This is a genomic window from Mesorhizobium sp. YL-MeA3-2017, from assembly GCF_030814575.1.
Taxonomy (GTDB): domain Bacteria; phylum Pseudomonadota; class Alphaproteobacteria; order Rhizobiales; family Rhizobiaceae; genus Mesorhizobium; species Mesorhizobium terrae.
Genome location: NZ_JAUSVH010000001.1, coordinates 2,049,026 through 2,105,808 on the forward strand (window position 1 = coordinate 2,049,026; position 56,783 = coordinate 2,105,808).

The window sequence follows — 56,783 nt, forward strand, 5'->3', positions numbered from 1 at the left end:
AGGCCGAGAACGATACGTTTCATAGGATCCACACCCTGTCGGTTTATTTTTCCAATTTGGTCGCAAATCCAGGTTCCGGCCCGGCTTGCGACGTCCGGCAGGAGCTTCTCCCTCCCGCTCAAGCTTTATCTTGCACGGCTGCGGACAAAATTCACGTGGAATTTTGACCCTTTGGAAAAAGCATGGCGCCGAAGCGGCGCCATGAAAAATCCTTTGCCGGCAATGGAAAACCGCCATCGTCAAGGCTGGCGGTTTCCGGCGAAAGCCGTTCGTCAGGCCGGCGCGGCGGCGGGAATGGCGCAGGACACGCCCGTGCCCTTCAGCCCGCAATAGCCATAGGGGTTCTTCGCCAGATATTGCTGGTGATCCTCTTCGGCGAAATAGAACGTCGGCGCCGGGGCGATCTCGGTCGTGATCTTGCCGCGTCCAGCACTGCGCAACGACGCCTCATAGGCATCGCGCGAGGCAACCGCGGCCTGATATTGTGCATCCGAGAAGGTGTAGATGGCGGAACGATAGGTGGTGCCGACATCGTTACCCTGGCGCATGCCTTGCGTCGGGTCATGTGCCTCCCAGAACAGCTTGAGCAATTCGGCATAGGACACGATCTTCGGATCGAACACCACCAGCACCACCTCGGCGTGGCCGGTGAGCCCCGTGCAGGTTTCCTGATAGGTCGGATTGGCGGTGACGCCGCCGGCATAACCGACCGCCGTCACCCAGACCCCTTCGGTCTGCCAGAACAGGCGCTCGGCGCCCCAGAAGCAGCCAAGGCCGAACAGCGCCGTTTCCAAGCCTTCCGGATAGGGGCCTTTCAGAGCCCGTTTCGAGACATAGTGCTTCGAGGCGGTCGGGATCGGCCTGTCGCGGCCGGGCAACGCCTCTTCCGGCTTCGGCAGGTTGAGCTTCTTGTTCAACATGTCACTGAGGAAAAACATGTGATTTCTCCTTGTTTCGTCGAAAGCTAATTCGCTGCGGACGCCAAAATGTTACGCACTGGTGGCGACACGCCCGGTTCGCCGCTGCCGCCGATAACCGATCGCGTAGAGAAGGAAGGCCAGGAGCGCGAACAAGGCGAATCCGGGCAGATCGAGCGCCTTGTCGACGAACCCGTCCCAGGCAACGACACCGGCCTTTTCGCGCACGAAAGCCTCCGTGGCGGCAAGCGTATCGGGCGAGACCGCTCCCCAACTCGTCTTGAGCGGCGTCACCACCAGATGCGAGGCAGCCACCGTGCGCGTGGCGTCGAGCACGGCCATGATGACCGCGATCGCAAGCGCCACCATGGCGGCAAGCCTGAACAGGAAACGCAACATGCAGGCCCTTCCAGCGTCTGTTTCGCCCCTAGAGATATGGCCTGGCGCCCGCTCGCGCAATCGGCGCGACGACTTTACCCGCAGTTGATCGCACCGCGACGCCGACACCTCGGCTTGGCATTTGCTTGAGGCCTGGCCCGCGCATGAACCTCGGAATTTCACCCGGCAATGGCCGACGCTTGACCGGCATTTGGGCACCAGCGACCGAAAGCGGCGGAGAAGCACCACGATCGCTGCCGATATGACTTGGCATTCCGCGTCGGATCGACTAGATGAGCCCCGCGCCCGAAGCTTCGACGGCTCAGGGCGCGGGAAACGGATTGCCTTTGGTCGATAAGGAAATCCGGCGCGGACCAAGGTCCGGTTTCCAGGGGAGCGCATCCCATCGACCGGCGCGGTGCAACCAGCCGCGATCACGCGCAAGGACGGAGAGGTGGCCGAGTGGTTGAAGGCGCACGCCTGGAAAGTGTGTTTACGGGAGACCGTAACGCGGGTTCGAATCCCGCTCTCTCCGCCATCAGCCTCCAAAATCCATGATTTCCGCCGCCGAACGAGAAATACGCTTGGGCTGAGTGTAGACACAGGTCGCGTGTTTCCCGACAGGCCAACAAATCATGCCGCTGCGACCGCCTTTGTGGGCACACCATTCCGCTATGAAATTGTGGGACTTGCTCCGAGTTTGCTGAATCGGACGCGCACGCACTGTTCATTGAACCGCCCTTTCATCGGCCTGCGCCGGCCAATCTCGCTTATGATCGTTTCGGGCCCTTTCGGTTCCGGCAAAGGCTTTAACGGCGCAACCGATACATGGTTTTTGCTGCGATCCGTGTTCGACGAAGATTTCCACAGAGCGAAGATTTTTCGCAGCATGTCGTTCGTTAGAGATTGACTAAATCAAAACGATCACTATCAATCACGACCAAGAGGAGACGATATGAGCGAGCACCGATCCAGGTTCCCGCATGAGCGGCATCAGCAGATGATCGATCTGATCGTCGAACTGAAGCGCGTGGGAACCACCGAACTGGCGGCGAAGATGGGCATTTCGCTGCCGACGGTTCGCCGCGACGTCGCCGTTCTCGAACAGGCCGGGCTTGTGTCGCGCACCCATGGCGGCGTGGTGGCGCGCGGCATCGGCGAAAGCACGACCGAGCCGCTGTTCCTCGAAAAGCTGCGCGTTCACCAGAACCTGAAGACGCGCATCGGCGCCGCGGCCGCGGCCACGGTCGACAACAACAAGGTCGTCATCCTCGATTCCGGCACGACATCGCTGGCCATCGCGCGGGAGCTGGCCGGGCGTCCGGTCACCGTCGTCGCCATGGACCTGAAGGTGGCGGAGGCGGCCGCTTCCGGCGCGACCGAAGTGCATGTTCTCGGCGGCCGCATCCGCAACGGCTATTACAGCATCGTCGGCTCGTGGATGGCCGACGCGCTGAAAGGCATACGCGCCGACGTCTTTTTCATGGCGGCCGACGCGATCGACGAAACCGGCGTGACCAACTCGACGCTGGACGAAGCCGAGGTCAAACGCGCCGCGATCGCGCAGGCGGCACGGACCACGCTCGTTGCCGACCACAGCAAGCTCAACCTGCACAGTTTCGTCTCGGTCTGTCCGCTCGACGCGGTCAACCTGTTCATCACCGACCGCGGCGCCGAGCCGTTGCTCGGTCCCTACCGCGACAAGTTCGCGGATATCCAAGTCGTTTGACCGTCAACGGTCATCGCCCTCCCAAGGCTAGAAAGGCAGAAATACAGTGAGCAAATTCAACAAGTTGTTCGGCGGCAAGAAGCCGATCATCGCCATGGTGCATCTCAACCCGATGCCCGGCACCCCGCTTTATGACGCGGAGGCAGGCGTTGCCGGCATCGTCGAGGCGGCGCGTCGCGACCTCACCGCCCTGCAGGCCGCCGATGTCGACGCCGTGATGTTCGGCAACGAAAACGACCGTCCTTACGAATTGCAGGTCGACACTGCATCGACGGCGACCATGGCCTATGTCATCGGCCAACTTCGCTCGGAAATCGCCAAGCCATTCGGCGTCAACGTCTTGTGGGACCCGATGAGCACGGTTGCCCTCGCAGTCGCCACCGGCGCGTCCTTCGTGCGCGAAATCTTCACCGGCACCTACGCTTCCGACATGGGCCCGTGGACGCCGAACGCCGGTCAGGCCATGCGCTACCGCGACCGCCTCGACCGCTCCGACCTCGTGATGCTGAACAACGTCTCGGCTGAATTCGCCGACTCGCTCGACAAGCGTTCGTTGGCCGATCGCGCCCGCTCGGCCGTGTTCTCCTCGATCCCGGACGCCGTGCTGGTTTCCGGCGCCATCACCGGCGAAGCCGCCGAAATGTCTGCGCTGGTATCGGTGAAGAAGGTGCTTCCGAACACGCCTGTTCTGGCCAACACCGGCGTTCGCCACGCGACCGTCGCCGACATCCTCAAGATCGCTGATGGCTGCATCGTCGGCTCGTCGCTGAAGATCGACGGCGACACCTGGAAATCGGTCGACGCCGAGCGCGCCAAGGAATTCATGCGCATCGTCAAGGCGACGCGCGGCCAGTAAGCGGACCGGAAAGAAGGGGCGGAGGAAGCGTATGGACGTCAGACAGGACACCACCAATTCCTATCTGAAAAGCCTGGCGGTTCTCACCGCCCTGATCTTCATCGCACTGAGCATCACGGCGCCAAGCTTCCTCGGCCTTAGCAATCTGAACTCCATGGGCTTCCAGTTCCCGGAGTTCGGGCTGCTTGCCCTCGCCGTCCTGCCGACCATGATTTCCGGCGGCATCGACCTCTCGGTCGTCGCCGTCGCCAACCTGGCGGCGATCGTCGCCGCCGTCATCATGCGCGCCGGGCCGGAATATGCCTGGCTCGCCATTCCGGCGGCACTCACCGTCGGCGTCTGCTGCGGCGCGCTGAACGGTTTCCTCATCGCCTATCTCCGCCTGCCGCCCATCCTGGCGACGCTCGGCACCATGCAGCTGTTTGCCGGCATCGGCATCGTCATCACCCGCGGTCCCGCGATCACCGGGCTGCCGGACTGGTACACGTCCTTCGGCAACCAGTCGCTCGGCGGCGTGGTGCCTCTGCCCCTGGTGATCTTTGCGCTGGTGGCGCTCGGCCTCTACTTCCTGCTGACCCGCACGCCGGTCGGCCTCAGATTGCGGCTCTTCGGCGCCAATCCGGTCGCCGCCGGTTTTGCCGGCATTCGCGAACGCGGCCTGCTGATCCGCATCTATGCGATCGCCGGTTTCATCGCGGCCCTTGCAGGCCTCGTGGTGCTGGCGCGCGTCAATTCCGCCAATGCCGATTACGGCTCGTCCTATCTGTTGCTGGTCATCCTGATCAACATCCTGGCAGGCGTCAGCCCGGCCGGCGGCTTCGGCACCGTCACCGGCGTCGTGCTTGCCGTCATCTGCCTGCAATTCATTTCGAGCGGCCTCAACTTCCTCTCTTTCAGCGCCTTCTCGCGCGACCTGTTCTTCGGCGGCTTCCTCGTCGCCGCCATGTCGCTGCGCGTCGCCATGGGCTCGCTCAACCTGTCATCGCTCTTCCAACGAAAGGTCAAACCGTCGTGAAGGACCGTCTTCGCTCCCTGCTCGAATCCCTCATGCTGACGCCCGGACTTTCGGGCCATGAGGATCGCGTCCGCCGCCTGATTGCCCGCGATCTGGCTGACCTGCCGCTGAAGCTCCGCACCGACACGCTGGGCAATCTGATCGCCACGCTGGAAGGCGACGCCGGCGCACCCTCGGTGATGCTGTTTGCCCACACCGACCAGTTGGGCTTCATCGTCCGCAAGGTCGAGGCCAACGGCCTGATCCGCATCGAACGCCTCGGCGGCATTCCCGAAAAGGCGCTTCCCGCCCAGGCCGTGCTGTTCTGCGTCGGCGAAGGTAGAGACGTTCACGGCGTCATCGCCAACAAGAGCCATCACGCGACGCCGGCCGAAGAGAAATACAAGGTCACGCCTTACGCCGAACTGTTCATCGACGTCGGCGCCGAAAACGCGGACGAAGTGCACAAGCTCGGCATCGCGATCGGCACGCCGGTGGTCTACGACCCGCGCGTCATCCATCTCAACGAAAACCGCGTGATCGGCACTTCGATCGACGACCGCGCCGGCTGCGCGGTGGTGATGGAAGTGGCGCGCCAGCTTTCCAAGGACGGGCCGCGCCCGACCGTACACTTCGTCTTTGCCGTGCTCGAAGAATTCAACCTGCGCGGCGCCATGGTCGCGGCCCAGTCGATCAAGCCGGACATCGCCATTCAGCTCGATCTCGCGCTGAACTCCGATACGCCCGACATGGCGCATCGCGGCGAAGTGGCGCTTGGCGGCGGACCGGCGATCAGCCTCTATTCCTTCCACGGACGCGGAACGCTGAACGGCACCATTCCGCACCCGGCGCTGCCGCATCTTTTCGCCGAGACAGCCAGGGCTGAAAAAATCCCGCTGCAGCGGACCGCCCATACCGGCGCGCTGACGGACTCTTCCTATGTCCAGCTCGTCAATGAAGGCGTTGCCTGTATCGATGTCTGTTTCCCCTGCCGCTACACGCACACCGCTCTCGAAATGTGCGACCTGCGCGACCTGGAGGGACTGACCAAACTGCTGGTTTCGGTCATTCGCCGCGTCACCCCGTCCTTCAGCCTCGATCGCGACCTCTACACCTGATGCCACACTATCTCGGGATCGATATCGGCACCTTTGAATCGAAGGGCACCCTGGTGGACGACACCGGGCGGATCGTCGCCACGGCGGCGCGTCCTCACAAGATGCTCGTACCCCAGCCAGGCTGGGCCGAACACGATGCCGAGACGAACTGGTGGGGCGAGTTCTGCTCCATCAGCAAGGAGCTGATCGCTTCCAGCGGCGTTGCCCCGAGCGACATCCGCTCCGTCGGCGCCAGCGGCATTGGCCCCTGCATGCTGCCGGTCGATGCCGACGGCGTGCCGCTGATGAACGCGGTGCTCTACGGCGTCGACACGCGGGCGGCGGTCGAGATCGAGGAACTTTCCGCCGAGATCGGCGTGGACGAACTGGTCCGCACCGGCGGCAATGCGCTGACATCGCAATCGGTCGGGCCCAAAATCCTCTGGCTTAAGAAGAACCGGCCGGAGCTTTATGCCCGCACCCACAAGGTGCTCAACTCCTCGTCGTTTCTGGTTCACCGGCTGACCGGCCGCTACGTGCTAGACCATTATTCGGCCTGCAGCTCGAGCCCGCTCTACGACGCCGCCAGCAACCAATGGACCGACAGGTTCGCCGATCGCATCATCGCGCCCGAACGCTTGCCAGGCCTTTTGTGGACGACCGACATCGCAGGCACGGTGACGGCGGCGGCCGCCGATGCCACCGGCCTTGCGGCAGGAACACCGGTCATTGCCGGCACGATCGACGCGGCGTCCGAAGCCGTCAGCGTCGGCGTGCAAGGCACCGGCGAGATGATGGTCATGTACGGCTCGACCATGTTCATCATTCTCGTCACCGACAGGCGGGTCGAGGACCCCAGGCTCTGGTATGCGCCCTGGCTGTTCCAGGGTCAGCACGCCTGCATGTCGGGCACGTCGACAAGCGGCACGCTGACGCGCTGGTTCCAGGACCAGTTCGCCCGCGAACTCGACCCGAAGTCGGCATTGCGCGAACTCGCAGAACAGGCCGCGACTTCACCGGCGGGCGCCAACGGCCTGGTGGTTCTTCCCTATTTCTCGGGCGAGCGCACGCCGATCCACGATCCGCAGGCAAAAGGCATGCTGTTCGGCCTCGACCTCACCCATACCCGCGCCGACATCTACCGCGCCTTCCTCGAAGGCATCGCCTATGGCGTCAACGACGTCATCGAGACCTATGTCGGAGCCGGCGCGCCGCTGAAGACGATCGCCGCTGTCGGCGGCGGCACCAAGAACCAGGTGTGGTCGCAATCGGTCTCCGATGTCAGCAACTGGCCGCAAACCGTACGCGCCAAGACGATCGGGGCCGCCTATGGCAACGCCTTTCTCGGCGCGGTCGCAGTCGGCAACGCCAGGCGCAGCGACATTAGCGCCTGGAACCCGGTCGAACGCCTGATCGAGCCGGACAGCGGCAATGCCGCCGTCTACGCGCGCCGCCGCAAGACATTCAAAGAGCTTTACGCCCGGACGAAGGACCTCATGAAAGAGGCCTCGCGCTGAGCGTCGAACCGCGCCCGGCTGGACGTCACCATGACGGACGGGGCGTTTATTAAAGTGGAGGAACTTGTGACTTTTAACTTCAGGAAAATGACGGTTGCGGCAGCGCTCGGCGCGTCGCTTCTGGCGGGCGCTGCAGCTGTCACCCATGCACAGGATGCCAAGCACACGATCGTGACGGTCGTGAAGCTGTCGGGCATTGCCTGGTTCAACCGCATGGGCGACGGCGTCGCGGAATACGCCAAGGAAACCGGCCATGACGCTACCCAGGTCGGTCCGGCTTCCGCCGACGCCGCTCTCCAGGTGCAGATGATCGAAGACCTCATCGCCAAGAAGGTCGACGCGATCACGGTCGTCCCGAACTCGCCGGAAGCCCTGGAGCCAGTGCTGGCCAAGGCGCTCGCCCAGAACATCAAGGTGGTTGGCCATGAAGGTTCCAGCCTCAAGAACATAACCTACGATGTCGAGGCCTTCGACAATGGCGCCTATGGCGAGCATCTGATGGAAGCGATGGCCAAGGCGATGGGCGGCGAAGGCGAATATGCCGTGTTCGTCGGCCATCTCACCGCCAAGACCCACAATGAATGGGTGGACGCGGCGATCGCCTACCAGAAGGCCAAATACCCGAAGATGAAGCTCGTCACCGACAAGATCGAGAGCAACGAGCAGCAGCAGACTGCCTACCAGAAGAGCAAGGAACTGCTGCGCACCTACCCGAACCTCAAGGGTATCCAGGGCTCGGCCGGTGAAGACGTGGTCGGCGCGGCACTTGCCGTCGAGGAAGCCGGCCTGACCGGCAAGGTCGCCATCGTCGGCACCAGCCTCGTCTCGGTTTCGGGTCCGTATCTCGAAAGCGGCGACATCAAGATGATCTCGTTCTGGGATCCGGCCAAGGCCGGCATCGCCATGAACAAGGTTGCCGCGATGGCGATCGAAGGCAAGCCGATCACCGACGGCATGGATCTCGGCGTCGAGGGTTATTCCAAGATCCGTCTCGACGGCAAGGTCATCTACGGCCAGGCCTGGGTCGACGTGACCAAGGAAAACATGGGCGAATATAAATTCTAAGTCGCAATAGCCCCGACAGGCGCCGCCGGACAATGCGTCCGGCGGCTTCTGTCCCTGGAGACCGGGATGACCGAAGAAACACCCAATCATCGACCCGTGCTGGAGATGCGTGGCATCCGCAAGGCCTATGGCCCGGTACGGGTATTGGAAGATGTCGGCCTGTCCTTGCAGGAGGGTGAGGTCAGGTGCCTTGCCGGCGAAAACGGTTCCGGCAAATCGACCCTGATCAAGGTTCTCTCTGGCGTCGTCGGCGCCGATGCGGGAAGCGTCGCCATCAATGGCAAGGCATCCGGCCAGGACGCCAAGGCAGCGATCGCGGCCGGCCTCTCCGTCATCTATCAGGATTTCTCCTTGTTCCCGAACCTGAGTGTCTGGGAAAACATCGGATTTCTCGCCGCCGTCACCACCGGTGACAGATGGCATCGCCGCGGCTCGCGCCGGAAGCTTGCCATCGACACGCTGAAGCGCATGCAGGTCGACATCGACCCGGACATGCCGGTCGAGCTTCTGCCGGTCGCCTCCAAGCAGCTCGTGGCGATTGCCCGCGCGCTGGCCAACCAGGCACGCATCATCGTCATGGACGAGCCGACCACCGCGCTGACCCGCAGCGAGGTGGCAAAACTCCTGGAAATCGTGTCGGCGCTGAAGGCGCAGGGCGTCGCTTTCCTGTTCGTCAGCCACAAGATCGAAGAAGTTTTCGCGGTCTGCGACACGGTCACCGTGCTGCGCGATGGCCGCGTCGTCGTCGAAGGCCCTATCGGCGAGTTCGATCCGGCCCGCCTCGTCGAGGCGATGACCGGCCGTTCCATCGACAGCCAGCGCCTTCCCCGCACGGAATTTCCAGCCGCCTCCCCTTTCCTTTCCGCAAAAAAACTCGGCCGGCGTGGCGAATTCGCCAATGTCGACCTCGACCTCAGGCCGGGCGAGATCGTCTCGGTGGTCGGTCTTCTCGGCTCCGGCCGCACCGAACTGGCGCTGACCCTGTTCGGGCGCCTGTCGCCTGACGCCGGCGAAATCACGGTCGACGGCAGGCCGGTTTCTTTCGCCAGCGTCAGCGACGCCATCGAGCGCGGCATCGCCTATGTGCCGGAGGACCGCCTGACCGAGGGCCTGTTCCTCAACCAGCCGATCCGCGACAACATCATCGTGTCGAGCCTGGAGAAGAACACCAAGGGCGGCATCGTCGACGCGGCGGCGCTGGTGCGCCGGGCGCAGGATGCGGTGAAGAAGCTGCGCATCAAGACGCCAGGCATTACGCCGCCGGTCGCCACGCTTTCCGGCGGCAACCAGCAGCGCGTCGTCCTGGCGCGCTGGATGGAACGCGATCCCAAGCTGATGATCCTGAACGGTCCGACCGTCGGCGTCGACGTCGGCTCGAAGCGCGAAATCCATGAATTGCTGATCGCGCTGAGCCGCGCTGGAACCGCCGTGATGGTGGTGACCGACGACATCAGCGAGGCGATCGCGCTGTCCGACCGCATCCTGGTGATGGTGCGCGGGCACATCACCGCGAACTTCGACGCGACCGAAATCAACGAAGAAAAACTCTACAAGGAAGTGGTCAGAGAGGACCGGCCATGAATTCTTCTTTCCGGTTCCTCGCCACGCCGCAAGGTGTCGTGCTGGCCACGGCAATCGTGTTCGCGCTGGTGCTCAGCCTGCTCAACCCCGCCTTCTTTTCGCCGGCCACGCTGGTCGACCTTCTGCGCAATTCGCTGGTCACCGGCATCTTCGCGCTCGGCGTCATGATGGTGCTGGCGTCCGGCGGCATCGACGTCTCGTGCACCGCGATTGGCGCTTTCGCCATGTATGCGACGATGAAGATCATCCTCGGCATCGATGTCGATGTGCCGATCATCGTCTTTTTCGCGCTGAGTGCCTCGATCGGCGCCTCGCTCGGCCTGATCAACGGCCTGTTGATCGGCGGCCTCGGGCTGCCGACGCTGATCGTGACGCTCGGAACGCTGAGCCTCTTCCGCGGCGCGCTGCTGACTTTCCTCGGCACCGTCTACATCACGTCTGTTCCCCGCGAGGTCATCCAGTTCTCGCGCAAGGTGTTCGTGCGGCTGGAGAACGCAGCCGGCCAGATGGTATCGCTGCCGATGTCGTTCATCGTGCTGGTGGGCGTCGCCGTCACTGTGGCGATCCTGATGGGCCACACGCTGTTCGGCCGCAAGATCTACGCCATCGGCGGCTCCGAAGATGCGGCGGAGCGCATTGGCATCAAGGTCAAGCGCGTCAAGGTGATGATCTACGTCCTGGCGGGTGCGATCGCCGGCCTGGCGGGCATGACCCATGTGACGCTGTCGCGCATGGCCAATCCGTTCGACCTGGTCGGCATGGAGCTGAACGTCATTGCTGCAGTGGTGCTCGGCGGCGCCCGCATCACCGGCGGCCACGGCACGGTGACCGGCACGCTGCTTGGCGTTTTCGTCATCACCATGATCAACACGACGCTCTTGATGGCGGGTGTTCCGTCCTATTGGCAGAAGGTCGTCATCGGTTGCCTTATCGTCGTCGGCACCGGCCTGCCGATCGTCATCGACCGCCTCGCCCGGCATCGCGAACGCATCGCACGGCCGCTCGGCGCGTGACTCTGGAGGAAATGGAAACATGAAGAAGATCCTGAACAACCCCGCCGATTATGTCGACGAGATGCTGGAGGGCATGGTCGCCGCCCATCCGGAATATTACGCGCAGCCAGTGCGCCGCGTCGTCGTGCGCGCCGCCGGCGCCCGCAAGGGCAAGGTCGGCATCGTATCGGGCGGTGGCTCCGGCCATCTGCCGATCTTCACCGGCTATGTCGGCAAAGGCCTGCTCGACGCCTGCGCCATCGGCGACGTATTCGCCAGCCCTTCAGCCGAGCAGATGGCCGAGGCGATCAGGCTGGCCGACGGCGGCGCCGGCGTGCTGAGGCTCTACGGCAATTACGGCGGCGACGTCATGAATTTCGACATGGCCGGCGAGATGGTCGAGATGGAAAACGACATCCGCACGACTACCGTTCTGCTAGCCGACGACGTCGCCTCCGCCCCGGCGGCGGAAGCACAGAAGCGCCGCGGCGTCGCCGGCATGGTCTTTGCCTACAAGATCGCCGGCGCGCATGCCGAGACCGGCGCGGACCTCGACGAGGTTACCCGCGTCGGGCAGAAGGCTGCCGATGCCTGCCGCTCCATCGGCATGGCGCTGACCCCCTGCACCATTCCGCAGGCCGGCAAGCCGACGTTTGAGATCGGCGAGGGCGAAATGGAAATGGGCATGGGCATCCATGGCGAGCCCGGCATCTGGCGCGCCGCCATCAAGCCCGCCGACGAGATCGCCGACGAGATGATCGACAGGCTTGTGGCCGACCAGCCGCTCGGCAAGGGCGACCGCATCTCGATCCTGGTGAATTCGCTGGGCGCGACGCCCGCCGAAGAACTCTACATCCTCTACCGGCACGCCAGGAAGCGCCTCGATGCGATGGGCGTCGAGATCGTCATGCCGCTGGTCGGCCGCTTTGCCACTTCGATGGAAATGACCGGCGCCACGATGACGATCATCAAGCTCGACGGCGAGTTGGAAGGTCTGCTCAAGGCGCCCGCGGAATGCGCTTTCTGGAAGGTGTGACATGACCGCGATCGACAGCACCGCACTCAAGGCCGCGCTCGGACGGGTGGCGGCGGCTACCGCAGACGCCTCCGCCGAGCTTTGCGCGGCTGACGGCGCACTCGGCGACGGCGATCTCGGCATCACCGTTTCCAAGGGTTTTGCCGAAGCCGCCGCCGCTCCCCTTCCCGAAGATTTCGGCATGGCCCTTCTGGAAGCCGCCAAGGCGTTCCAGCGCGTCTCGTCGTCCTCCTACGGAACGCTGGTTGCGACCGCTTTCATGTCCGCCGCCAAGACGACCAAGGGCAGGACATCGATCGACGCGGCTGAAATTCCCGGACTGATCGCGGCTGCACGAGACGCCATGATGGCGCGCGGCAAGGGCGCACTCGGCGACAAGACTGTTCTGGACAGCCTCGACGCCATCGCGAAAGCCATCGACGGCGTTGCGCCAGAAGCCATGGTGGCGACTGCCATCAAAGCAGCCGCCGACACGCTGGAAGAATACAAGGGCAAGCCCAACCTTCTCGGGCGCGCCCGCATGTTCGGCGAAAAGAGCATCGGCCTGGCCGACCCCGGACAGCTGGCATTGCTGCGCATCGTCGAAGGGCTGAAGGGCTAGGAACCCCGTTCCACCTGCTGATTTTCCATCGCGCGGAGCCCTTTTGCTTTGCGCGATGGAAAAGCGCGCCGGGCAACGGCGAGCTTCCCCGGCTGAACAGGCATTCAGCGATCCCCCGCGCCCTGCCGCCACGATCTCTAAACACATAGTCCAAGTAGAAACGTCCGTTGCAGCTATGCCATGCTGACTTCGCGCCTGTCCCTGCTACAGTGCTGGCAAGGGTGGGAGCGCATGTGACGGCTGGAGGGCCGCAGTCCAAACGGGAGGAGTTCTATGGCGATGATCTCGCGCGCACTTGCAGTCGTTCTTCTGGCAGGCGTTTCGTTTCCGGCCGCCGCGCAGCAATTCTCGGACAACAAGGTCAAGATCGGTATCCTGAACGACCAGTCCGGCGTCTATGCCGATTTCGGTGGCAAATGGTCCTACGAGGCAGCCAAGATGGCGGTCGAGGATTTCGGCGGCAAGGTCAAGGGCGTGCCGATCGAGGTGGTCACCGCCGATCATCAGAACAAGGCCGACATCGCCTCCAACATCGCGCGCCAATGGTATGACACCGAGCAGGTGGACGCGATCATGGAACTAACCACGTCGTCGGTCGCGCTCGCCGTGCAAGGCATTTCGCAGGAAAAGAAGAAGATCGACATCGTCACCGGCGCGGCCACTTCGGATCTCACCGGCAAGTCGTGCTCGCCTTATGGCTTTCACTGGGCCTACGACACCCATGCGCTCGCCGTCGGCACCGGCGGCGCGCTGGTGCAGCAGGGCGGCGACACCTGGTTCTTCCTGACCGCCGACTACGCCTTCGGATATTCGCTCGAAGAACAGACCTCGAAATTCGTCACCTCGAAAGGCGGCAAGGTGCTGGGTTCGGTGCGCCATCCGCTGGCCACCACCGACTATTCGTCGTTCCTTTTGCAGGCGCAGTCTTCGGGCGCCAAGGTGATCGGCCTTGCCAATGCCGGCCTCGACACCGCCAACGCCATCAAGCAGGCGGCTGAGTTCGGCATCGTTGCCGGCGGCCAGCGCATGGCCGCCCTTCTGTTCACGCTCGCCGAAGTGCATGGCCTTGGCCTCGAGGCAGCGCAGGGGCTGACACTGACCGAAGGCTTCTATTGGGATCGTGACGATCAGTCCCGCGCCTGGGCGAAGAAGTTTTTCGACCGCACCGGCCGCATGCCGAACATGATCCAGGCCGGCACTTATTCGGCGGTCCTTCAATATCTGAAGGCCGTCGACAAGGCCGGCACCGACGAAACCGAAGCCGTCGCCAAGAACCTGCACGAGATGCCGGTCGAGGACGTTTTCGCGCGCGGCGGCAAGGTCGGCGCCAACGGGCGCATGATCCACGACATGTATCTGATGGAAGTGAAGAAGCCGTCGGAGAGCAAGCAGCCTTGGGACTACTATAAGGTTCTGGCCACCATTCCCGGCGACGAGGCCTACATCAAGCCGGCGGAGTCCGGGTGCCCGTTGGTGAAATAGGGTGTTCGGAGATGCGGGGACGGAGGCATCGTTGAGTACCGAACCCCAACCGAGCCCTGAACCGGCGATCCTGTCGGCGCGTGGATTGCGGCGCGATTTCGCCGGTTTTGTTGCCGTGAAGGATGTCGATCTCGACGTCCATCACGGCAAGATACATGCCCTGATCGGCCCCAACGGCGCCGGCAAGACGACCGTCTTCAACCTTCTAACCAAGTTCCTGCAGCCGACCGCGGGCACGATCACATGCGCCGGTATCGACATCACCAGGACTGCGCCGGCCAAGGTGGCGCGCATGGGCGTCGTGCGCTCGTTCCAGATATCGGCAACCTTTCCGCATCTCAGCGTGCTCGACAATGTTCGGGTGGCGCTGCAGCGGCCCAACGGACTGGCCACGCAGTTCTGGCGTTCGCTCTCCACGCTCGACCGGCTGACGCCGAGGGCGATGGAGCTTCTGCACGCAGTCGGCCTGGACAGCGCCAGACATAGGCTGGCCTCCGACCTCTCCTATGGGCGCAAGCGCGTGCTGGAGATCGCCACCACGCTGGCACTCGACCCCAAGGTGCTGCTACTCGACGAGCCGATGGCGGGCATGGGGCACGAGGATGTCGGCACGATCTCCAGGCTGGTCCGCTCGATAGCCGAGAACCGTGCCGTGCTGATGGTGGAGCATAATCTGTCCGTTGTCGCGGACATCGCCGACTGGGTGACGGTCTTGCAGCGCGGCCAGGTACTGGCGGCCGGAGACTATGACACGGTCAGCAAGGACGAGCGCGTGCGTGTCGCCTATATGGGGACCGAGCATGAATAGCGCGGGTCCGCTGCTTTCGGTGCGCGGCTTGAACGCCTGGTATGGCGAGAGCCATGCGCTGCATGGCGTCGATCTCGACATCCATCAAGGAGAGACGGTCACGCTGCTCGGCCGCAACGGCGTCGGCAAGACGACGACGCTGCGCGCCATCATGGGGCTCATCCGCAAGCGTACCGGCCAAGTGTCGTTCGCCGGCAAGGACCTGATCCGCCTGCCTTTGCACCACACCGCGCGCGCCGGCATCGGCTATGTGCCCGAGGAGCGCGGCATCTTCTCGACATTGACCGTGGACGAAAACCTGATGCTGCCCCCGGTGGTGGCCAAGGACGGCATGGGTGTCGATGAGATTTTCGAACTGTTCCCCAATCTGAAGGAGCGACGCAACAGCCCCGGCACCAAGCTCTCCGGCGGCGAGCAGCAGATGCTTGCGATCGCGCGCATCCTGCGCACCGGCGCCAGCACCATCCTGCTCGACGAGCCGACGGAGGGACTGGCGCCGGTGATCGTGCAGCGCATCGGCGAACTCCTGGCTGAATTGAAGCGCCGCGGCATGACCATCCTTCTGGTCGAGCAGAATTTCCGCTTCGCCAGCCGCATCGCCGACCGCTTCTATCTGATGGAGCACGGCAAGGTGCTGTCCGAGTTTCCGGTTGGCGACCTCGACAACCGGATGGGCGAACTGCATGACGTTTTGGGAGTCTGACCGATGATCTTCGGCATCCCCATCCAGGCCTTCGCCGGACAGTTGCTGGTCGGGCTGATCAACGGCTCGTTCTACGCCATGCTCTCGCTCGGCCTGGCCATCATCTTCGGCCTGCTGCGCGTCATCAATTTCGCGCATGGCGCGCAATATATGCTGGGCGCCTTCATCGGCTATCTGATCCTCGCCAAGCTTGGTATCGGCTACTGGCCGGCGCTGATCCTGGCACCGCTGGCGGTGGCGCTGTTCGGCGTCGTCGTCGAGCGGCTCGCCTTGTCGCGGCTCTACGATGTCGACCCGCTCTACGGCCTGCTCTTCACCTTCGGCCTGGCGCTGGTGATCGAGGGCGTGTTCCGATACGTCTACGGCGTTTCCGGCAACCCCTATCCGGTGCCGCCAGCGCTGGCCGGTGGCGTCAATCTGGGCTTCATGTTCCTGCCCATCTACCGCGGCTGGGTGGTCGTCGCCTCGCTCGTCGTATGTCTCGGCACCTGGCTCCTGGTCGAGAAAACGAAATTCGGCTCCTATCTGCGCGCCGCCACCGAGAACCCCAAGCTGGTGCAGGCTTTCGGCGTCAATGTGCCGGTGCTGCTGACGTTGACCTATGGCCTTGGCGCAGGTCTTGCCGGGCTGGCCGGCATCCTGGCTGCCCCGGTCTATCAGGTCAGCCCGCTGATGGGTTCGAACCTCATCATCATCGTCTTCGCCGTCGTGGTCGTCGGCGGCATGGGCTCGATCCTCGGCGCTATCGTCACCGGCTATATGCTCGGCCTCGCCGAAGGCCTGACCAAGGTGTTCTACCCGGAAGCCTCCAGCATCGTCATTTTCGTCATCATGGCGATCGTGCTCCTCATCCGACCCGCCGGCCTGTTTGGAAAGGATGCCTGATATGGCCGACGCAACCGCTCAGCCGCCCCAGGGCCGAACCGCGAACCACGCCGAAATGATCCTGATCGGGTTCGGCATCGTGGCGCTTCTGGCTCTGCCGTTCTTCGTCTACCCGATCTTCGTCATGAAGATGATGTGCTTTGCGCTGTTCGCCTGCGCCTTCAATCTTCTGCTCGGCTATACCGGCCTGCTTTCCTTCGGCCACGCCGCTTTCTTCGGCGGCGCCGCCTATTTCACCGCGCATGCCGTCAAGGTCTGGGGCGTTTCGCCGGAAATCGGCATTCTCATTGGCGTTGCCGGAGCCGCGCTGCTCGGCCTCGTCATCGGCTTCTTCGCCATCCGCCGTCAGGGCATCTATTTCGCCATGATCACGCTGGCGCTCTCGCAGATGTTCTATTTCTTCTGCGTCCAGGCCCGTTTCACCGGCGGCGAGGACGGCATCCAGGGCGTGCCGCGCGGAACCTTCCTCGGCATTTTCGACCTGCGCGACGAACACACCATGTATTATTTCGTCGCCGCCAATTTCCTGGTCGGCCTCTTCTTCGTCTGGCGCATCGTCAATTCGCCCTTCGGCCTGATCTTGCGGTCGATCCGCGAGAATGAAAGCCGGGCCATTTCGCTCGGCTATTCGGTGCAGAACTACAAGCTGGCCGCCTTCGTCATGTCGGCGGCGTTGGCGGGCCTCGCCGGCGCGATCAAGGCACTGGTCTTCCAGTTCGCCACGCTGACCGACGTCGCCTGGCAGATGTCCGGCGAGGTCATCCTGATGACCTTGCTGGGCGGCATCGGCACGATGGTCGGGCCGATCTTCGGCGCCGGCTTCGTGGTCGCGCTGCAGAACCTTTTGGCGACATCGGATTTCCCGGTCACCATCGCGACCGGGCTGATCTTCATGATCTGTGTCCTCATCTTCCGGCGCGGCATCGTCGGCGAGATTTATGCATGGCTGGAGCGCCGCCGCTCAACGGGGACAAACTAAGAAAGACCGAGAGCGGACGCCGCAAGCACATTTCCTGAGAGGTCAGCAGCGGCCCACCCCCGACTTACGCAAATGGTTCGGTCGGCCCCTTGCCGGGCTTCGTGAACCAGCGCGGCCCGTCCTCCGTCATGAAGATATGGTCTTCCAGCCGGATGCCGAAGCGACCGGGAACGACGATCATCGGTTCGTTCGAGAAACACATGCCCGGGCGAAGCGGCATCTCGTTGCCACGCACGATGTAGGGCTCCTCGTGGATTTCCAGCCCGAGGCCGTGCCCGGCCCGGTGCGGCAGACCCGGCAGTCGATAGTCGGGACCCAAGCCGTGACGTTGAAGCACCGCGCGCGCCGCGTCGTCGAGGCTGCGGCAAGGGGCACCAATTTGCGCGCTGTCGAAAACGGCCTGCTGCGCTTCCCGCTCGATGTGCCAGATGCGCGCGAAATCCGCGTCCGGTTCGTCGATCATGTAGCTGCGTGTCAGGTCGGAATGGTAACCCTCGATCCGCGCGCCGGTATCGACCAGGATCGGTTGTCCCTTCTCCAGCACCTGGTCGCCGTCGGCGCCGTGCGGTAGCGAGGTCGCCTCGCCGAAGGATACGATGCAGAAGGTCGAACCGCCCGATGCTCCCAACGCCCGGTGCTGTTCGTCGACAAAGCGCACCACCTCGGAGGCCCGGATACCCGGCTTCATGATCGCATGCGCGCGCCGGTGCACTTCAAGCGTGAGATCCATGGCGTATTGGATCAGCGCGATTTCCGCCGCCGACTTGCAAAGGCGCAGGTCGCGAAGGAGGCGCGTGCCGTTGGCGAGCCGCTCGGCTCCCAGGCTCTCGGCAAGCGCGTGGTAGATGAACAGCGGCAGGGCGTCGTCCAGCCCGACGCGGCCCTTGGCGCCGACGAGAGACCGCACCAGTGCCGAGGGGCTCTCTTCTTCCTCCCAGGTCGCGATGTCGCCAGCGACATGCTGCAGCGTCTCGACGCGGCTGCGCTCGAAAGCAGGCACGATGTAGGTGAGCCCGCTAGGTGTCACCAGCGCTCCCAGGAGCCGCTCGCTCTGGTGCCAGACAAGGCCGGTGAAGTAGCGGAGGCTCTCGGTCGAACCGAGCAGAACGGCGGCGAGGCCGGCAGCTTCCATGTTCTCGCGCAGTTTCTGAAGCCGCTGCTGCCTTTCGGCGACGGAAATCTGTGGCGGACGGGCTGAGAGAGGCATGTGAACTCCTGGGTCGAGGCTAAAAGGGCAATAAAATCGACGATCCCGCCGCCCCTTATGGATTGCATCAGGCGCCGGTGGCTATGTCCCGCCGACGTTCCGCCATCGGGCGGGTCTGTTCGATGAGGAAAGGCAGTGTTTCCGGCCGCACCAGTTCCTCGAGCGTATATCTGACGCGCGCATGATAGTCGTCGAGCCAACGCGTCTCTTGCGGGGTCAGTTGCGTGAGCTCAACCATGGCGAGATCGATGGGCACGAGCGTGAGCGAGGCGAAGCGGCAGAAACCCGGACCGTCAGCCACCACCTCGACCTGGTTTTCGACCCGCATGCCGAAGACGCCTTCCTTGTAGTAGCCGGGTTCGACGGTCATGATGTTGCCCGGCTCCAGCCCGTAGAGGTTCGGCCTCTTGTCAAAGCGGTGCGGATATTCGTGCAACAGCAGATTGTGGCCGACACCATGGCCGGTGCCATGATCGTAATCCAGACCGACATCCCAAAGCGCGCGCCGCGCGAAGGCGTCGATCTGGTGGCCCTGCGTCCCAGTCGGAAAGCGGACCGACATCAGCGACAGGAATCCTTTCAGCACGGCCGTGTAGGCCACCCGCATGTCGTTGCTCGGCTCGCCCAGCATCAGCGTCCGCGTCAGGTCGGTCGTCGCGGTCAGATATTGCCCGCCCGAATCGACCAGATAGGGCGCCCGGCCGTCAATCACCGCATTGGTCGACGGCTTCGCCGCATAGTGGCACATCGCGGCATTGGCGCCCGCCGCCGAGATGGTCCGGAAGCTTGGCTCGATGAAGCCCGGCCGCTCCCGGCGGAAGGCCAGCAATCGCGCCTCCGCCTCGAGTTCGGTCAACGGGCTGGCCGTCTGCCGCCTGCCCGCTTCCTGCATCACCCAGGCTAGAAAATCGGTCATCGCCACGCCGTCCTCGACATGGCAGCAGCGATAGCCTTCGAGTTCGGCTCCGGTCTTGATTGCCTTCGCCAGCGTAACCGGGCTGGTCTGGGTAATGGTACCGCCGCCGGCCTCAAGCGCGGCGCGCACCGCATGCGGCGCGAAATCCGCATCGATCACCGCCACCTTGTTCACCGAAATTTCGGCAATCCGGTCGAGGAAACGCTGCGGTGACGTCAGTGTCACGTCGGCTATTTCATAGGCGGCCAGATCATTGCCGAGCTTGCGGGCATCGACGAACCACTCCACCGTCCCATCCGCGCCAAGCGCGAGGAACGAATGCGGCACCGGGTTCATCTCGACATCGGAGCCGCGCACATTGAGCAGCCAGGCAATGTTGTCCGGCAACGTCTCGATCAGCCAATCCGCTCCCATCTCGCGCAATTTCCCGGCGATGCGCCGGCGCTTGCTGATCGAAGTCTCGCCGGATGCCGCCACGGGCATGGCGCGGATGGTCCCGAGTGGCTGCGGCGGCCGGTCATCCCATACCGCGTCGAACGGGTCGCTGCCGGTCTGAACAAGCGATGCACCGCGCTTCGTCAATGCCGCGTCCAGCCTGTCATGCAGCGTGAAGGCCGTCTTGATGCCGTCCATGCCGATGCGCCAGCCCGGTTGGGCTCTCTCTTCCAGCCATCGGTCGATGGGCTCGTCGCGCAGGTGCCGCACCTCGAAGGCATCCAGATCCACCTCGCCGCGAACCTGGACCTGGTAGCGCCCGTCGACAAAGATCAGCGCTCGCTCGCGCAGGATCAACGCGAGACCGGCCGAACCAGTGAAACCCGAGATAAAGGCCAGGCAATCGTCATGCGCGGCCGTGATTTCGCTCTGATAGGCATCGGTGCGCGGCACGATGAGCCCGTCCAGGCCGGCGTCGGCCATCCAGCTGCGCAGGCGAACGAGACGCGTCGCCGCTTCATTCATAGTCGATTTCATGGAGTGTGATTTCGTTCTTGTGTTTTATGCGGCCGCGCGCGGCCCGCCCTTGTCGCGAACCATGTCGACCAGGCGGCGAAACACCGTTCCGGCCTGCCTGATGCCGTCATGCTCGAACTCGTTGGTGATCCAGAAGTCGAGATTGCCGACATGCCGTGCCGTGTGCAGCGACAGCTCTGCATCGACGAACATGTCGTCATGGTAGATGACGGCGGAAAGCGGAATGTCGTTGGCGGCGAGACGCGCCGGGTCGTAGAGCTGGCTGTGCTGCCGGCGCTGCGCCAGTGCATCGACACCCGCTTTGAACGGCCGAAGGGCGGCGATCTCCTCGAACATCCACGGGTAGATCATCTCGCCGGTGAAAAGCAGCGGCCGCCGCCTGGCGTCGAATTCCGGGAAATCGCCGAGCAGCCTCTCAGCCGACCAGTTCGTCGCCCCTTCGCCCTGCGCATAAATCGCCTCGTGCAGGGCGGCAAACAAAGGACCGCCGCGAAAGGCGGTGAGGCCCATGACGCTCGACAGGAACCCTTCGCTCAGCCGGTCCTGTTTCGGGCCATGGAAAGCCTCGTCGACGAGCCAATGGATGTTCTCGAAGCCGGGGCCCATGCCGAGGTCGAGGCCGATCGTCTGCAGCCGCCTGACCGTCAAGCGGTCGCCGTCGGCAAGGCGCACATCATTGCTGTCGATAAAATCCGCGATGGCCGCCAGCCGCGCCGCATCCTGCGGGTAACGGCGTTGATAGGCGGCATTCTTGGCCACGACCCGCGGATAGGTCCTGCGGTAGACCTCGTCGGCGGACGGGTCGAGGCTGGGCAGCCCGCCGGCCACGTAGCATGCGGCCAGCCCTTCCGGCGCCTGGCTGAGATAGGTCATCGTCAGGAAGCCACCATAGCTCTGGCCGAGCGTTTCCCAGGGCTTGCCGCAAAAAAGCGCTTTCCTGACATGCTCGAAATCGGCGACGATCGAGTCGGCCCGGAAATGCGCGAGATAGTCGGCCGCCGCCTCGCCATCCGCGAACCGGGCCATGTCGGCCGCCTCGATCGGCGTCGAGCGCCCGGTACCACGCTGATCAGGCAGGACGACGCGGTGCGTCTTCAGCGCCTCCGCCAGCCATGCCGGCGATCCGCGTGTCGGCCGTGGCGACTTGCCTCCGGGACCGCCCTGCAAAAAGCAGAGGACCGGCAAATCCTCGGATCGGCGCGCCGGATCGACGATCTCGCGCGCGAATACCTCGATGGCGGCGCCATCGGGCTTCGACCAGTCGAGGGGAACGGCAACCACATGGTCGCGTACCAACATTCCGGGGATGGTGTATTCGGCAATGGGCATGGCTGATCTCAACGGATGCGGGGATCGAGAAGAACATAGAGCAGGTCGACGACGATGTTGGCCACCACGATGAAGACACCGCCAAGCAGCACGACGCCGATGATGATGGGGCGGTCCTGATTGTTGACCGCCTGCACCGCCAAGGCACCGACACCCTGCAGCCCGTAGACCTGTTCGATGACGATGGCGCCGCCCAGAAGCAGCGCGATATCGGCGCCCAACTGCGTGACCAGCGGCGTGAGGGCGGCCCGCATGCCATGCCGCCACACCACGGTGCGTTCGCTGGCGCCTTTCGCGCGGGCGGTGCGGATATAGTCCTCGCCCATCACCTCCAGCATTTGCCCGCGCGTCAGCCGTGCATAGACCGCAGCCATGGTCAGCGCCAGCGTCGTCCAGGGCAGCATCAGGTGCCACGCCCACAGGACAGGATCGCTTGTAAGCGCCTTGTATCCGCCAGCCGGAAAAAGCGTGAAGCCGGACTGCTTGGGCAGGAAATAAAGCAGGTAGAGCGACATCATGCCAAGCACGAAGGTCGGGAAGCTCAGCCCGATCAGGATGAAGGCCTGGCCAAGCCGGTCGCGCAGGCTGCCGGCGTTGCGCGCCGAGCTAATGCCGATCGGAATGCCGATGGCCAGCCACAGCAGGACGGCGCCGGCAACCAGCGACAGCGTCGCAGGGATACGGCGCAGGATGATCTGCGCCACCGGCTGCTGGTTGCGGTAGGAGAAGCCGAGATCGCCGGTCACCGCCTTGGCGACGAAGCTGCCATATTGCTCGATGAGGGGCCGGTCGACACCCAGGTTCTTCCGGATCAGCACGAGTTGCGCCTCGGTGGCCTTGTCGCCGGCGATCATGCGCGCCGGATCGCCCGGGGCAACGAAGAACAGAAAGAACACGAACACGCTGAGCGCCAGGAGGACGCCGGCACCGAAGAGAATGCGACGGGCGAGAAAACGGATCATTGTTTCGCCGCTCCCTTGCTTTTCCGGCGCAGCCGGCGCGCCGTACGGGCGCTTTTGGGGTCCAGCGCGTCGCGCAGTCCGTCGCCCAGGATGTTGAAGGCCAGCGTCGTCAACAGCAGCGCCGTACCCGGCACGAACACCATCCACCACGCGACGAGATAGAGCGAGTTGGAGGAAGCGTCGGCCAGCATGCCACCCCAGCTCGGCGTCGGCGGCACGATACCCATGCCGAGGAAGGACAAGGTCGCCTCGAAGACGATCGAATTGGGGATCTGCATGGTCGTGTAGACGATGATCGGCACCGACAGATTGGGCAGGATGTCGATGACCATGATCGACAGCGGGCCAGCGCCCAGCGACCGGCTCGCCTGCACGAAATCCTGCCGGGCGAGCGAAATCACCTGGCTGCGGATCACGCGTGCCATCGGTGCCCAGCTGAAGAAGACAATGACGATGACACTGAGCAGAAGGCTTGGGCCGAAGGCCGACACCAGGGCGAGCGCGCACAGCAGGAACGGCACGCTCATGACAAGGTCGGTCAGCCGGCTGAGGCAGGTGTCAACCCAGCCGCCGAAATAGCCCGCGGTCACGCCAACGATCACCGCCACGGTCGAGGCGGCCAGCGAGGCCAGCACCCCGACCAGCAGCGACACGCGCGCGCCATAGGCGAGCCGCACCAGCACGTCGCGGCCGAGCTGATCGCTGCCGAGCCAGAAATCGGCGCCCGGCCCGACCGGAATGCCCATGGGAGACAGGCCGATGTCGCGAAACTGCTCGATCGGCGAATGACCAGTCAGGGCAGCGATTGCGGGGGCTACGATCGCCAGCAGCACCACCGCGATGATGACGCCGAACGCCGCCACGCTTGCATTGTCGCGCCACAGCCGCCGCAGCGTCAGTTCCAGCGAACCGCGCTGGACGACTTCCGCTTCCGACGCAACGTTGTTCGATGCCATCTCGCTCATGACGCGACCATCCGCATTTCACGCAAGCTGCGATCGGACGCGCCCGCCAGAACCGGCGGCGCGTGCGAGGCCGCCAAAAGGGTTCGGGTGTACGGATGCCGCGGGTTGGCGAAGAGTTCTTCGGCGCCGGCCAGTTCGACGATGCGGCCGCCCTGCATGACGGCGATGCGGTCGCATACGTGCCGCACGACGGAGAGATCGTGCGAAATGAACAGATAGGTGAGGTCGAGCTCGCGCTGCAGGCGCCGCAACAGGTTCAGCACCTGCGCCTGCACCGAGACGTCGAGGGCAGAGACCGGTTCGTCGCAGATGATCAGCGACGGGTTGAGGGCCAGCGCTCTTGCAATGCCGATACGTTGCCGCTGGCCGCCGGAGAATTCCGATGGAAACCGGTTGTAGTGTTCCGGGTTGAGGCCGACGATCTCCATCAGGTGCCGTACTTTGCGTTTGCGCTCCTCGCCATGGGCTTCGCCATGCAGGCGATATGGATCGCCGATGATCGAGCCGACGCGGCGACGCGGATTGAGCGAGCCGAACGGATCCTGGAAGACGAGCTGCACGTTCCGGCGCATATCGCGCCAGCGCGCGCCATCCAGTGCGCCGATATCCTGTCCGAGCAGCTTGACCGAGCCGCCGCTCGCGCGGGTCAGCCCCGCAATGACCCGCGCCAGGGTCGACTTGCCACAACCGCTTTCGCCGACAAGCCCGACGGTCTCGCCCTTTTCGACCGTGAGGTCGATGCCCTTGAGCACATCCAAGGAACGGCGAGGCCCGAAAAAGCTGCCGACCTGATAGGTCAGGTGAACGTCCTTCACCGCCACGACCGGCTCCGCCGCCCGTCCATTCTCTTTCTTCGCGGGCGGCGATGGCGCGGCGATGGCTGGCGCGGCGCTCGCCCCCTCCTCGCGCCAGCACAGGGATTCGACCCCGTCACTGTAGACGCGCAATGGCGGCGGCTGCACGGCGCAATCCGACAACGCATCGCTGCATCGGGGGGCAAACACGCAGCCGGCCGGGGTGGCGAGCAGGCTGGGCGGCCGCCCCTTGATCGGCACCAGTTCGGAACCGGGCGAATAATTGGCGGGAGACGACCTGAGCAGGCCAGCCGTATAGGGATGCGCCGGCGAACGGAAAACCGCCGCTCCCTTGCCGTATTCCATGCGATGCCCCGCATACATGACCATCACATCGTCGGCCACGCTCGACAAGAGGCCGAGATCATGGGTGATCAGGATCACCGTCGTGCCGAGTTCCCGCCGCATGGCATCGAGCAGCGCGACGATCTGCGCCTGCACGGTCACGTCGAGCGCCGTCGTCGGCTCGTCGGCGATCACCAGCGAAGGCTTCAGGATCAGCGCCATGGCGATCATGACGCGCTGGCGCATGCCGCCGGAGAATTGATGCGGATAGTCGTCCAGGCGGTCGGCCGGAGACGGGATGCCCACCTTGCCGAGAATGTCGATGACACGCGCCCTGGCGTCGCGGCGATCGATCTTCTCGTGGAGATAAAGCGCTTCCGCGATCTGAGCGCCGATCGTGTAATAAGGATGCAGGGACGAAAGCGGATCCTGGAAGATCATGCCGATGCGCCCGCCGCGCAGCTTGCGAACCTCCTGCGGCGGCAGCCCGATCAGATCGCGTCCTTCGAACCAGGCTTGACCGCCGATATCCGCATTCGGCAGCAGGCCGACGATCGCCTGCGTGAGCACGCTCTTGCCGGAGCCGGATTCGCCGGCGATGCCGAAAAGCGAGCCCGCCTTCACCGAGAACGAGACGTTGCGCACGGCATGGATCACGCCGTCCTCGGTCGGGATGTCGACCGTCAGTCCCCTGGCTTCGAGAATAGCCACGCAATACCTCGCTCACGCCGGATGGTAAGTCGGCGCCGCGATCCGGCGCCGACCGATTTTCTCTAAGCTCAGCGTTCGAGCCAGATATTGGTCCAGTCGCCTTCGACGCCGAGCGCGTAAGGCAGGTAGTTCTTGACCGCCCCGCTGCGATAGCGCGGGTTCTTGTTGGCGATCAGCGGAACAACCGGAGCGTCCGCCATCACCATCTCATCGACCTGCGCCCACAGCTTGCCGGTCTCTTCCGGCGTGGTGGCGTTGATCGCCTGCGCCGCGATCTCATTGGCCTTGGGATTGTTGTAGTCGGTGTAGTTGTAGGTCTGGTGCGTGCCGTCGAAGGTGAACTGCGGCTGGAACACGGAACGCGCGGCACCGCCGACCCAATCCGGCGTCCAGCCAACGGGCGCGATGTCCCATTTGCCTTCCTTGGTGTTGATCGGATTGGTCATGAACTTGGAATAATAATCGGCGGCCGTGACCGGGCTGAGTTCCAGCTTGATACCGGCGCGCGCCACGCTGGCCTGGATGGTGGCGGCGGTGGTCGCCTCCATATCCTTGTTGCGATAGGGCATCTTCAGCGTGATGCCATTCGGGAAGCCGGCCTCGGCCAAAAGCTTCTTCGCCTTTTCCGGATCGCCCTTGGAATCCTGCGAGGGATAGAGGTCGAACTTGTGGTGCCCCAAGACACCGAGGCCGAAGATGCCACCGACCGGTTCGGCCACCGTCAGACCACCCCACTGCTGCGAGATTGCCACCTTGTCGACCGCATATTGCAGCGCCTGGCGAACCCTGAGGTCCTTCAGCGCGCCGTTGTTGTTGCCCGACACCGTATTGATGAACAGGAAGTTGGTGTTGCCCGCCGACATGGCGGTCAGCTTCTCGTCGCCATTGGCAACGAAGGTCGCGAGAATGGCGGTCGGAACATTGATGTCATAAGCGAGGTCGGCGTCGCCCGACTGCAGCTGCTGCATGATGGCGTCCGGCTGGAGCCCCATGGTGATCTCGATCTCGTCCACATTGGCCTTGCGCAGCGGATCGCTCTCGGCCTTCCAGGCGGGGTTGCGCACCAGCTTCAGGCTGGTGTCGGGCGTATAATCGCCGATCGTGTAGGGGCCGCTGGCGATGAAATGTGCGCGGTATTCCGGGCTGTCGGGCACATAGTCGAGCGTCTCGACCGGCACCGGCGCCGGCATCGGCAATGACAGCATATAGATGAAGTCGCCGGCGCGCTCCTTCAGCCGGATCACGACGGTATCGTCGGCCGGGGTCTCGATGCCCTTCACATCGTTCTCTTCGATGTATTTCTTCATCGCCGCCGCGGTCGGTTCGACTTTCGCGAAGCCGTCGCAGAACTCACCGAGCCCCGAGATCAGTGCTGTGAAATAGGTAAGCGTCGCCGCCTGCATATGCGGGTTGCACAAGCGCTTGAAACCGCGCTTCACGTCGGCCGAGGTGATCTGGCGCGACCCGGACGGCGCGTTCCACAGCGCACCCTGGCGCAGCTTGAACGTGTAGGTCAGGCCATTGTCGGTCGGCTGCGGCACATCCGTCGCCAGATCGCCGACAGGCTTGATCGCGATAGTCGGATCGCTCGAAGCCTCGTAGCTGATCAGCTGCCGGGAAATGGCGCGCATCAGATTGTTGGTCGGCACCATGCCCGCGAGCGCCGGGTCCATGTGGTCAGGTTCGCCGGTCGCGAGAATGCGCAGCGTCCCTCCCTTCTGCGGCTCCTGCGCCTGGACACTTCCTATCGAAAGCGTGCCGGCCAGCACCATCAAAGCCAAAAACGACGTCGAACCACCACGAATGCGCATACGCTCCTCCCATGAGCACCAGCATTGATCATTCAGTCTGTTACTCAAAAATTGAGGTTATGCAAAAGAAATTTAAGTGAAGTCGTGAAATTTCTGCAGTAAGGAAAATTTGCGTCGCGACGCCGGTGATCTGGTGCATATGTTCGAGCCGTTCATCGACATTGCGCCAGGCTCCGCCGCATAATTGCGATCGGCAACCAGCACCCGCAGAGAGTTTCCGCATGCCTACAAAACCAAAAACCAGGGAGAACGCCGTGGCGGATCAGGTCACGGGGACCTCCCTCGGAAAAAAGATCCGCAGCCGCCGCCGTGCCATCGACATGACGTTGCAACAGGTGTCGGAGCGGGTCGGATTGTCGATCGGCTTCCTCTCCCAGATCGAACGCGGCACATCGACACCGTCGCTATCGTCATTGTGCAACATCGCCGAGGCGCTGGGGACGAGCGTCGATGCCTTCGTCAACGCGACACGCCAGTCCGGAGCGGTCTCGCGGCCGGGCGAGCGTGAGCCGTTCAACCTCGGTGACGCACGGCGAACCTACGAGCTGCTCGGGCAGGGGTTCCCGGGCGCCAAACTGAACCCCTCCTTGGTGCGTCGCCCCCCCGGCCACATGTCCGAACTCATGCGCAATGAGGGTGAGGATTTTGTCTACGTCCTCGAAGGCAGCATCCTGCTCGAGGTGGATGGCGCCCGTCATATCCTGAACAAGGGGGACTCTATGCATTTTCAGTCTCACCTCCCGCACAGGTCAGCGACATTGGGCAACGAGACGACGCTTGAGCTCTGGGTCCGCACATTGCCGTTTTTCCCTTGAGGATCGCCAAGCCGGCACCGGCAGCGAAGGATTGTTTGCGCAGCCTATGATTTCTTCGGCCAGGTATCGGCCAGCTTGTAGCCCTCCGGCCATGGGTCGTCGGGGTCGAGCATGTGCTGGTGCGTGCCGGTGATCCAAGCGCGGCCGGAGATTTCCGGCAGGATCGCCGGGCGACCGCCGACTTCCGTGGTGCCGACAATGCGGCCGGTGAAGGTCGAGCCGATCACCGAAACCGCCGTCAGGCGATCCTCGAGCCCCATCTGGCCGCGGGCATGCAGCACCGCCATCCGCGCCGACAGCGCCGTGCCGGTGGGCGAACGATCGACCTTGCCGGGCTGGATCGCGACGGCCGCTCCCGCGCGCAGGCCCTCGGCCGTGCGCTCGACGGCGCCGGCGAACAGGCAGAAAGAAAAATGCTTCCAGTCGGGGTTCTCGGGATGGTGGAAACCGAGCGCGGCGTTGGCCGCATTGGTGATCTTCACGCCGAGCTTGGCAATGTCGCCCGCCTCGTCCGCCTTCAGGGCGAAACCCAGGGCCGCGGCGTCGACGATGACAAAACTGTCGCCGCCATAGGCGGTGTCGACGGTGAGCGTGCCCAGCCCTTCGACCTCCAGCCTGGCGTCCAGCCGCTCGGCAAAGCTCGGCAGGTTGCGCACATGGATGCGCTCGGCCTTGCCGTTCCGGCATTCCGCCCGCACCCGGACGAGACCGCCGGGCGCTTCCAGAGTGATTTCCGTCACCGGCTCCCGCATCGGCAGGATGCCGCTGTCGAGCAGTACCGTCGAAACGCAGATCGAGTTCGACCCCGACATCGGCGGCGTGTCCTCCGGCTCCATGATGATGAAGGCCGCATCCGCTTCCGGGTGCTTCGGCGGCACCAGCAGATTGACGTGACGGAACACACCGCCGCGCGGTTCGTTCAGGACAAAATTGCGCAAGGTCTGGTCGCGCGCGATCCAGCGGCTCTGCTCCCAGATGGTGTCGCCCGGCGGCGGCGTGACCCCACCGACGATGACGTCCCCCACCTCGCCCTCGGCATGAGCCGAGATCACATGAATTGTCTTCGTGCTACGCATCGGAACGAACTCTCCGGAAGGACCGAAACCGCTTATTTCACGACGAAGCCGTGGGCGAAGGGGTCGCGATCGTCGATGAAGATGGTGTTGATACCGGTCTGCCGCGCCCAGCCGGCGACGGAGGGAATGATCGCCTCCCGGTCGGCCACCTTCGTCGCCGCTTCCACCTTGCCCTTGAACAGCGAGCCTATGATCGATTCATGGACGAATTCGTCGCCGACCTTGAGCTTGCCCTTGGCGGCGAGCTGCGCCATGCGCGCCGAAGTGCCGGTGCCGCAGGGCGAACGGTCGATAGCCTTCTCGCCATAGAACACGGCGTTGCGGGCATGCGCCTCGGCTTTCGTCGGCTTGCCGGTCCACAGGATGTGGCTGAGGCCTTGTATTTCCGGGTGCTCCGGATGGACGAACTGATATTTTGCGTTGAGCGCGGCGCGCAGCTTCGGGCTCCAACCCACCAGTTCGCCGGCGGTATGGTCGGCCATGTCACGGAAATTCTTTTGCGGCTCGACGATGGCGTAGAAATTGCCGCCATAAGCGACGTCAACGACGATCTCGCCAAGGCCCTCGACCTCTGCGGTCAGGCCCTCGGCATAGAGGAAGCCCGGAACATTGGTCAGCCGCACTTCCTCGACGAAGCGGCCCTCCTGGCGATAGGTGATGTCGACCTTGCCGGCCGGCGCGTCGATCGACAGTTTGCCCGGCTCGCGCGGCGTGATCAGACCGTTTTCAATTCCCATGGTGATGGTGCCGATGGTGCCGTGGCCGCACATCGGCAGGCAACCCGACGTCTCGATGAACAGCACCGCCACATCGCAATCCGGGCGCGTCGGCGGATAGAGGATCGAGCCTGACATCATGTCGTGGCCGCGCGGCTCGAACATCAGGCCGGTGCGGATCCAGTCGAACTCACGCAGGAAGTGCGCGCGCTTTTCCAGCATGGTCGCGCCTTCCAGGCGCGGGCCGCCGCCCGAAACGAGGCGGACGGGATTTCCGCAGGTGTGTCCGTCGATGCACGAGAATGTGTGGTTGGCCATGGCCGGGACCTTTGTCAGAATCTTTGAGGCGAGAAGGGTGCGATGTCGATGGCGGGCGCCTTGCCGGTCAACAGATCGGCGACGATCCGGGCAGTGCCCGCCGATTGGGTCAGGCCGAGATGGCCGTGGCCGAATGCATGGACGACGCGCGGCGTGGCACGCGCATAACCGATGGCCGGCAGGCTGTCCGGCAGCGACGGACGGAAGCCCATCCATTGCACCCCGCCGCCCGGCTTGAGGCCAGGCAAGAAAGCCTGCGCCTTTTTCAGCATGGCCTCTGACCGGCGGAAGTTCGGCGCGCGCTGCAGCCCGCCGAGTTCGACCGCCCCGCCGACGCGGATGCCGGTCGAAAGACGGGTGACGACGAAGCCGTGCCCGCCGAAGGTCACCTGGGTGCGCAGGTCAAAGGCGTCGGCAGGCAGCGTGGTGTTGTAGCCACGCTCGGTCTCCAGTGGAATATTCTCTCCAATGGTCCGCGCGATCCGCTGCGAGAAGGCGCCGGCCGCCAGCACCACCTTGGCGGCACGCCGCATGCCGCCATCAGCGGTAACAACCTCGACCCCGTCCTCAAGCGAACGCAGTGCCGTCACCTCGGCGCGTTCGATCACGCCGCCCGCCGCATGAAAGTGCGCGGCCAGCGCCAGCGTGTAGAGCCGGGGATCGGAAATCGAAAACCATCCGGGCGTAAAAGTGCCGTGGGTGAAGCGGGGAGCGAGGCCGGGCTGGATTTCGGCCATGCCGGCCGCGTCGAGATGACGAAACTCTATCCCATGCTCTGCGCGCGCCTGCCAGCCGGGCAGCGAGGCCTTGAGTTCCGCCTCGCCTTCATAAACCTGCAGATTGCCGTCCTTGCGCAGCATCGGCATCGTGCCGGTCTGCCGCAGGAACGGCTCAAGCTCGGCCTTCGACAAATCCATCAGTGCCGTTTGCGCCGTCGTCGAATGGGCAACGCGCGTTGGCGAACAGGCTCGCCAGAAACGGAACATCCACGGCGCGATCTGAAGCGCATAGCCGGGCGGCACCGACAGCGGACCGAGCGGATCGAGCAGCCATTTCGGCGCTTTCTTCAGGATACCCGGCGATGCCAGCGGCAGGATGTCGGTGAAGGCGAATGCGCCGGCATTGCCGGCGGAAGCGCCGGCGGCCGGGCCTTCGCGGTCCAGCACCGTGACCGAGAGCCCGCGTGCCTGCGCGACAATCGCCGCCGAGAGCCCGACGACCCCCGCTCCGATGATTATGACGCCGGCTTCGGCCATCAGCGCATGTCCGCCAGGAATTTCCGCATTCTCACATACCCTCTCTGCATGGGTCTGCCCGCTGACGGCAATGCACTATTCCGCGTCGCCGCCTACAAATCAATTCAAAAATACAAACAGTATACAAAAAATATTTGAATACCGATTTCGGCGACGATTGCCCGGCCGCCCCGCGCGGAAACCCTGCGCGGAGCGGAGCGGCCCGATCAGCCGAGGAAATCCTCGGGCAACAGCTCTTCTGGCATGTTCTGATAGGACACCGGGCGCAGGAACCGGCGGATCGACATGGTGCCGACACTGGTCGCGCCGAAATTGGTCGAGGCCGGATAAGGCCCGCCATGCACCATGGAATCGACCACTTCCACGCCGGTCGGGAAGCCGTTGACCAGCACGCGACCGGCCTTGCGCTCCAGCACCGGGCGCAGGCGTCGTGCGGCGTCGAGATCGCCGGCATCCATGTGGATGGTCGCGGTCAATTGGCCGTCAAAGCCGCGCGCGATCTGTTCCATCTCGTCCAGCGAACCGACCCGCACCACCAGGCCGAGCGGCCCGAAAACTTCCTCGCCCAGCGCGTGGTCGGAGACGAAGCGCGCACCCGTCGTCTCGAACAGATTGGGGGTGGCCGAGCGGCCCGAGGATTGCGTCATCAGCAGCGGCTTCAGCGTATTGCGCGTTGAAAACCGCTCCGTGCCGTCATGATAGGCCTTGGCGATGCCGTCGGTCAGCATGGTCTGCGGACCGACCTTGGCGAGTGCCTCGACCGCCGCGCCGGCGAAACGGTCGGCATCAGCGCCGTCGATCACCACCGCGATGCCGGGATTGGTGCAGAACTGGCCGGCGCCCATCGTCAGCGACCCTGCCCAGCCCTGCCCTAGCGCTTCGGCGCGTGCCTTGAGCGCTTCCGGCAACATCATCATCGGGTTGACCGAGCCGAGCTCGCCAAAGAACGGGATCGGCTCCGGACGTTGTGCGCACAGGTCGAACAGAGCGCGGCCGCCGGCAAGCGAACCGGTGAAACCCACGGCCTTGATCAGCGGATGCTGCACCAGCGCATGGCCGACCTCGCGGCTGCCGCCCTGGATCAGCGAAAACACGCCCGGATGCACACCGGTTTTGGCAATCGCCGCCTCGATGGCCTGCGCGACGATCTCGCCGGTGCCGGGATGCGCCGAATGCCCCTTCACCACCACGGGGCAGCCTGCGGCGAGCGCCGCCGCAGTATCGCCACCGGCGGTCGAAAAGGCGAGCGGGAAGTTCGAGGCGCCGAACACGGCCACCGGGCCGATCGGCCGCTGGATCAGCCTGATTTCCGGACGCGGCGCCGGCTGGCGAGCAGGCATCGCCGCGTCCTGGCGACGGTCGAGATAATCGCCCTTCTCGATATAGTCGGCAAACAGCCGGAGCTGGCCGGTGGTGCGGTCGCGTTCGCCTTGCAGGCGCGCTTCGGGCAAGCCGGTCTCCTGGCTGCCGATCTCGGTGATCTCGGCGGCACGGGCTTCGATCTCGTCGGCGATGGCGCGCAGGAATGCGGCGCGTTCCTTGCGCGAGGCGTAGCCATAACTCCAGAAGGCATCCTCGGCGGCTTCGCAGGCGCGGTTGACCAGTTCGGTCGAACCGGCGGCAAAGTCATGCGCGGGGCCATGAGCCGGAGTGCTGGCGAAGGTGCCCACTCCATCCAGCCATGCGCCCGCGACAAGGTGCTTTCCCTTCGGAGTGAAGCTCATCTACCGATTCCTTTCAAATAAACGGAGGTACAGGCAGCAACGCAGCAGCCAACCAGTTTGCGCCATGCCTTTGCGACACACGCCAATGCCGGCGTCGAAAGCATCGCGCCCGGCCTTGCCGAAATCAACCAGCAAGCCTTCTGAAACGAAAAGCCGCCGCTACCTGGAAACGGCGACCGCCGCCGCAGCGCTCACAATTGCGCGTCGGCCAGGAAAAAGCCCGCGAAACGCGAGCTTTTTCGTCGTTCGGCAAATCCGGGATCAGCCCTTGTACTTCTGCACAGCGCCGGGGAGCTTGCTCCATTCGCCATACCAGCTGTTGAACAGCTTGAACTGCGCCTCGCAATAGCCGCGCTGGCTGTCGGTCAGGGCGTCGGTCTCGTTGAAGTGGAGCGTGTATTCCTTGTCACCCTTCAGCACCATCATGTGCTTGAAGTAGAGGACGAGGTCCGGGCCTTCGTCGAAGGACGACAGCACGGCCAGCGCCTGCTCCAGTTCCAGCGCCCGCTGGCGCGCATCGACCTCGCCGGCGGCGGCGGCCTGTGACAGGTTGCAGAGATGGATCACTTCCTTCGGCAGCACATTGCCGATGCCGGTGATGGCACCCGTCGCGCCGCAATTGACGAAACCGTGGAAGACGGCCGTGTCGACGCCGATCATCAGCGACACGCCATCGTCGCGGCTGGTGATGTTCTCGGCCGCATAACGCATGTCGGCATTACCGCCGAATTCCTTGAAGCCGACGAGGTTCTTATGTTCAGCGCGCAGCGCGAAGAACAGGTCGGCGCGGGTGGCGAAACCGTAATAGGGGCTGTTGTAGATGACAGCCGGCAGATCGGGGGCCGCCGACAGGATCGCCTTGAAATGCGCCTTCTGGGCAGTCAGCGACGGACCGCGCGACAGCACGCGCGGGATGACCATCAGGCCGTGGGCGCCGACCTTCTGGGCATGCGCAGCATGGGCAACCGCCGAGGCGCTGTTGATGGCGCCGGTGCCGACGATGACCGGCACGCCGGCCTTCACCAGGCGCTCCACGCCCTCCATGCGCTCTGCGTCGGTCAGCAGCGGCCAGTCGCCCATGGAGCCGCAATAGACGACCGCCGACATGCCCTGCGCGATCAGTTCCTTGCCCTTGCGCACCAGCGCATCGAAATCGGGGCTGCGGTCTGCCTTGCACGGGGTCATCAGCGCGGGGATTACGCCGGAGAAAATCTTGGCCTTCATGTCAAACTCCTCTGGGCTTGTCGGGTCGGGGCGGATCGCGACGCCATGGCGCGGCTCACGCTCTCGACACTCAATATACACGTTGCATTTTATTTGTCGACAAGAAATCGACAAATGGTCAGAGCGCTATGTCCAGCCGCTCGCCACGGGTGAAAAGCTTCTGGATCTGATGCACGATCTGCTCGCCATGCGCCTTGCCCAGACGATCCGCTGCCTCGACGTCGCGGGCGGCGATGACGGCGATCATGTCCTCGTGCTCGTCGACGAAACGCTGCGGCAGGCGGTCGTCATAGGACTGGTAATAGAGTCTGAGGATGCGCCGCCCCTCATCGAGCAGCCGGTTGAACAGGCTGGTGAAGTAAGGATTGCGCCCGGCCTCCGAAATCGCCGAATGCAGCGCCGCATTGGTGGCGATCATCGCCAGCGCGTCCTGCGCCTCAACGGCGGCGGCGAATTCGACCTGCAGCGCGCGGATCGTCTCAAGGTCTTCGGCCCGGTGATGCTCGGCCGCCAGCCGCGTGGTGACGCGGTACATCAGCACCAGCGCGTCGAAATAGGTGTGCATGTTCAGGAAGTCGATGTTCGACACCATGGTCGAGCGGTTGGGCAGCGTGTCGATCAGCCCCTCTCCCGACAGCCGCACCAGCGCCTCGCGGATCGGCGTACGCGACATCTTGAAACGCTCGGCCAATTGCACTTCGTCGATCGGGCTTCCCGGCGGCAGCACCAGATCGAGGATCTCGTCGCGCAAAAGGTCGTAGACCATTTTGACGCCGGAGCCGCGCTTGCGCTCGGGGGCGGAATTGGAGTCGGCATCGGTCATCTGGCAATCCTCTTGTCGACAAGAGAAATACGTCCCGTCGCCAGATGGATCAACAAGTTCCGGAGTTATCCCCGCCATCCGGATGCGGGACACAGCGATATCCCGCCGACGGACCGTCGGCACGCAGGAGGCTGGGCTAGAGAATGCGAGGCCGGAACGGTTATTCCGGCGACCCGTCGACCAGTCGTTCCAGCCGCTCGATCCAGAACGGGCTGTTGGTGGCGACCATGTCGTAGCCGAAGCGACGCGATTTCTTGATCGCCGCAAGCTGCGTCGGCGAAGTGATTTCCTGGCGCCGGCCCCGGCCCAGCCAGAAGACGCGCAGCTTCAGCACGTCCAGCGCATGGCGCGTGGTGGCGTGATCGAGATCGGACCCATGATCCTCGTAGACGAAGACGGTATCGCCGGCGAGCAGCCGCGCCGCGCCGGAAAAAGCCGCGATCTCCACGCCCTCGACGTCGAGCTTGACGATGAACTTGTCCAGCCCCGCGAACTGCGGCAGCGCCGCGATATCGTCGAGGCTGATCGTGTCGCATTCGAGGATCGGCCTGGAGCCGTCGGCGGGATCGACCGTCGTACGCGCTTCGTGCTTGGCGCCGAAAATGCGCACATGCTGACCGCTGGTTGCGCCGATCGCCCTGTTGAGCACGCTGAACCGGCTGTCGTTCAGGACCCGGTTGTCTTCCAGCACCCTGAACGTGTCCGGCGCCGCCTCCACCGCGACCGCTGCCTTGCCGCCGGCCTCGGGACCGCTCGCCAGGATCGACCAGTAGCCATAATTGGCACCGCCGTCGACGAAGCCGTAGTCGATGTCGCGCGCCGCCTCCAGGAGCACGACGGTGGAGTGCTCGTAGGAGTACCCCGGCAGCAGCAGGATCGACCAATAGGCATCGCAATAAGGAACACGCATCAGCGCCCCGGGCGCCAGGCTGAAAATCATCGGCCGGCGACTGGGCAGCAGCGTGCGCACCGTGCGCGCCACGTAGGAAAAGCCAAACTGGCGCAGGGGCATGAGCACCCGCATCGCCAGCCGCAGCGTGGTCAGCGCTATGCCCTCGCGCAGGCCGGCGCCGCTGATGCGCCCGCTTCGCGCGTCGATGACGATGTCTTTTGCAGAAGGCTTCAGCATGCGCGGTTCAATATCCGAGATCGCCTCCAAATACGATGTCATCTGCCCACCCCAAGGCTTTCCCTGAACGCAGCCCTTGCCACCCTTCGCCCATAAACCATGTTTGCCGCCGTTTCGCTCGGAAACCAATCATTAACCTTACCGGCTGGGCCTGACGGCGCTTAAGCCTCGAAAATTGCCTGCCGTTACAGACCGGGCACCCCGCGCACGCGCGCTCTGGAGCGCTGACATGAGATGAAAATTCTCATCTCCCCCGCACGCATCGCGGTCGCTTGACAATCGAATTTTTCTTCCTATTTTACCGATTAGCTAATTAGCCAATCGGAAAAATAATGGACCAACTCAGCCTCGCCTTCCATGCGCTCGCCGATCCGACACGCAGGGCCATCCTGATGCGGTTGGCCAAGAGCGATGCCACCGTCAACGAATTGGCGGAGCCGTTCGACCTTCGGCTGCCGACCATCTCGAAGCACCTGAAAGTGCTTCAGCAGGCCTCGCTGGTTTCGCAGACCCGCGAGGCGCAGCGCCGCCACTGTCACCTTGAGAGTGGGGCGCTGAAAGAAGTCGCCGAGTGGGTATGGAATTGCCGCACCCACTGGGAAGCAAGCTTCGATCGCCTCGACGCTTTCCTGAACGACATCGAAGCGGCGACCAAGGCCAGCAAGAATTAGCGCCGGCACCGGTCGAACTAACTCAACCTATTGTTTTTATTTGTGAGTGGAGAAGTAATCATGTCCAAAACCACCTTTACCGCCGAGCCGGGCAAGCAGGAAATTGTCCTGACGCGAACATTCAACGCGCCGCGCGAGCGTATCTTTGCCGTTTTCACCGACCCGCAAGCGATCCCGAACTGGTGGGGTCCCGCCTGGCTGACGACGACGATCGACAAGTTCGAACCGAGGCAGGGCGGCATCTGGCGTTTCGTGCAGCGCGACAAGCAAGGCAACGAATACGGCTTCCATGGCGTGCATCATGAAGCCACCGCCCCTTCGCGCATCGTGCGCACCTTCGAATTCGAGGGCATGCCCGGCCATGTGCTGCTCGAGACCGTCACCTTCGAGGAAGTCGGCGGCAGCACCAGGGTCGTGGCGCAGTCGGTATTCCAGTCGGTCGAAGCGCGCGACGGCATGGTGCAGTCAGGAGCCGAAGCCGGCGCGGTCGAGAGCTGGGATCGCTTGGAAGCCCTGCTTTCAGCCTGATCGCATTGCAAAACCTGAATGGGAAAAACCGCCGGCCACTCCGGCGGTTTTTTCTTTGCCGGCGGCGAATGCTCTCCAGGCCCCGGCTGATCGCAGAGGCCTGCGAAGCCAGAAGTGCCCGCGCGGCCTGGCCCTCGCGAACGCTTGACAGTTCCGTTGAAAACCTGCGATGAAACGTTTCATCGTGCCTGGGAGGAAACGGCGCGATGACAAAGTGGAGGAAGTTATGAAGTTCGGAAAGATTATCGCCGCCGGCGTTCTGGCGGCCTCTCTAGCCATGCCCGCAGCCAGCTTCGCCGCCGACAAGCCCGTGGTTGGCCTGGTCATGAAATCGCTCGCCAACGAGTTCTTCAAGAACATGCTGGAAGGCGCCAAGGCCCATGAAGCCAAGCGTGGCGACTACAAGCTGAAGGCCGTCGGCATGCAGTCCGAGACCGACATCGAGACCCAGATCAACGCCGTCGAAAGCTTCATCACCGAAAAGGTCAACGCCATCGTCATCGCGCCGGCCGATTCCCGCGCGCTGGTGCCGCCGCTGAAGCGGGCCATGGAAGCCGGCATCACCGTCGTCAACTTCGACGTGGCGCTGGACGAAAAGGCCAAGAAAGAGGCCGGCGTCGAACTCGCCTTCGTCGGCCCGGACAACCGCGCCGGCGCCAAGATGGCCGGCGAAGCGCTGGCCAAGAAGCTCGGCGAAGGCGGCAAGGTCGTCATCATCGAGGGCAATCCCGGCGCCGACAACGCCGCTCAGCGCAAGCTCGGCTTCGAGGACGCGATCAAGGACGGCAAGCTGAAGCTGCTCGATTCCCGTACCGCCCATTGGGAGACGGAAGAAGCGAACTCCGTCTTCGCCAACATGCTCACCGCCCATCCCGATATCCAGGGCGTGATGGCGGCCAACGATTCCATGGCAGTCGGCGTCGTCAAGGCGATCGAGGCCGCCGGCAAGACCGGCAAGATCGAAGTCATCGGCTTCGACAACATCCCGGCCGTGCAGCCGCTGCTCAAGGAAAAGAAGATGCTGGCCACGGTCGACCAGTTCGGCCAGCAGATGGCGGCCAACGCCATCGACAAGGCGCTCGGCGTTCTGGCCGTCGGCGCCCCGCTCAAGGGCTGGGTCAAGACCGACATCAAGCTCGTCACCTCGGACGACGTGAAGTAACCTCACGATCGGCGGTCACGCCAACAGGCGCGGCCGCCTCGACGGAACGACCCATGGCAAATGTAACGCAGAATGCCGCACGCGCGGCAACGGCCGACATGCATCCCATCCTGGAGCTTTCGGACGTCCGCAAGCGCTTCGGCGGCGTCGTCGCCCTGAACGGCGTCTCCTTCACGCTACGGCCCGGCGAAGTCCATGCGCTGGTCGGCGAGAATGGCGCCGGCAAGTCGACGCTGATCAAGATCCTGTGCGGCATCGTCAAGCGCGACGCCGGTTCGATCACCTTGGACGGCACCGCCTACGAGCCGCATTCGCCGGCCGACGCCAAGGCACATGGCATCCAGGTCGTGCACCAGGAGTTCAATCTCCTTCCCTACCTCTCGATCGCGGAAAACATCTGCTTCGAGGACATTCCGCGCCGGCGTTTCGGCATTGTCGACTACCCCGAGGTCTACGCCAGGGCCCGGCAGGCGCTGGCGCGCATCGGCCTCGACGACATCGATGTGCGCCGGCCGGTGGAAACGCTCGGCGTCGCCCACCGCCAGCTGGTCGAAATCGCCCGCGCGCTGATGGGCGAAAGCCGCATCCTCATCCTCGACGAGCCGACCGCGACGCTGACCGCGCGCGAGACCGAACGGCTTTTCACCATTGTCGACGGCCTGCGCGCCAAGGGCGTGGCCATCGTCTTCGTGTCGCACCATCTCAGCGAGGTCTTCGCCAATTGCGACCGCGTCACCGTGTTGCGCAACGGCGAGTCGGTGATGACTTCCGACATTGCCGACACCTCGCCCGAAAAGCTTGTCAGTTCGATGGTCGGTCGCCAACTGGCCGCGCAAATGGCCGCGACGCGTGAGCTGGACCGCGGCGGCGGCGTGGCGCTGGCCTTGAAGAACCTGCGCCATCCCGCCTCCCCCAATCCTGACGGCATTTCGCTCGACCTGCATTATGGCGAGATCCTCGGCATCGCGGGCCTCGTCGGCGCCGGTCGCACCGAATTGCTGCGCTCCATCTTCGCCGCCGACCTGCCTATGTCCGGGACACTGGAACGCGACGGCCGGCAGCGCCGCTATGGCAGCCCGAAAGCCGCGATCCGCGACGGCATCGGCTTCCTGACCGAGGACCGCAAGGAAGAAGGCCTGATCCTGGCCATGCCCATCGCCGCCAATGTCAGCCTCGCCAATCTGCGCAAGGTCTCGCATGCCGGCCTGCTCGACAGGGTGGCCGAGGCACGGATGACCGAAAATCTCGGCAAGGAGATCAAGCTCAAATACGGCAAGGCTTCCGATGCCGCCTCGACACTGTCGGGCGGCAACCAGCAGAAGGTAGTTTTGGCCAAATGGCTGGCCAACGACCCGAAGATCCTGCTGCTCGACGAACCGACACGCGGTGTCGACGTCGGTGCCAAGGCGGAGATCTACGCCCTGCTACGCGGCCTTGCCGAGAAGGGGCTCGCCTTGCTCGTCGTCTCCTCGGAACTGCCGGAACTCATCACGCTCTGCGACCGCATCCTGGTCATGTCGAAACACCGCATCGTCGGCGAGGTTCTGCGTCCGGATTTCTCCGAAGAACGCATCCTCGGCTTCGCCTACAAGGACGAGAACAATCATGGACGCCACTGACTTCGGCCGCCCGGCCTCAAGCGGTCTCGCCACCACGACCAAGACCGTGTTGCGCGAAGCCGGCATCGGCATCGCGCTCATCCTCTTGATCGTGGTGTTCTCGCTGGGAACGGACCATTTCCTGACGGCTTCGAACGTCACCAACATCTTGACCCAGGTGACCATCAATCTGGTGCTGTCGATCGGCATGACCTTCGTCATCCTGATCGGCGGCATCGATCTGTCCGTAGGGTCGGTGCTGGCCTTCGCCGCCGTCGTCGCCGGCACGGTGATGACCCTGCCCGGCCTCGATCCCACGCTTGCCGTGGTGCTGGCAACGATCAGCTCCATCGCCGCGGGCATCGTCTTCGGGGTGCTGAACGGCCTGATCAGCGCCTGGTGGAGCATCCCGTCCTTCATCGTCACCCTGGGCACGCTGAACATCGCGCGCGGCGCGGCCCTTCAGGTCACCGGCGCCTCGACCATCTATTCCTTCCCGGCCGGCTTCAACGCCTTCGGCTCGCAGACAATCTACGGCGTGCCGGTGCTGTTCCTGATCGCGCTTGTCCTGGTCGCGGTCGGCTGGTTCGTGCTGACCCGCACGGTGTTCGGCCGTGTTCTCTACGGCATCGGCAACAATGAGGAAGCGACCCGGCTCGCCGGCCACAACGTCTTTTTCTACAAGGTCGCCGCCTTCACCATTTGCGGCGCCGCCGTCGGCATCGGCGCCATCATCTATATGGCGCGGCTCAACATCGCGAGCCCGATCATCGGCATCGGCTTCGAGCTCAACGCCATCGCCGCCGTCATCATCGGCGGTACCAGCCTGAGCGGTGGCCGCGGCTCGATCATCGGCACCCTGCTCGGCGCCTGCATCATCGGCGTGCTGGCCAACGGTCTCATCCTGCTCGGCCTCAGCGACTTCATGCGGCAGATGATCACCGGTTTCGTCATTATCCTCGCAGTCATCCTTGACAAATATCGCGAAAGGCTAACCAAGGCCTGAGGCAGCGCGGCATGGATCGCCGCAACATCCGGGGCATAGCAGCGTGGTCAACATCAAGGACGTCGCCCGGCGGGCGGGGGTTTCGGTCGGAACGGTCTCGCGCGTCATGGCCAGGAACGAGACGGTCGGCGCTGCCCTGCGCGAAAAGGTCGAGGCGACGATCCGCGAGATGAACTTCAAGCCGAACCATGTCGCGCGCGGCCTGCGCCGCCGCCGCACCGACATGATCGGCCTGGTGATCCCCGACATCACCAACCCCTTCTTCGCCGAACTCGCCAAGCATGTCGAAGCTGTCGCCTTCCATGCCGGCCTTTCGGTGCTGTTGTCGATCACCAATGACGATCCCAAGATCGAGGTGGCGCAGATCGAAAGCCTTTTGAAGAGCCGCCCCACCGGCCTGATCGTGGTGCCAATCCAGTCCGGCCAGTCGCAGAGCTGGCGCGGCGACACCGCCACAGTCGTCGTCGACAGGAGACTACAAGGACACGGCCTGCTTTCCGTCGACCATCATGGCGGCGCGGCGCTGGCGGCCGAACATCTGATCGGCCTCGGCCATCGCCACATCGCCTACATAGCCGGACCGGCCGACGCACCGGTTTCCAGGGCGCGCCGGGCGGGCTTCGTCGAGCATCTCGAGGCCGCCGGCATCAAGCCCGAGATCATCGAAGGCCATTTCGACTATGTCTCAGGCGAAGCGCTCGGCCGCCAGTTGCTCGACCGGGCGCCAGCGAAGCGGCCAACCGCCATCGCCACCGCCAACGACCAGCAGGCGATCGGCCTGCTGCGCGCCGCCTCCGATCTCGGCATCAAGGTGCCGGACGAGCTTTCCGTCATCGGCTTCGACGACATTCCGCTGGCCGGGCTGATCACGCCGCGCCTGACCACCATCGGTCAGCCGGTGGAGGACATCGCCAAACGCGCCGTCGCCGCGGCAATCGCCGGCAGCGGCGTTGCTGCCGGAGAAGACGAACTGCTCTCCGGCGTGCTTGTCGTGCGCAATTCCACGGCACCCGTCGGTCGGCGCGAAGCTGTATAAGCGGGTCTGGCCACCGCAGGACCGTCGCGAGCCCGACCTTCGCGGCCGGCTCGCGCACCGCGCGGAACATGGGCGAAAAAAGCCTCGCCGGCACGGTTGACCCTCCACTTGGTGGAGACGTTAGGACGGTCCCATGAGCGAGAAAATGCACACGATCGGCGAACTTTCGCGGCTGAGCGGCATCTCGGTGCGGCGCATCCGCTTCTATTCCGACAAGGGGCTGCTGCCGCCGTCCACCCGCACCGTCAGCAACTATCGCATCTACAGCGATACCGATGTCGCGCGCCTCGACCTGATCAGGGCCTTGCGGGAGGCCGGCGTCAGCCTGGCCGCCATCCGCAAGCTCCTGTCCCGGCGGCTCGAACTGAAAGATGTCCTGGCCATGCGCCTTGATGCCCTGGAAGTCGAAATCGCCTCCCGTCGCCGGGTCGCCGCCGTGTTGCGTGCCACGCTCAGGATCACGGAACCAACCGCAACCGACCTGAGGAGACTTTGGACGATGACGACCCTGTCCCAAAACCAGATGCGCACCATGATGGAGCGTTTCTACGACAAGGTGGGCACGAGCGCCGAGATGGGCGAAGGCTGGAAGCGCCAGATGATCGATGCCGCCATGCCCGAGCTGCCCGACGAGCCGACGTCCCGGCAGATCGACGCCTGGAACGAGATCAGCGCCATGATCGGCGACGAGAGCTTCGTTTCCGAGATACAGGCCGAGACGGCCGCTATGTGGAACGGTGAGTTCGACCCGGGCGCCTATGCCGAGGCTGCCAACGCCATTCTGGCCAGGGTGAAGGCCGCTATCGCCGCGGGCGTAGCCCCGATCTCGCCGGAGGGCGAAACGATCGCGCGCGAATGGCTGGACCGATCGGCGAAGGCAATGCGCAGGCAGCCGGACCGGGCCTATCTGGAATGGCATCTCGGCCAATACCGCAAGCATCATGCCCGCTCGACCCGGTATCAGGAACTGCTTGCCATATTGCGCGGTGAGGAACCCGGCCAAGGGCCCGGCAACGAGTGGCAATGGATCAACGAGGCGATGACACCGCTGCTGGCGACGGCGCAAAACTGACTTCGACGCCCCGAACAAAAACGAATGCCCGGCGCATGTCTCGCGGACGCGCCGGGCATTCCAGGGAGATATCAGGCGAAACCCGGCCTACTGCGCCGTCCAGCCGCCATCGATCGGCAGCGTCGTGCCGGTGATCTGCTTGGCCGCGTCCGAGCACAGGAACAGCGCCAGCGCCGCGATCTCGTCCACCGTCACGAACTCCTTCGTCGGCTGGGCCGCCAGCAGAACGTCGTGCTTGACCTGTTCCTCGGTCATGTTGCGGGCCTTCATCGTGTCGGGGATCTGCTTTTCGACCAGCGGCGTCCAGACATAACCGGGCGCGATCGCATTGGCCGTCACCCCGTCCTGCGCGGCCTCCAGCGCCACCGTCTTGGTCAGGCCGGCAATACCGTGCTTGGCCGAGACATAGGCCGACTTGAAGGGCGACGCTACCAGCGCATGCGCCGAAGCGGTGTTGATGATGCGCCCCCATTTGCGCGCCTTCATGCCCGGAAGCGCGGCCTTGATGGCGTAGAAGGCGGCGAGCAGGTTGATGCGGATGATCGCTTCCCACTTGTCGTCGGGAAACTCCTCGATCGGCGCGACATGCTGGATGCCGGCATTGTTGACCAGGATATCGAGGCTGCCGAATGCCTGTTCGGCCTCGTGCACCATGGCGGTCACTTCCGGGCCATTCATCATGTTGGCGTTGGAATAGCGGCACTTGACGCCGAAATCGGCTTCGATGCCGGCACGTTCCCTCTCGATCGCATCGGCATCGCCAAGTCCGTTGATGGTGACATTGGCGCCTTCGGCGGCGAAGGCCCTGGCGATGGCAAGGCCGATGCCGCTGGTCGAACCGGTAACAAGCGCGTTCTTCGAAGTCAGGGAGCCCATGATGATCTCTCGTCTGGCGTTTGCGATGGCATTCTAATTAGGTGCATTGCAGCAAGTTTCCATCACAATCATGTGTCGGTCTTCGTTTGGAACCAACAAACAGCTGAAATCGTTCATCGACCCGACACAAGACCGTCATGCTGCCATGCAACATGACAGGTGTTGTTTCCGATATGACATTCGTCAATCCTGAGGTGACAGCTTGGAAATCGCCGACGTCGTGAAGCGCGCCTATGCCATGCCGCTCACCAATCCCTCGTTCCCGCCCGGCCCCTATCGTTTCTTCGACCGCGAATATGTCATCATCACTTACCGCACCACGCGCGAGGCGCTGGAGGCGGCCGTGCCGGCGCCGCTCGAGATCGATGGCGATCCGCTGGTGAAATACGAATTCATCCGCATGCCGGACTCGACCGGCTTCGGCGACTATACCGAGAGCGGCCAGGTCATTCCGGTCCGTTTCGACGGCCAGCACGGCGTCTACGTCCATTCCATGTATCTGGACGACGATGCGCCGATCGCCGGCGGCCGCGAATTGTGGGGGTTTCCGAAGAAGCTCGCCAATCCCAAGATCGTCAATGAAGGCGAGGTCGTCGTCGGCACGCTACACTATGGCTCGGTGCTCTGCGCCACCGGCACGATGGGTTACAAGCACCGCGCCGCCGACCAGGATCAGGTGATGGCGGCGCTGACCGCGCCTAACTTTCTCGTCAAGATCATCCCGCATGTCGACGGCACGCCGCGCATCTGCGAACTGGTGCGCTACCACCTCACCGACATCACGCTGAAGGAAGCTTGGGCGGGTCCCGCCGCGCTCGACCTGCGGCCGCATGTGATGGCCGATGTCGCTCGCCTGCCGGTGCTGGAAGTGGTGTCGGCGCTGCATTTCACCGCCGATCTCACGCTCGGCCTCGGCGAGGTCGTGTACGACTATCTCGCCGGCACACGCTGACCATCCCCTTTCTTTGCCGGAGTTGACCGTGCTGGACCGTTACAGAGCCAAGGCGAACGTCGCCACCATTCAGGAAATCGCTTCGCAATACGACCGGGTTGCGCTGGTGCTGCAAGGCGGCGGCGCGCTCGGCGCCTATCAGGCCGGCGTCTATCAGGCGCTGTCGGAGGCCGGCTGCGAGCCGGCATGGCTGTCGGGCGTCTCCATCGGCGCCATCAATGCATCCATCATCGCGGGCAACGAGCCGAGCCGGCGCCTGCAGCGGCTGGAGCAGTTCTGGCAGACGATTTCCGGCCGCAAGATCTGGGCCTACACGCCGGAAGGCGACATCTATCGCGACATCCGCAACCGCACCAGTTCGTGGATGACGATGACCATGGGCCAGCCCGGCTTCTTCAAGCCACGCTTCCCCAATCCATGGCTGGAGCAGTCCGGGGCCGAAGGCGCCACCAGCTTCTACGACACGGCCGAATTGAAGGACACGCTGGAGCAGCTGATCGACTTCGACGTGCTCAACGACGGCCGCAAGCGTCTGAGCGTCGGCGCCGTCAACGTGCGCACCGGCAATTTCGTCTATTTCGACACCGACAAGGTCCGCATCGGGCCCGAACACATCATGGCTTCGGGCGCGCTTCCGCCCGCCTTCCCGGCGGTGCGCATCGAGGGCGAATATTACTGGGACGGCGGCATCGTCTCCAACACGCCGCTGCAATATCTGCTCGACCAGGAAGAAGACCGCAGCTCGCTGGTGTTTCAGGTCGACCTGTTCTCAGCGCGCGGCGCGCTGCCGCGCGGCATGGCCGACGTGTTGTCGCGCCACAAGGACATCATGTATTCCAGCCGCACGCGCCAGAACACCGACAATTTCAAACGCATCCACGATCTGAAGATGCAGCTCCTCGAAGCACTCAAACGTGTGCCGGCGGAGTCGCGCTCCGCCGACGAAGAACGGCTGATCGCCGATTATTCCGACGCCGGCGTCGTCAACATCATCCACCTCATCTACCAGCACAAGGGTTATGAGGGGCACGCCAAGGACTATGAGTTCTCAGGCACCTCGATGCGCGAGCATTGGGACATGGGCCTGGAGGACACGCAGCGCACCTTGCGCCATCAGCAATGGCTGACCCCGCCGACCAATGCCGAAGGCGTCGCCATCCATGACCTGCATCGCGAGGACCCGACCTAGGGTGATGTCTCGCCTGACGGTCAGAAACGCAGGCTGATGCCGGCGCGACGCAGCAGCCAGTAGAAAAGCCCGGTCGCACCGATAACCAGCGCAACGGCCCAGATGAAGCCGCTGTCGCCATGGGTGAACGGCAGGCCGGCCGTATTCATGCCGAAAACGCCGACAACCAGCGTACCCGGCAGCAACAAGGCGCTCATCACCGCCATTGCCTTCAGGCTGCGGTTGGATTCGTCCGCCAGCTCCGCCGCCATCTCCTCCTGCAGCAAACGCGCCCGGTCGTTGATCATGACGATTTCGCGGTCGAGCCGTTCCAGCCGCGCGGCCAGGCGCTGCAATGCGGCATGCGCGGCCTTCGATAGTTTCCAGTCGTCGCGGTCCTCATCCTCGAACAGCGCGACCATGCCGGCCACCGGCCGGTGCAGCGACACCGCCAGCCGCCGCAATTCCTTGAGACGGCGGCGCTCGTCGCTCAGCCGTTCGGTGACCAGATTGTCCTCGACCTCGTCGAGCTTTTTTGTCGCGTCGACCAGCCGCAACCCTGTGTTCTTGCAGAAGGTCGTGACGATGGCCTCGAACAGCTCGAAGGCCGTCGCCGGCGCGAAGCCGCCGGCAAGCGAGCGCCGCACCTTGTCCACCGCCTCCAGCGGATGGCGCCTGCCGGTGACCAGCAGACGTTCGGTCACAGCGAAATGCAGCCGGCCGATCGTGCTCGACGGTCGTTCTATGTCCTTGTGCATGTCGGCGGCTATGCCATGCATCATGCCGTCTTCATGCCCGAGGACCAGACTGTCGTCATGTCCTTCCAGGATCGCGCGCGCCGCCGGCGGAAGTGCGCAGCGGTGGGCAACCCAGCCGTGCGCGCGCTGGTCGACCAGATCGACATGCAGCCACACCCAGCCATCCTCGGCCGCGAGGGCCGCGTCGATCTCTTGCGGGTGAAGCTGAGCGGCTGGTTGACCGGGAAATCCACGATAGGCGCAGATCAGGCCCGGCACCTGCTCCGCATCGCCTGTTCCCAGAAGGTTCAAACGCAAGGTTTCATTCATTGGCGTCACCGAGCCTTGTTCGGCAGAAGCCGGCGCGACCCGCGCGCCGGCTTCCCTTTGTGAGAAAAGAACCCGCCCTCAAAACAGCTTGCGCATCACCACGAACAGCCCGAAGGCGAGCGCGATCGAGGCCGGCAAGGTCAGCACCCAGGCGAGCAGCATGTTGCGCACGGTCGACCACTGCAGGCCCGAACCGTTTGCCGCCATCGTGCCGGCAACGCCCGACGACAGCACATGCGTGGTCGACACCGGCAGGCCGAAGGCGTCGGCGGCGCCGATCGTGCCCATGGCGACGAGTTCGGCGGCGGCACCCTGGCCATAGGTCAGATGCGTCTTTCCGATCTTCTCGCCGACGGTGACGACGATGCGCTTCCAGCCGACCATCGTGCCAAGCCCCAGCGCCAGCGCGATGGCGATCTTGACCCAGAGCGGGATGAACTTCGTCGCGTTGTCGACGGCCTTATGATAGTTGGTGACCGCCTTGAGATCCTCGCCCTCCATCGGCAGAAGCTTCTTCTTGTCGATCAGCTTCAGCGCCTCGCCGATGAGATAGATGTCATTGCGCGCATTGCTGACCAGTTCGATCGGCAGTTTCTCGACCGAAGGATAAGGCGACACCAGTTCATTCGTCTGATGGATGAACGCCTGCAGCGCCGGCGTCGTCTGGTCCGTCCAGGTCTTGGTGCGCACCGCCTCGCTGACCACCGCCTTGGCGTCGGTCACCACCACACCCGGCTTCACATATTTGCCGAGCACGGTATCCACCTGCGCGGCCGCGGATTTGTAGGCTTCGAGATAGTTGACATCGGGCGTGCGATTGAGCGCAAAGGCGGTCGGCACCACGCCGATCAGGATCAGCATGATCAGACCCATGCCCTTCTGGCCGTCATTGGAACCGTGGGCGAAGGAAACGCCGGTGCAGGTGAAGATCAGCAGCGCGCGGATCCACAGCGGCGGCGGCGCATTGCCCGACGGCGCCTCATAGAGCGCCTTGTTCTTGATGAACAGCTTCATCGCAAGCAGGAGGAGTGCCGCCATGCCGAAACCGACCAGCGGCGAAACCAGCAGCGCCATGCCGACTTCTATGGCTTTCGACCAGTCGACGCCGCTTGTGGCGCTACCGGCCGGCGCCAGGAACTGGTTGGCGAGGCCGACACCGACGATCGAGCCGATCAGGGTGTGCGAACTGGACGACGGCAGACCAAGATACCAGGTGCCGAGGTTCCAGATGATCGCCGCGGTCAGCAGCGAGAACACCATGGCCAGACCCGCGCTGGAGCCGACCTGCAGGATGAGCTCGACCGGAAGCAGCGAAATGATGCCGAAGGCAACGGCACCGCTGGCGGTGAGCACGCCAAGGAAGTTGAAGAAACCGGACCACATGACGGCGAACTCGGCCGGCATGGAATGGGTGTAGATGACGGTCGCGACCGCATTGGCGGTGTCGTGGAAACCGTTAACGAATTCGAAGCCGAGCGCGATCAGCAACGCGAGCCCGAGCAGGATCCACGGCACGGCAATCGCGCTGGTAAGCTCCTGGCTGAGCGCATAACCGATATAGATGAGGCCGCCGAGTACGATCGCCAGGAAGACCGGCATGAACCATTTGCCGGCCTTGCTCGGCCCTTCGAGCGGATGCTCGGGCCTCGGAATACCCATTTGACTTGATGTGACGTCCACCATTGCCCCGTTCCTTTTGCAGTGCAGCAAAATTCAAGGAACCCTATTTTGGCTGAATGAAGCTGTTGTGACGTCTCACGCAGCGAAACCGGCCGGCACCGCTTCGAGATTGGCCAGGATCGCGAAGCGCCATCCTGATCTTTGATATCCTTGCCAAATCCAAGCAGGGAGAGAGGCCCATTCTCCGGCAATGAGAGTAATGGGACAATTATACGGAAATTTTCCGATCTATGTTTTGTGTTTGTTAAGCAACCGCCAGAGCCACTATTTGTTTACCATCCACCTTAACCTGTCTGAAATCGCTCACCCGCATGATGGGCCACGGTTCGCAAAGAGACCGTCGAACAAAAGTTACAACCGGGCAAAGGATACCATCATGACCAATCTTCTTTCGCGCTTCGTCAAGGACGAGTCGGGCGCAACCGCCATTGAATACGGCCTGATCGCCGCCCTGATCGCTCTGGCGATCGTTGCTGGCGCCGGCTTCCTCGGCAACACCATCAATGCCAAGTTCAACACCATCGCCGGCACGCTGAAGAACGCTGGCAGCGGCAACGGCGGCTGATCGGGCCCGAGGCCTGTTGCACCAAGAGATCGGGGCCGCCTTCGGGCGGCCCTTTTCATTTTCCAGGGCTAGGAAATCGTTGGCACTATCCCACCCGTCCGCCTGCAAGGAGCACGACAAGACCCGCAACCATGGACCCGGCCGCCGCCTGCACTATATAGGGGAGAAATGAGCATCGGCTCGGACAACCCGGCAGTAGACAATGAAACGGCTTCACGGCATCGCAATCTGGTTCGGCTTGGCGCTGACGGTTTCGCTTATTCCCATGACCATCGCTATGGCTCAAACGATGGCCCCCGTACGGCCCGGCATCAACTCATTCGGCCAGGCGGACGCGGATGCATTGCGAAGCGAGATCCAGCGGCAGCAGTTCCAGCAGCAACAGCAGATCTACCGCGAGCTCGACCGGCAGGTTACGACGCCGTCCCAAAATGCCGCGCCAGCGATCCGGCAACCTTGCCAGCAATCGCTGAATGGCGGCGGTGCGGTTGGTGGCTGTCGTTGACAGGATGTATTTTCGTTTTATTAGCCGTCTACGATAAGTGTGTGCTACGGCAAAGCATCCATTCGCTCGCCGGGCCTTTGTGTTAATTTGAGGTCCCGCCTCGTCCTGCACGGCGGATTGGACCGGACGTGCGATGGCGACACCCAAGAAAAAGAGCATTGAACGCAAGGCCGCGCCCAAGAAGAAGGCGCCCCTGAAGACGCCTGTCGAGAAGCAGCCGCTCGCCAAACCCTCACCGAAGAAGCAGGCGGTTCGGAAAGCCAAAAAGGGCAAGACGATCCGCCAGGTCGCCGCCATTCCGTTTCGGCGCGGCGAGGACGGCAGCCTTGAGGTGATGCTGGTCACCTCGCGCCAGACCAGGCGTTTCATCCTGCCGAAGGGCTGGCCGATGCCCGGCAAGAGCGGACGCAAGGCCGCCACCATCGAGGCGATGGAAGAAGCGGGCGTCGTCGGCAAGACGCTGAAGGAGCCGGCCGGCAGCTATTCCTACTGGAAGCGGCTTGCGCGAACCTTCGCGCGGGTCGACGTCACCGTCTATCTGCTCGCCGTCACCGGGGAACTGGCCAACTGGCCGGAGGCACGCAGCCGCCAGCGCGCCTGGCTGAAGCCCGAGGACGCCGCGACCCTGATCGACGAACCCGAACTGTCGACGCTGCTCAGGACATTGACCTTGCCCGCCGCTCTTTGAGCAAGAGCGTTGTATCAAACGCTGTTCAGACCGCCGGCTTTCGGTCGCTCAAGCAAGATTGTCGGCTTTTCATGGTAGGTCGTGCGCAGCACCTCGTTGTAAGCAGTCTTGCGCGCGACGTTCAGCGAGGCAACATTCTCGGGATCGATGATGCAGACGGTTCTCTGCGCCCCTAGAACATTGTCGGCCCAGGCCGTCATTTCACCAACGATCTCGCTGGCAATGCCCTTGCCATGCGCGGCAGAAGCCAGAACCCAGCCGATTTCCGGAAGACCTTCCAGCGAGGGCTGGATTTCGCGCTTCATGTCCTGGAAGCCGGCCTCGCCGATGAAACGCCCTGTCGCCTTGTCCTCGACCGCCCAATAACCGTAGCCGATCAGCGACCACAGGCCGGCATGGCGCAGGAACCGCTGCCAGCTTTCCTCGCGGGTGCGCGCCCTGCCGCCGATGAACCGGCATACCGCCGGCTCCGACCACATCTCGGCATAGGTGTCGAAATCGTCCAGCCCGTGCGCCCGCAGGATCGTCCGTTGCGTTTCGATGATGGGCGCGGTCTTGAAGGCTGGGGCGGTCATGGCAATTCTCTCTATGGGGTCGCCGCAAATATCAGCCCGCTCATACCGGGCAAGGGCCAGCTTTTGTGACTAGTCCTGCCAGCGGAAAGACGGGACCACGCATGAAGCGCGATGCGCGGATTCGAAAATGCCTGGGCATCCTTAAAGCGTCCGAATGGACGCGCGACAGGCTGAGCGGATGGGCTGGGAACTTCGCCGCCGGCATTGTATGAAATGACCGCCGCACACCGGAGAAGCGCACATGGAAACGACCGACCTTGTTCTGGCCATTTTCCACCATCTGCTGGCTTTTTCGCTGGCCGGGGTGATCGCGGCGGAATTCGTGCTGCTACGCAACGAAATCACACCCGGCACCATCCGCCGGCTTGCCCTGATCGACCGACACTACGGCCTGCTCGCCGTCCTGATCATCCTCGTCGGCGTCGGCCGTGTCTTCCACGGCCTGAAAGGATGGGAATTCTACGTCTACAATTGGGTGTTCTGGACCAAGATGGCGATCTTCGCGGCCGTCGGCCTGCTCTCCATCGTGCCCACCATGCGTTTCATTGCCTGGAGCCGCCAGGCCAAGGCCAACGCATCCTACCAGGTGCCGGAGACCGAACTGGCCGCGGTGCGCCGCTATATCTGGCTGGAGGCGCTGCTTTTCCTGGCGATCCCCGCCTTTGCCGCCGCCATGGCGCGCGGCTACGGCCTCTAGCAGACCACTCTAAAGGACGTCGCTGGCCGCTTCGAGTGGCGCCAATTCGATGAGCGGCGCGGGAATTGTGTTTGTCTTTTCCGCCGCCTTGCAGATGTCGGCGATTACGCAGGCCTGGCAATCCGGTTTGCGCGCCTTGCAGACATAGCGCCCATGCAGGATCAGCCAGTGATGCGCGTGGCGCATATATTCGTCCGGAATGATGCGGACGAGCTCGTCTTCGACCTGTTCCGGCGTCTTGCCCGGCGCCAGCCCCAGTCGGTTGCCGATGCGCAGGATATGCGTGTCCACCGCCATCGTGTGCTGCCCGAAAGCCATGTTGAGCACGACATTGGCGGTTTTCCTGCCGACGCCAGGCAACTTCACCAATTCGTCGCGATTGTCCGGCACCGTGCCGCCGTGGTCGGCGATCAACGCCTGCGACAGCGCGATCACGTTCTTGGCCTTGTTGCGCCAGAGGCCGATTGTGCGGATGTATTCCCCCACCCTTTCCTCGCCGAGCGCCAGCATCTTCTGCGGCGTGTCAGCCACCTTGAACAGGGCCCGTGTCGCCTTGTTGACGCCGGCGTCGGTCGCCTGCGCCGACAGCACCACGGCCACCAGCAGCGTAAAGGCGTTGACGTGTTCCAGCTCGCCCTTCGGCTCGGGCCGCTGCACGGCAAAGCGGCGAAAAATCTCGTGCACCTCGGCCGGCGTATAGGCAGACCTGGCACGCGATGCCTTCTTCTTCGCGAGCGCATGCGCGGCGCCATTGCGCAGCGGCACGGATGGATTTTCGCGGGTGCGGCGATCTTTGGACTTGGGGGCAACCATCGCCTTCCTATAATATCGGGCGATGAGCGACACAAACGCCACTTTCGCCGCGGACGAGCCGGTCTTCCAGGCCCTGCTGATGCCGCACCGCTCGCTCGGTCGCACCGGCTTCATGATCCTGATCGGCGCGTTGCTGTTCGGCTGGGCGGTGACAGGCATCATCTTCCTGTCCTACGGCGCTTGGCCGATCTTCGGCTTCTTCGGCCTCGACGTGCTGGCGGTCTATGTCGCCTTTCGCCTGAACTATCGCGCCGCCAGGGCCCGCGAGGAAGTCTCGGTGTCGCGCACCGCGCTCGACATCCGCAAGACCGCCCCTTCGGGCAGAACGGAAGAACATCATTTCAACCCGTTCTGGTCGCGCTTCTCGGTCGCCCGCCACAGTGAGATAGGCATCACCGCCATGACGGTGGAATCGCGCGGCGAGCGCGTACCGATCGGTAGTTTCCTCAATCCCGATGACCGCGAAAGCTTCGCCACCGCCTTCACCCGGGCGCTTGCCACCGTCAAGGCACGCTGATCTTCGCAGGAAACGGGTGGAGACCGCTCCTTCAAGCGCCGATATTCGCGTTCAAGGAGAAATTGCCATGAACGCTCAGCTCGCTATGAATACCAGAATGCCGATGAAGATCGCCCCGACCCTTGAAAAGGACATCACGCCGGAAGGCAGCGACTACGAGGTCGTGCGCCGTGCCATCGAGAAGATCAGCCTCGATTATCGCGACCAGCCTTCGCTGGAAGTCCTGGCCGAGGAGGTCGGCGAGACCCCGACCGGCTTGCAGAAGCTGTTCACGCGCTGGGCCGGACTGTCGCCCAAGGCTTTCCTGCAGGCGGTGACGCTCGATCATGCCCGTCGGCTGCTCGATTCCGGCATGCCGTTGCTCGAAGCCTCCTTCGAGGTCGGCATGTCTGGCCCCGGCCGCCTGCACGACCTGTTCGTCACCCACGAGGCGATGTCGCCGGGCAACTACAAGACACGCGGTGAAGGCCTGACCATCCGCTACGGCTACCACATCTCGCCCTTCGGCGTTGCCCTGATCATGGTCACCGATCGTGGTCTGGCCGGCCTTGCCTTCAACGACGCCGGCAACGAACAGTCGGCTTTCCGCGACATGTCGAGCCGCTGGCCGAACGCCACCTATGTCGAGGACATCAGCGCCACGGCCCCTTACGCCGCACGCATCTTCGACCCGGCCCACTGGCGGTCCGACCAGCCGCTGCGCGTGGTGATGATCGGCTCGGATTTCCAGCTCCGGGTCTGGGAAGCCCTGCTGCGCATCCCGATGGGCAAGGCCTGCACCTATTCGGCGATCGCCGCCGAGATCGGCCAGCCGACGGCGAGCCGGGCGGTGGGAGCGGCGGTCGGCGCCAATCCGCTTTCCTTCGTGGTGCCGTGCCACCGTGCGCTCGGCAAATCCGGCGCGCTCACCGGCTACCACTGGGGCCTGACCCGCAAGCGGGCTATTCTGGGCTGGGAAGCAGGTCAGCTTTCGGCGGGTGTGCTCTAGCGCATGACCCCGAAAATCGGTTCGGATTTTCGGAAAGGATCATGCGCCAATTCAAAGTGCTAGAGCGTCCTTTGCGTGTCCGAACGGACACGCGGCGCTCTAGACGCGAACCGCGACCCGAACAGATTGATACACAGCCCGGCAATGACAAGGCTGGAAGCGCCGAGCTTCCAGCCTTGCAGCGGTTCGCCGAGCAGGACGGTCGAGCCGAGGAAACCGAACACCGGCACCAGAAGCGTGAACGGTGCCACCGTGGAAACAGGGTAGCGCGCAAGCAGCCCAGCCCAGACCGCGAACCCAAGCAGCGTCGACAGATAGACGATATAAGCGATCGAACCGATCGACACCCAATCGAGGCTGGTGAAGCTCGAGACGAGATGCTCCGGATCGAGCACCAGTGCCACTGCCAGCAGCACCGGCAGCGCGAACAGGCTGCCCCACACCACCAGTCCAAGCACGTTGGACGTACTTGAGCGCTGCGAAATCCGCTTCGAGACAATGTTACCACCACCCCAGGAAGCAGCTGCCGCCACAAGCAGGATAAGTCCGACAACCGTCACGTCGCCGCCGACATTCAGCGCAACCACACCGACCCCGGCAAAGGCAAGCACCGCGCCCGCCAGTTGCCAGCCCGTCGGACGTTCGCCGAGCATCAGCACCGAAAGGCCGATGGTGAAGAACACCTGCAACTGCAGGATGAGCGACGACAGCCCCGCGCTCATACCCAGCTTCATGCCGGTGAACAGGAAACCGAACTGCAGCGCAAAGATCAGGAAACCGTAGAGCGCGATCATGCCGAGCGGCACCTTGGGGCGAGGAATGAAGAACACCCAGGGAAATGCCGCCAGGAAGAAACGCGCGACGCCGAGCGCCAGCGGCGAGACCTGCCTGAGCCCGAGCTTGATGATGGCGAAATTGACGCCCCAGATGAAGACGATGCCCAGAGCCAACAGGAGATGTCGCGGCCGCATTGTTCAATTTTCCTGATGGATAAACATAAATATTTGAAATTACTTGATTATTCTACCCCTCCGCCTGAACCCAGGCAAGCCCGCCGGTCCCGGTGGCCTATCCGGATCCGCCATCTGCCGGACCACAGCGAGACGGGTCATGCGCCAGCCGGCAAAGCTGTTTCATTCGCTTTGGAGAAACGCTAGAGCGCCGCGCGTCCGATTGGACGCGCAAAGGACGCTCTAGCACTTTGAGTCTGCTGCATCGTGCCTACCGAAAATCGATTCCGATTTTCTGGCCGATGCAGTAGGGTCCGCCGCAAAACAAGCCGACATAAGAGGGACGGCCCGCCTTGATCATCACCATCGGTTCCATCAACCTCGACCTTATAGCCACCGTCGACCGCCTGCCGGGCCCGGGCGAGACGGTGCCGGGCACCAGCTTCACCACCGCGCCGGGCGGCAAGGGCGCTAACCAGGCGCTGGCCGCCGCGCGCGCCGGCGCCGGGGTGCGCATGGTGGGCGCTGTCGGCAAGGACGCCTTCGCCGGCGAGGCACTGGCCCTGCTGAAGGCCGGCAAGGTCGACCTTTCCGCCGTCGCCGAGACACACAGTTCCACCGGCACGGCCCACATCCTGGTCGGCGGCGATGGCGAGAACATGATCGCCGTGGTGGCCGGCGCCAACAATACCGTCGTGCCGGGCGATGTCGCCAAGGCCCGGCTTGGCAAGGGCGACGTCGTGCTTTTACAGCACGAGATACCGCTCGATACCGTGGATGCCGCCCTGGACGCCGCGCGCAAAGCTGGAGCGATCACCGTGCTCAACACGGCCCCGGCCCGCATCGAGGCGGCCAGGCTGCTCGGCAAGGCCGACTATGTCGTCGCCAACGAGACCGAGTTCGACCTCTATTGCGAGCCCCTCGGGCTGACCGGCACCGACCGTGGCGAACGCATG

General features: G+C 63.7%; 55 protein-coding genes and 1 tRNA gene (2 of these 56 running past the window's edge). 33 read left to right on the top strand and 23 right to left on the bottom strand.

Features of this window, described 5'->3' with window-relative positions:
- From QFZ88_RS09550 to QFZ88_RS09560, 3 genes are all read right to left on the bottom strand, one after another.
- Positions 1-23, bottom strand: the 5' portion of a protein-coding gene (locus QFZ88_RS09550) for a BMP family lipoprotein (protein WP_024926650.1). The gene continues 967 nt to the left of window position 1, outside the view; 23 of the gene's 990 nt are visible here — the first part of the coding sequence; it begins with the start codon at positions 21-23; its stop codon lies beyond the left edge, outside the window.
- Between the two features lie 249 nt (positions 24-272).
- Positions 273-938, bottom strand: coding sequence for a peptide-methionine (S)-S-oxide reductase MsrA (gene msrA / locus QFZ88_RS09555; RefSeq protein WP_024926649.1), 666 nt, complete (start codon positions 936-938; stop codon positions 273-275).
- 51 nt (positions 939-989) lie between these two features.
- Positions 990-1,316, bottom strand: coding sequence for a hypothetical protein (locus tag QFZ88_RS09560; RefSeq protein ID WP_024926648.1), 327 nt, complete (start codon positions 1,314-1,316; stop codon positions 990-992).
- Between the two features lie 427 nt (positions 1,317-1,743).
- Between QFZ88_RS09560 and QFZ88_RS09565 the strand changes: the two genes are divergently transcribed.
- The 16 genes from QFZ88_RS09565 to QFZ88_RS09640 all read left to right on the top strand — a co-directional run bounded on the left by QFZ88_RS09565 (position 1,744) and on the right by QFZ88_RS09640 (position 17,620).
- A tRNA-Ser gene (locus tag QFZ88_RS09565) sits at positions 1,744-1,833 on the top strand.
- Between the two features lie 417 nt (positions 1,834-2,250).
- The gene (locus tag QFZ88_RS09570; RefSeq protein ID WP_024926647.1) at positions 2,251-3,024 is read left to right on the top strand and encodes a DeoR/GlpR family DNA-binding transcription regulator; all 774 of its coding nucleotides are present in this window, start codon (positions 2,251-2,253) and stop codon (positions 3,022-3,024) included.
- Positions 3,025-3,070: 46 nt separating this feature from the next.
- Complete coding sequence (locus QFZ88_RS09575; RefSeq protein ID WP_024926646.1) at positions 3,071-3,880, top strand: BtpA/SgcQ family protein; 810 nt, start codon at positions 3,071-3,073, stop codon at positions 3,878-3,880.
- 31 nt (positions 3,881-3,911) lie between these two features.
- The gene (locus QFZ88_RS09580) at positions 3,912-4,895 is read left to right on the top strand and encodes an ABC transporter permease (RefSeq protein WP_024926645.1); all 984 of its coding nucleotides are present in this window, start codon (positions 3,912-3,914) and stop codon (positions 4,893-4,895) included.
- Entirely contained in the window at positions 4,892-5,992 is a 1,101-nt protein-coding gene (locus tag QFZ88_RS09585) for a M42 family metallopeptidase (RefSeq protein ID WP_024926644.1), read from the top strand. Before QFZ88_RS09580 ends, QFZ88_RS09585 begins: the two co-directional genes overlap by 4 nt.
- On the top strand, positions 5,992-7,488 hold the full coding sequence (locus QFZ88_RS09590; RefSeq protein WP_024926643.1) for an FGGY-family carbohydrate kinase: 1,497 nt from the start codon (positions 5,992-5,994) through the stop codon (positions 7,486-7,488). Before QFZ88_RS09585 ends, QFZ88_RS09590 begins: the two co-directional genes overlap by 1 nt.
- An 87-nt stretch (positions 7,489-7,575) precedes the next feature.
- Positions 7,576-8,553: an autoinducer 2 ABC transporter substrate-binding protein gene (locus QFZ88_RS09595; RefSeq protein WP_024926642.1), complete on the top strand. Its 978-nt coding sequence runs from the start codon at positions 7,576-7,578 to the stop codon at positions 8,551-8,553.
- 66 nt (positions 8,554-8,619) lie between these two features.
- Positions 8,620-10,134 carry a sugar ABC transporter ATP-binding protein gene (locus QFZ88_RS09600; protein WP_024926641.1) on the top strand — a complete coding sequence of 505 codons (1,515 nt, stop codon included), beginning with the start codon at positions 8,620-8,622 and terminating at the stop codon, positions 10,132-10,134.
- Positions 10,131-11,147, top strand: a complete 1,017-nt coding sequence (locus QFZ88_RS09605) for an ABC transporter permease (protein ID WP_024926640.1) — start codon at positions 10,131-10,133, stop codon at positions 11,145-11,147. Before QFZ88_RS09600 ends, QFZ88_RS09605 begins: the two co-directional genes overlap by 4 nt.
- 19 nt (positions 11,148-11,166) lie before the next feature.
- Positions 11,167-12,162, top strand: a complete 996-nt coding sequence (locus QFZ88_RS09610; protein ID WP_024926639.1) for a dihydroxyacetone kinase subunit DhaK — start codon at positions 11,167-11,169, stop codon at positions 12,160-12,162.
- Position 12,163: 1 nt separating this feature from the next.
- Positions 12,164-12,763, top strand: coding sequence for a DAK2 domain-containing protein (locus QFZ88_RS09615; RefSeq protein WP_024926638.1), 600 nt, complete (start codon positions 12,164-12,166; stop codon positions 12,761-12,763).
- 279 nt (positions 12,764-13,042) lie between these two features.
- Entirely contained in the window at positions 13,043-14,245 is a 1,203-nt protein-coding gene (locus tag QFZ88_RS09620) for an ABC transporter substrate-binding protein (RefSeq protein ID WP_024926637.1), read from the top strand.
- A gap of 31 nt (positions 14,246-14,276) precedes the next feature.
- Positions 14,277-15,053: an ABC transporter ATP-binding protein gene (locus QFZ88_RS09625; RefSeq protein ID WP_051504802.1), complete on the top strand. Its 777-nt coding sequence runs from the start codon at positions 14,277-14,279 to the stop codon at positions 15,051-15,053.
- A complete protein-coding gene (locus tag QFZ88_RS09630; protein WP_024926635.1) occupies positions 15,046-15,756 on the top strand; it encodes an ABC transporter ATP-binding protein in 711 nt (236 codons plus the stop codon). The genes QFZ88_RS09625 and QFZ88_RS09630 overlap by 8 nt, the downstream gene beginning before the upstream one ends.
- A gap of 3 nt (positions 15,757-15,759) precedes the next feature.
- Positions 15,760-16,641 carry a branched-chain amino acid ABC transporter permease gene (locus tag QFZ88_RS09635; RefSeq protein ID WP_024926634.1) on the top strand — a complete coding sequence of 294 codons (882 nt, stop codon included), beginning with the start codon at positions 15,760-15,762 and terminating at the stop codon, positions 16,639-16,641.
- A 1-nt stretch (position 16,642) separates the two neighbouring features.
- On the top strand, positions 16,643-17,620 hold the full coding sequence (locus tag QFZ88_RS09640) for a branched-chain amino acid ABC transporter permease (RefSeq protein ID WP_024926633.1): 978 nt from the start codon (positions 16,643-16,645) through the stop codon (positions 17,618-17,620).
- Between the two features lie 64 nt (positions 17,621-17,684).
- Here QFZ88_RS09640 and QFZ88_RS09645 read toward each other — a convergent pair whose 3' ends face one another.
- From QFZ88_RS09645 to QFZ88_RS09675, 7 genes are all read right to left on the bottom strand, one after another.
- Positions 17,685-18,827, bottom strand: coding sequence for a M24 family metallopeptidase (locus QFZ88_RS09645; RefSeq protein ID WP_024926632.1), 1,143 nt, complete (start codon positions 18,825-18,827; stop codon positions 17,685-17,687).
- 67 nt (positions 18,828-18,894) lie between these two features.
- On the bottom strand, positions 18,895-20,715 hold the full coding sequence (locus QFZ88_RS09650; RefSeq protein WP_204367425.1) for an aminopeptidase P family protein: 1,821 nt from the start codon (positions 20,713-20,715) through the stop codon (positions 18,895-18,897).
- 24 nt (positions 20,716-20,739) lie between these two features.
- Positions 20,740-22,044, bottom strand: coding sequence for an alpha/beta fold hydrolase (locus QFZ88_RS09655; RefSeq protein ID WP_024926630.1), 1,305 nt, complete (start codon positions 22,042-22,044; stop codon positions 20,740-20,742).
- Positions 22,045-22,052: 8 nt separating this feature from the next.
- Positions 22,053-23,006, bottom strand: coding sequence for an ABC transporter permease (locus QFZ88_RS09660; protein ID WP_024926629.1), 954 nt, complete (start codon positions 23,004-23,006; stop codon positions 22,053-22,055).
- The gene (locus QFZ88_RS09665) at positions 23,003-23,971 is read right to left on the bottom strand and encodes an ABC transporter permease (protein ID WP_024926628.1); all 969 of its coding nucleotides are present in this window, start codon (positions 23,969-23,971) and stop codon (positions 23,003-23,005) included. The genes QFZ88_RS09660 and QFZ88_RS09665 overlap by 4 nt, the downstream gene beginning before the upstream one ends.
- A complete protein-coding gene (locus QFZ88_RS09670) occupies positions 23,968-25,821 on the bottom strand; it encodes an ABC transporter ATP-binding protein (RefSeq protein WP_024926627.1) in 1,854 nt (617 codons plus the stop codon). Before QFZ88_RS09670 ends, QFZ88_RS09665 begins: the two co-directional genes overlap by 4 nt.
- Before the next feature lie 68 nt (positions 25,822-25,889).
- Complete coding sequence (locus QFZ88_RS09675) at positions 25,890-27,632, bottom strand: ABC transporter substrate-binding protein (RefSeq protein ID WP_024926626.1); 1,743 nt, start codon at positions 27,630-27,632, stop codon at positions 25,890-25,892.
- Positions 27,633-27,886: 254 nt separating this feature from the next.
- On the opposite strand from QFZ88_RS09675, the gene QFZ88_RS09680 reads away from it, so the two are divergent.
- On the top strand, positions 27,887-28,447 hold the full coding sequence (locus tag QFZ88_RS09680; RefSeq protein WP_024926625.1) for a helix-turn-helix domain-containing protein: 561 nt from the start codon (positions 27,887-27,889) through the stop codon (positions 28,445-28,447).
- 44 nt (positions 28,448-28,491) lie between these two features.
- Here the strand turns inward: QFZ88_RS09680 and QFZ88_RS09685 are convergent, their stop codons facing one another.
- The 7 genes from QFZ88_RS09685 to QFZ88_RS09715 form a co-directional block, all read right to left on the bottom strand.
- A complete protein-coding gene (locus QFZ88_RS09685; protein ID WP_024926624.1) occupies positions 28,492-29,523 on the bottom strand; it encodes a trans-3-hydroxy-L-proline dehydratase in 1,032 nt (343 codons plus the stop codon).
- 32 nt (positions 29,524-29,555) lie between these two features.
- Positions 29,556-30,557, bottom strand: a complete 1,002-nt coding sequence (locus QFZ88_RS09690) for a 4-hydroxyproline epimerase (RefSeq protein WP_024926623.1) — start codon at positions 30,555-30,557, stop codon at positions 29,556-29,558.
- 14 nt (positions 30,558-30,571) lie between these two features.
- Positions 30,572-31,816 carry an NAD(P)/FAD-dependent oxidoreductase gene (locus QFZ88_RS09695; RefSeq protein ID WP_275040851.1) on the bottom strand — a complete coding sequence of 415 codons (1,245 nt, stop codon included), beginning with the start codon at positions 31,814-31,816 and terminating at the stop codon, positions 30,572-30,574.
- 203 nt (positions 31,817-32,019) lie between these two features.
- Positions 32,020-33,537: an aldehyde dehydrogenase (NADP(+)) gene (locus QFZ88_RS09700; RefSeq protein WP_024927250.1), complete on the bottom strand. Its 1,518-nt coding sequence runs from the start codon at positions 33,535-33,537 to the stop codon at positions 32,020-32,022.
- Between the two features lie 261 nt (positions 33,538-33,798).
- Positions 33,799-34,761, bottom strand: a complete 963-nt coding sequence (locus QFZ88_RS09705; RefSeq protein WP_024923931.1) for a dihydrodipicolinate synthase family protein — start codon at positions 34,759-34,761, stop codon at positions 33,799-33,801.
- Between the two features lie 118 nt (positions 34,762-34,879).
- A complete protein-coding gene (locus QFZ88_RS09710) occupies positions 34,880-35,584 on the bottom strand; it encodes a GntR family transcriptional regulator (protein ID WP_024923932.1) in 705 nt (234 codons plus the stop codon).
- A gap of 160 nt (positions 35,585-35,744) precedes the next feature.
- A complete protein-coding gene (locus QFZ88_RS09715) occupies positions 35,745-36,755 on the bottom strand; it encodes an FkbM family methyltransferase (protein ID WP_024923933.1) in 1,011 nt (336 codons plus the stop codon).
- 290 nt (positions 36,756-37,045) lie between these two features.
- Here QFZ88_RS09715 and QFZ88_RS09720 point away from each other — a divergent pair, with 290 nt between their 5' ends.
- From QFZ88_RS09720 to QFZ88_RS09750, 7 genes are all read left to right on the top strand, one after another.
- Complete coding sequence (locus QFZ88_RS09720) at positions 37,046-37,384, top strand: ArsR/SmtB family transcription factor (RefSeq protein WP_024923934.1); 339 nt, start codon at positions 37,046-37,048, stop codon at positions 37,382-37,384.
- A 60-nt stretch (positions 37,385-37,444) separates the two neighbouring features.
- Positions 37,445-37,912 carry an SRPBCC family protein gene (locus QFZ88_RS09725; protein WP_024923935.1) on the top strand — a complete coding sequence of 156 codons (468 nt, stop codon included), beginning with the start codon at positions 37,445-37,447 and terminating at the stop codon, positions 37,910-37,912.
- 277 nt (positions 37,913-38,189) lie between these two features.
- Complete coding sequence (locus QFZ88_RS09730; protein ID WP_373426402.1) at positions 38,190-39,074, top strand: sugar ABC transporter substrate-binding protein; 885 nt, start codon at positions 38,190-38,192, stop codon at positions 39,072-39,074.
- Between the two features lie 53 nt (positions 39,075-39,127).
- Positions 39,128-40,693, top strand: coding sequence for a sugar ABC transporter ATP-binding protein (locus QFZ88_RS09735; protein ID WP_024923937.1), 1,566 nt, complete (start codon positions 39,128-39,130; stop codon positions 40,691-40,693).
- Positions 40,680-41,678 carry an ABC transporter permease gene (locus QFZ88_RS09740; protein ID WP_024923938.1) on the top strand — a complete coding sequence of 333 codons (999 nt, stop codon included), beginning with the start codon at positions 40,680-40,682 and terminating at the stop codon, positions 41,676-41,678. The genes QFZ88_RS09735 and QFZ88_RS09740 overlap by 14 nt, the downstream gene beginning before the upstream one ends.
- Before the next feature lie 43 nt (positions 41,679-41,721).
- Complete coding sequence (locus QFZ88_RS09745; protein ID WP_024923939.1) at positions 41,722-42,714, top strand: LacI family DNA-binding transcriptional regulator; 993 nt, start codon at positions 41,722-41,724, stop codon at positions 42,712-42,714.
- A gap of 133 nt (positions 42,715-42,847) precedes the next feature.
- Entirely contained in the window at positions 42,848-43,786 is a 939-nt protein-coding gene (locus tag QFZ88_RS09750) for a MerR family transcriptional regulator (RefSeq protein ID WP_024923940.1), read from the top strand.
- An 87-nt stretch (positions 43,787-43,873) separates the two neighbouring features.
- On the opposite strand, the gene QFZ88_RS09755 is transcribed toward QFZ88_RS09750, so the two are convergent.
- The gene (locus QFZ88_RS09755) at positions 43,874-44,662 is read right to left on the bottom strand and encodes a 3-hydroxybutyrate dehydrogenase (protein WP_024923941.1); all 789 of its coding nucleotides are present in this window, start codon (positions 44,660-44,662) and stop codon (positions 43,874-43,876) included.
- Positions 44,663-44,864: 202 nt separating this feature from the next.
- Between QFZ88_RS09755 and QFZ88_RS09760 the strand changes: the two genes are divergently transcribed.
- Positions 44,865-45,614, top strand: a complete 750-nt coding sequence (locus QFZ88_RS09760; RefSeq protein WP_024923942.1) for an acetoacetate decarboxylase — start codon at positions 44,865-44,867, stop codon at positions 45,612-45,614.
- 28 nt (positions 45,615-45,642) lie between these two features.
- Entirely contained in the window at positions 45,643-46,803 is a 1,161-nt protein-coding gene (locus QFZ88_RS09765) for a patatin-like phospholipase family protein (RefSeq protein WP_024923943.1), read from the top strand.
- Between the two features lie 20 nt (positions 46,804-46,823).
- Here QFZ88_RS09765 and QFZ88_RS09770 read toward each other — a convergent pair whose 3' ends face one another.
- Both QFZ88_RS09770 and QFZ88_RS09775 read right to left on the bottom strand, forming a co-directional pair.
- Positions 46,824-47,849, bottom strand: coding sequence for a CorA family divalent cation transporter (locus QFZ88_RS09770; RefSeq protein WP_024923944.1), 1,026 nt, complete (start codon positions 47,847-47,849; stop codon positions 46,824-46,826).
- Positions 47,850-47,927: 78 nt separating this feature from the next.
- On the bottom strand, positions 47,928-49,532 hold the full coding sequence (locus tag QFZ88_RS09775) for an inorganic phosphate transporter (protein WP_024923945.1): 1,605 nt from the start codon (positions 49,530-49,532) through the stop codon (positions 47,928-47,930).
- A 373-nt stretch (positions 49,533-49,905) separates the two neighbouring features.
- On the opposite strand from QFZ88_RS09775, the gene QFZ88_RS09780 reads away from it, so the two are divergent.
- The 3 genes from QFZ88_RS09780 (at position 49,906) to QFZ88_RS09790 (ending at position 51,287) form a co-directional block, all read left to right on the top strand.
- Positions 49,906-50,094 carry a Flp family type IVb pilin gene (locus tag QFZ88_RS09780; RefSeq protein WP_024923946.1) on the top strand — a complete coding sequence of 63 codons (189 nt, stop codon included), beginning with the start codon at positions 49,906-49,908 and terminating at the stop codon, positions 50,092-50,094.
- A 202-nt stretch (positions 50,095-50,296) separates the two neighbouring features.
- Positions 50,297-50,599: a hypothetical protein gene (locus tag QFZ88_RS09785; protein WP_024923947.1), complete on the top strand. Its 303-nt coding sequence runs from the start codon at positions 50,297-50,299 to the stop codon at positions 50,597-50,599.
- A gap of 133 nt (positions 50,600-50,732) precedes the next feature.
- Positions 50,733-51,287: an NUDIX hydrolase gene (locus QFZ88_RS09790; RefSeq protein WP_024923948.1), complete on the top strand. Its 555-nt coding sequence runs from the start codon at positions 50,733-50,735 to the stop codon at positions 51,285-51,287.
- Positions 51,288-51,301: 14 nt separating this feature from the next.
- Here QFZ88_RS09790 and QFZ88_RS09795 read toward each other — a convergent pair whose 3' ends face one another.
- Complete coding sequence (locus QFZ88_RS09795) at positions 51,302-51,862, bottom strand: GNAT family N-acetyltransferase (protein ID WP_024923949.1); 561 nt, start codon at positions 51,860-51,862, stop codon at positions 51,302-51,304.
- Positions 51,863-52,103: 241 nt separating this feature from the next.
- Here QFZ88_RS09795 and QFZ88_RS09800 point away from each other — a divergent pair, with 241 nt between their 5' ends.
- Positions 52,104-52,559 (top strand): DUF2214 family protein, encoded by a 456-nt coding sequence (locus QFZ88_RS09800; RefSeq protein WP_024923950.1) that lies wholly within the window; start codon positions 52,104-52,106, stop codon positions 52,557-52,559.
- A gap of 9 nt (positions 52,560-52,568) precedes the next feature.
- Here the strand turns inward: QFZ88_RS09800 and nth are convergent, their stop codons facing one another.
- Positions 52,569-53,372 carry an endonuclease III gene (gene nth, locus QFZ88_RS09805; protein ID WP_024923951.1) on the bottom strand — a complete coding sequence of 268 codons (804 nt, stop codon included), beginning with the start codon at positions 53,370-53,372 and terminating at the stop codon, positions 52,569-52,571.
- A gap of 22 nt (positions 53,373-53,394) precedes the next feature.
- Between nth and QFZ88_RS09810 the strand changes: the two genes are divergently transcribed.
- Entirely contained in the window at positions 53,395-53,889 is a 495-nt protein-coding gene (locus tag QFZ88_RS09810; protein ID WP_024923952.1) for a DUF2244 domain-containing protein, read from the top strand.
- An 85-nt stretch (positions 53,890-53,974) separates the two neighbouring features.
- Positions 53,975-54,877, top strand: coding sequence for a methylated-DNA--[protein]-cysteine S-methyltransferase (locus QFZ88_RS09815; protein WP_036255081.1), 903 nt, complete (start codon positions 53,975-53,977; stop codon positions 54,875-54,877).
- A gap of 59 nt (positions 54,878-54,936) precedes the next feature.
- On the opposite strand, the gene QFZ88_RS09820 is transcribed toward QFZ88_RS09815, so the two are convergent.
- Positions 54,937-55,848: an EamA family transporter gene (locus tag QFZ88_RS09820; protein WP_024923954.1), complete on the bottom strand. Its 912-nt coding sequence runs from the start codon at positions 55,846-55,848 to the stop codon at positions 54,937-54,939.
- A gap of 332 nt (positions 55,849-56,180) precedes the next feature.
- On the opposite strand from QFZ88_RS09820, the gene QFZ88_RS09825 reads away from it, so the two are divergent.
- Positions 56,181-56,783, top strand: the 5' portion of a protein-coding gene (locus QFZ88_RS09825) for a ribokinase (protein ID WP_024923955.1). 306 nt of this gene lie beyond the right edge of the window; 603 of the gene's 909 nt are visible here — the first part of the coding sequence; it begins with the start codon at positions 56,181-56,183; its stop codon lies beyond the right edge, outside the window.

Excerpts from the sequence above, each read along its gene's own strand:
- msrA (WP_024926649.1), bottom strand. The coding sequence starts at position 938 with ATGTTTTTCCTCAGTGACATGTTGAACAAGAAGCTCAACCTGCCGAAG.
- QFZ88_RS09560 (WP_024926648.1), bottom strand. The coding sequence starts at position 1,316 with ATGTTGCGTTTCCTGTTCAGGCTTGCCGCCATGGTGGCGCTTGCGATC.
- QFZ88_RS09570 (WP_024926647.1), top strand. The coding sequence starts at position 2,251 with ATGAGCGAGCACCGATCCAGGTTCCCGCATGAGCGGCATCAGCAGATG.
- QFZ88_RS09580 (WP_024926645.1), top strand. The coding sequence starts at position 3,912 with ATGGACGTCAGACAGGACACCACCAATTCCTATCTGAAAAGCCTGGCG.
- QFZ88_RS09590 (WP_024926643.1), top strand. The coding sequence starts at position 5,992 with ATGCCACACTATCTCGGGATCGATATCGGCACCTTTGAATCGAAGGGC.
- QFZ88_RS09595 (WP_024926642.1), top strand. The coding sequence starts at position 7,576 with ATGACGGTTGCGGCAGCGCTCGGCGCGTCGCTTCTGGCGGGCGCTGCA.
- QFZ88_RS09600 (WP_024926641.1), top strand. The coding sequence starts at position 8,620 with ATGACCGAAGAAACACCCAATCATCGACCCGTGCTGGAGATGCGTGGC.
- QFZ88_RS09605 (WP_024926640.1), top strand. The coding sequence starts at position 10,131 with ATGAATTCTTCTTTCCGGTTCCTCGCCACGCCGCAAGGTGTCGTGCTG.
- QFZ88_RS09610 (WP_024926639.1), top strand. The coding sequence starts at position 11,167 with ATGAAGAAGATCCTGAACAACCCCGCCGATTATGTCGACGAGATGCTG.
- QFZ88_RS09615 (WP_024926638.1), top strand. The coding sequence starts at position 12,164 with ATGACCGCGATCGACAGCACCGCACTCAAGGCCGCGCTCGGACGGGTG.
- QFZ88_RS09620 (WP_024926637.1), top strand. The coding sequence starts at position 13,043 with ATGATCTCGCGCGCACTTGCAGTCGTTCTTCTGGCAGGCGTTTCGTTT.
- QFZ88_RS09630 (WP_024926635.1), top strand. The coding sequence starts at position 15,046 with ATGAATAGCGCGGGTCCGCTGCTTTCGGTGCGCGGCTTGAACGCCTGG.
- QFZ88_RS09635 (WP_024926634.1), top strand. The coding sequence starts at position 15,760 with ATGATCTTCGGCATCCCCATCCAGGCCTTCGCCGGACAGTTGCTGGTC.
- QFZ88_RS09640 (WP_024926633.1), top strand. The coding sequence starts at position 16,643 with ATGGCCGACGCAACCGCTCAGCCGCCCCAGGGCCGAACCGCGAACCAC.
- QFZ88_RS09645 (WP_024926632.1), bottom strand. The coding sequence starts at position 18,827 with ATGCCTCTCTCAGCCCGTCCGCCACAGATTTCCGTCGCCGAAAGGCAG.
- QFZ88_RS09650 (WP_204367425.1), bottom strand. The coding sequence starts at position 20,715 with ATGAAATCGACTATGAATGAAGCGGCGACGCGTCTCGTTCGCCTGCGC.
- QFZ88_RS09655 (WP_024926630.1), bottom strand. The coding sequence starts at position 22,044 with ATGCCCATTGCCGAATACACCATCCCCGGAATGTTGGTACGCGACCAT.
- QFZ88_RS09660 (WP_024926629.1), bottom strand. The coding sequence starts at position 23,006 with ATGATCCGTTTTCTCGCCCGTCGCATTCTCTTCGGTGCCGGCGTCCTC.
- QFZ88_RS09665 (WP_024926628.1), bottom strand. The coding sequence starts at position 23,971 with ATGAGCGAGATGGCATCGAACAACGTTGCGTCGGAAGCGGAAGTCGTC.
- QFZ88_RS09675 (WP_024926626.1), bottom strand. The coding sequence starts at position 27,632 with ATGCGCATTCGTGGTGGTTCGACGTCGTTTTTGGCTTTGATGGTGCTG.
- QFZ88_RS09685 (WP_024926624.1), bottom strand. The coding sequence starts at position 29,523 with ATGCGTAGCACGAAGACAATTCATGTGATCTCGGCTCATGCCGAGGGC.
- QFZ88_RS09690 (WP_024926623.1), bottom strand. The coding sequence starts at position 30,557 with ATGGCCAACCACACATTCTCGTGCATCGACGGACACACCTGCGGAAAT.
- QFZ88_RS09700 (WP_024927250.1), bottom strand. The coding sequence starts at position 33,537 with ATGAGCTTCACTCCGAAGGGAAAGCACCTTGTCGCGGGCGCATGGCTG.
- QFZ88_RS09705 (WP_024923931.1), bottom strand. The coding sequence starts at position 34,761 with ATGAAGGCCAAGATTTTCTCCGGCGTAATCCCCGCGCTGATGACCCCG.
- QFZ88_RS09710 (WP_024923932.1), bottom strand. The coding sequence starts at position 35,584 with ATGACCGATGCCGACTCCAATTCCGCCCCCGAGCGCAAGCGCGGCTCC.
- QFZ88_RS09715 (WP_024923933.1), bottom strand. The coding sequence starts at position 36,755 with ATGACATCGTATTTGGAGGCGATCTCGGATATTGAACCGCGCATGCTG.
- QFZ88_RS09720 (WP_024923934.1), top strand. The coding sequence starts at position 37,046 with ATGGACCAACTCAGCCTCGCCTTCCATGCGCTCGCCGATCCGACACGC.
- QFZ88_RS09725 (WP_024923935.1), top strand. The coding sequence starts at position 37,445 with ATGTCCAAAACCACCTTTACCGCCGAGCCGGGCAAGCAGGAAATTGTC.
- QFZ88_RS09730 (WP_373426402.1), top strand. The coding sequence starts at position 38,190 with ATGCCCGCAGCCAGCTTCGCCGCCGACAAGCCCGTGGTTGGCCTGGTC.
- QFZ88_RS09735 (WP_024923937.1), top strand. The coding sequence starts at position 39,128 with ATGGCAAATGTAACGCAGAATGCCGCACGCGCGGCAACGGCCGACATG.
- QFZ88_RS09740 (WP_024923938.1), top strand. The coding sequence starts at position 40,680 with ATGGACGCCACTGACTTCGGCCGCCCGGCCTCAAGCGGTCTCGCCACC.
- QFZ88_RS09750 (WP_024923940.1), top strand. The coding sequence starts at position 42,848 with ATGAGCGAGAAAATGCACACGATCGGCGAACTTTCGCGGCTGAGCGGC.
- QFZ88_RS09755 (WP_024923941.1), bottom strand. The coding sequence starts at position 44,662 with ATGGGCTCCCTGACTTCGAAGAACGCGCTTGTTACCGGTTCGACCAGC.
- QFZ88_RS09770 (WP_024923944.1), bottom strand. The coding sequence starts at position 47,849 with ATGAATGAAACCTTGCGTTTGAACCTTCTGGGAACAGGCGATGCGGAG.
- QFZ88_RS09775 (WP_024923945.1), bottom strand. The coding sequence starts at position 49,532 with ATGGTGGACGTCACATCAAGTCAAATGGGTATTCCGAGGCCCGAGCAT.
- QFZ88_RS09780 (WP_024923946.1), top strand. The coding sequence starts at position 49,906 with ATGACCAATCTTCTTTCGCGCTTCGTCAAGGACGAGTCGGGCGCAACC.
- QFZ88_RS09785 (WP_024923947.1), top strand. The coding sequence starts at position 50,297 with ATGAAACGGCTTCACGGCATCGCAATCTGGTTCGGCTTGGCGCTGACG.
- QFZ88_RS09790 (WP_024923948.1), top strand. The coding sequence starts at position 50,733 with ATGGCGACACCCAAGAAAAAGAGCATTGAACGCAAGGCCGCGCCCAAG.
- QFZ88_RS09795 (WP_024923949.1), bottom strand. The coding sequence starts at position 51,862 with ATGACCGCCCCAGCCTTCAAGACCGCGCCCATCATCGAAACGCAACGG.
- QFZ88_RS09800 (WP_024923950.1), top strand. The coding sequence starts at position 52,104 with ATGGAAACGACCGACCTTGTTCTGGCCATTTTCCACCATCTGCTGGCT.
- nth (WP_024923951.1), bottom strand. The coding sequence starts at position 53,372 with ATGGTTGCCCCCAAGTCCAAAGATCGCCGCACCCGCGAAAATCCATCC.
- QFZ88_RS09810 (WP_024923952.1), top strand. The coding sequence starts at position 53,395 with ATGAGCGACACAAACGCCACTTTCGCCGCGGACGAGCCGGTCTTCCAG.
- QFZ88_RS09815 (WP_036255081.1), top strand. The coding sequence starts at position 53,975 with ATGAATACCAGAATGCCGATGAAGATCGCCCCGACCCTTGAAAAGGAC.
- QFZ88_RS09820 (WP_024923954.1), bottom strand. The coding sequence starts at position 55,848 with ATGCGGCCGCGACATCTCCTGTTGGCTCTGGGCATCGTCTTCATCTGG.